This window comes from Tessaracoccus sp. O5.2 (assembly GCF_964266725.1).
Classification (GTDB): Bacteria; Actinomycetota; Actinomycetes; order Propionibacteriales; family Propionibacteriaceae; genus Arachnia; species Arachnia lapidicapta.
Genome location: NZ_CAXWGV010000052.1, coordinates 1 through 56,348, shown reverse-complemented (window position 1 = coordinate 56,348; position 56,348 = coordinate 1). Strand labels below are relative to the sequence as shown.

At 71.3% G+C, this 56,348-nt stretch carries 52 protein-coding genes and 3 pseudogenes (1 of these 55 running past the window's edge); 41 read left to right on the top strand and 14 right to left on the bottom strand.

All coding sequences use genetic code 11. The annotated features are described in order from the left end of the window. From ACFQPD_RS12105 to ACFQPD_RS12085, 5 genes and pseudogenes are all read left to right on the top strand, one after another. On the top strand, positions 1-180 hold the 3' end of the coding sequence (locus ACFQPD_RS12105) for a carbohydrate ABC transporter permease (protein ID WP_068750666.1). 783 nt of this gene lie to the left of the window's left edge; 180 of the gene's 963 nt are visible here — the last part of the coding sequence; the start codon falls outside the window, past its left edge; the stop codon is at positions 178-180. Then, complete coding sequence (locus ACFQPD_RS12100; protein WP_068750668.1) at positions 177-1,010, top strand: carbohydrate ABC transporter permease; 834 nt, start codon at positions 177-179, stop codon at positions 1,008-1,010. The genes ACFQPD_RS12105 and ACFQPD_RS12100 overlap by 4 nt, the downstream gene beginning before the upstream one ends. Then, complete coding sequence (locus tag ACFQPD_RS12095) at positions 1,010-2,008, top strand: glycoside hydrolase family 43 protein (RefSeq protein ID WP_385900942.1); 999 nt, start codon at positions 1,010-1,012, stop codon at positions 2,006-2,008. Before ACFQPD_RS12100 ends, ACFQPD_RS12095 begins: the two co-directional genes overlap by 1 nt. A gap of 233 nt (positions 2,009-2,241) precedes the next feature. After that, on the top strand, positions 2,242-4,089 hold the full coding sequence (locus ACFQPD_RS12090; protein WP_385900940.1) for an ABC transporter transmembrane domain-containing protein: 1,848 nt from the start codon (positions 2,242-2,244) through the stop codon (positions 4,087-4,089). A gap of 1 nt (position 4,090) precedes the next feature. Then, a pseudogene (locus ACFQPD_RS12085) lies at positions 4,091-6,018 on the top strand (ABC transporter ATP-binding protein). Between the two features lie 6 nt (positions 6,019-6,024). On the opposite strand, the gene ACFQPD_RS12080 reads toward ACFQPD_RS12085, so the two are convergent. Both ACFQPD_RS12080 and dapD read right to left on the bottom strand, forming a co-directional pair. Then, positions 6,025-6,843, bottom strand: coding sequence for a hypothetical protein (locus tag ACFQPD_RS12080; RefSeq protein WP_385900938.1), 819 nt, complete (start codon positions 6,841-6,843; stop codon positions 6,025-6,027). Next, positions 6,843-7,775 carry a 2,3,4,5-tetrahydropyridine-2,6-dicarboxylate N-succinyltransferase gene (gene dapD, locus ACFQPD_RS12075; protein ID WP_385900937.1) on the bottom strand — a complete coding sequence of 311 codons (933 nt, stop codon included), beginning with the start codon at positions 7,773-7,775 and terminating at the stop codon, positions 6,843-6,845. The genes ACFQPD_RS12080 and dapD overlap by 1 nt, the downstream gene beginning before the upstream one ends. A 175-nt stretch (positions 7,776-7,950) precedes the next feature. On the opposite strand from dapD, the gene ACFQPD_RS12070 reads away from it, so the two are divergent. The 7 genes from ACFQPD_RS12070 to ACFQPD_RS12040 all read left to right on the top strand — a co-directional run bounded on the left by ACFQPD_RS12070 (position 7,951) and on the right by ACFQPD_RS12040 (position 13,761). Next, positions 7,951-9,528 (top strand): circularly permuted type 2 ATP-grasp protein, encoded by a 1,578-nt coding sequence (locus ACFQPD_RS12070; protein WP_385900936.1) that lies wholly within the window; start codon positions 7,951-7,953, stop codon positions 9,526-9,528. Beyond that, positions 9,522-10,442 (top strand): alpha-E domain-containing protein, encoded by a 921-nt coding sequence (locus tag ACFQPD_RS12065; RefSeq protein ID WP_068750676.1) that lies wholly within the window; start codon positions 9,522-9,524, stop codon positions 10,440-10,442. Before ACFQPD_RS12070 ends, ACFQPD_RS12065 begins: the two co-directional genes overlap by 7 nt. 22 nt (positions 10,443-10,464) lie before the next feature. Continuing rightward, entirely contained in the window at positions 10,465-11,307 is an 843-nt protein-coding gene (locus ACFQPD_RS12060; protein WP_068750678.1) for a transglutaminase family protein, read from the top strand. Between the two features lie 13 nt (positions 11,308-11,320). Then, on the top strand, positions 11,321-12,391 hold the full coding sequence (gene dapE, locus ACFQPD_RS12055) for a succinyl-diaminopimelate desuccinylase (protein WP_385900935.1): 1,071 nt from the start codon (positions 11,321-11,323) through the stop codon (positions 12,389-12,391). Continuing rightward, on the top strand, positions 12,388-13,122 hold the full coding sequence (locus tag ACFQPD_RS12050) for a TIGR00730 family Rossman fold protein (RefSeq protein ID WP_068750682.1): 735 nt from the start codon (positions 12,388-12,390) through the stop codon (positions 13,120-13,122). Before dapE ends, ACFQPD_RS12050 begins: the two co-directional genes overlap by 4 nt. Positions 13,123-13,127: 5 nt before the next feature. Continuing rightward, positions 13,128-13,520: a hypothetical protein gene (locus tag ACFQPD_RS12045; RefSeq protein ID WP_385900934.1), complete on the top strand. Its 393-nt coding sequence runs from the start codon at positions 13,128-13,130 to the stop codon at positions 13,518-13,520. Between the two features lie 73 nt (positions 13,521-13,593). Further along, positions 13,594-13,761, top strand: a complete 168-nt coding sequence (locus tag ACFQPD_RS12040) for a DUF3117 domain-containing protein (RefSeq protein WP_068750687.1) — start codon at positions 13,594-13,596, stop codon at positions 13,759-13,761. A gap of 56 nt (positions 13,762-13,817) precedes the next feature. Here ACFQPD_RS12040 and glgA read toward each other — a convergent pair whose 3' ends face one another. Beyond that, on the bottom strand, positions 13,818-15,002 hold the full coding sequence (gene glgA, locus ACFQPD_RS12035) for a glycogen synthase (protein WP_385901080.1): 1,185 nt from the start codon (positions 15,000-15,002) through the stop codon (positions 13,818-13,820). A gap of 97 nt (positions 15,003-15,099) precedes the next feature. Between glgA and glgC the strand changes: the two genes are divergently transcribed. Further along, a complete protein-coding gene (gene glgC, locus ACFQPD_RS12030) occupies positions 15,100-16,326 on the top strand; it encodes a glucose-1-phosphate adenylyltransferase (RefSeq protein ID WP_385900932.1) in 1,227 nt (408 codons plus the stop codon). A 67-nt stretch (positions 16,327-16,393) separates the two neighbouring features. Here glgC and ACFQPD_RS12025 read toward each other — a convergent pair whose 3' ends face one another. Then, complete coding sequence (locus ACFQPD_RS12025; protein WP_385900931.1) at positions 16,394-17,047, bottom strand: O-methyltransferase; 654 nt, start codon at positions 17,045-17,047, stop codon at positions 16,394-16,396. Between the two features lie 94 nt (positions 17,048-17,141). Between ACFQPD_RS12025 and dapA the strand changes: the two genes are divergently transcribed. The 4 genes from dapA to ACFQPD_RS12005 all read left to right on the top strand — a co-directional run bounded on the left by dapA (position 17,142) and on the right by ACFQPD_RS12005 (position 20,588). After that, positions 17,142-18,044: a 4-hydroxy-tetrahydrodipicolinate synthase gene (gene dapA / locus ACFQPD_RS12020; protein ID WP_385900930.1), complete on the top strand. Its 903-nt coding sequence runs from the start codon at positions 17,142-17,144 to the stop codon at positions 18,042-18,044. A 106-nt stretch (positions 18,045-18,150) separates the two neighbouring features. Next, a complete protein-coding gene (gene sigE / locus ACFQPD_RS12015; protein ID WP_385900929.1) occupies positions 18,151-18,732 on the top strand; it encodes an RNA polymerase sigma factor SigE in 582 nt (193 codons plus the stop codon). Positions 18,733-18,738: 6 nt separating this feature from the next. Then, positions 18,739-20,157 carry an anti-sigma factor family protein gene (locus ACFQPD_RS12010; RefSeq protein WP_385900928.1) on the top strand — a complete coding sequence of 473 codons (1,419 nt, stop codon included), beginning with the start codon at positions 18,739-18,741 and terminating at the stop codon, positions 20,155-20,157. A 29-nt stretch (positions 20,158-20,186) separates the two neighbouring features. Then, positions 20,187-20,588 carry a sec-independent translocase gene (locus tag ACFQPD_RS12005; protein ID WP_385900927.1) on the top strand — a complete coding sequence of 134 codons (402 nt, stop codon included), beginning with the start codon at positions 20,187-20,189 and terminating at the stop codon, positions 20,586-20,588. An 11-nt stretch (positions 20,589-20,599) separates the two neighbouring features. Here ACFQPD_RS12005 and ACFQPD_RS12000 read toward each other — a convergent pair whose 3' ends face one another. The 4 genes from ACFQPD_RS12000 to ACFQPD_RS11985 form a co-directional block, all read right to left on the bottom strand. Then, positions 20,600-21,754, bottom strand: a complete 1,155-nt coding sequence (locus ACFQPD_RS12000) for an Mrp/NBP35 family ATP-binding protein (RefSeq protein ID WP_385901079.1) — start codon at positions 21,752-21,754, stop codon at positions 20,600-20,602. A 68-nt stretch (positions 21,755-21,822) separates the two neighbouring features. Beyond that, positions 21,823-22,161 carry a hypothetical protein gene (locus tag ACFQPD_RS11995; protein ID WP_385900925.1) on the bottom strand — a complete coding sequence of 113 codons (339 nt, stop codon included), beginning with the start codon at positions 22,159-22,161 and terminating at the stop codon, positions 21,823-21,825. 3 nt (positions 22,162-22,164) lie between these two features. Beyond that, entirely contained in the window at positions 22,165-22,665 is a 501-nt protein-coding gene (locus ACFQPD_RS11990) for a DUF1003 domain-containing protein (RefSeq protein WP_385900923.1), read from the bottom strand. Beyond that, positions 22,658-23,944, bottom strand: coding sequence for a magnesium transporter MgtE N-terminal domain-containing protein (locus ACFQPD_RS11985; protein WP_385900922.1), 1,287 nt, complete (start codon positions 23,942-23,944; stop codon positions 22,658-22,660). Before ACFQPD_RS11985 ends, ACFQPD_RS11990 begins: the two co-directional genes overlap by 8 nt. A 31-nt stretch (positions 23,945-23,975) precedes the next feature. On the opposite strand from ACFQPD_RS11985, the gene ACFQPD_RS11980 reads away from it, so the two are divergent. The 3 genes from ACFQPD_RS11980 (at position 23,976) to ACFQPD_RS11970 (ending at position 26,401) form a co-directional block, all read left to right on the top strand. Continuing rightward, the gene (locus ACFQPD_RS11980; protein ID WP_385900921.1) at positions 23,976-24,887 is read left to right on the top strand and encodes an HpcH/HpaI aldolase/citrate lyase family protein; all 912 of its coding nucleotides are present in this window, start codon (positions 23,976-23,978) and stop codon (positions 24,885-24,887) included. Continuing rightward, on the top strand, positions 24,887-25,381 hold the full coding sequence (locus ACFQPD_RS11975; protein ID WP_385900920.1) for a general stress protein: 495 nt from the start codon (positions 24,887-24,889) through the stop codon (positions 25,379-25,381). Before ACFQPD_RS11980 ends, ACFQPD_RS11975 begins: the two co-directional genes overlap by 1 nt. Positions 25,382-25,576: 195 nt before the next feature. Next, on the top strand, positions 25,577-26,401 hold the full coding sequence (locus ACFQPD_RS11970; protein WP_385900918.1) for an alpha/beta fold hydrolase: 825 nt from the start codon (positions 25,577-25,579) through the stop codon (positions 26,399-26,401). Positions 26,402-26,422: 21 nt separating this feature from the next. On the opposite strand, the gene ACFQPD_RS11965 is transcribed toward ACFQPD_RS11970, so the two are convergent. Continuing rightward, positions 26,423-27,880 carry an aminopeptidase P family protein gene (locus ACFQPD_RS11965; RefSeq protein WP_385900916.1) on the bottom strand — a complete coding sequence of 486 codons (1,458 nt, stop codon included), beginning with the start codon at positions 27,878-27,880 and terminating at the stop codon, positions 26,423-26,425. Between the two features lie 39 nt (positions 27,881-27,919). Here ACFQPD_RS11965 and coaA point away from each other — a divergent pair, with 39 nt between their 5' ends. The 4 genes from coaA to ACFQPD_RS11945 all read left to right on the top strand — a co-directional run bounded on the left by coaA (position 27,920) and on the right by ACFQPD_RS11945 (position 32,568). After that, complete coding sequence (gene coaA / locus ACFQPD_RS11960) at positions 27,920-28,903, top strand: type I pantothenate kinase (RefSeq protein WP_385900915.1); 984 nt, start codon at positions 27,920-27,922, stop codon at positions 28,901-28,903. A gap of 67 nt (positions 28,904-28,970) precedes the next feature. Then, complete coding sequence (gene glmS, locus ACFQPD_RS11955) at positions 28,971-30,803, top strand: glutamine--fructose-6-phosphate transaminase (isomerizing) (protein ID WP_353081386.1); 1,833 nt, start codon at positions 28,971-28,973, stop codon at positions 30,801-30,803. 23 nt (positions 30,804-30,826) lie between these two features. Then, positions 30,827-31,177 (top strand): holo-ACP synthase, encoded by a 351-nt coding sequence (locus ACFQPD_RS11950; RefSeq protein WP_068750715.1) that lies wholly within the window; start codon positions 30,827-30,829, stop codon positions 31,175-31,177. Beyond that, positions 31,174-32,568 carry an NAD(P)H-hydrate epimerase gene (locus tag ACFQPD_RS11945; protein ID WP_385900913.1) on the top strand — a complete coding sequence of 465 codons (1,395 nt, stop codon included), beginning with the start codon at positions 31,174-31,176 and terminating at the stop codon, positions 32,566-32,568. The genes ACFQPD_RS11950 and ACFQPD_RS11945 overlap by 4 nt, the downstream gene beginning before the upstream one ends. Here ACFQPD_RS11945 and ACFQPD_RS11940 read toward each other — a convergent pair. Then, entirely contained in the window at positions 32,554-33,756 is a 1,203-nt protein-coding gene (locus ACFQPD_RS11940) for a Dyp-type peroxidase (protein WP_385900912.1), read from the bottom strand. The genes ACFQPD_RS11945 and ACFQPD_RS11940 overlap by 15 nt on opposite strands. 94 nt (positions 33,757-33,850) lie before the next feature. On the opposite strand from ACFQPD_RS11940, the gene ACFQPD_RS11935 reads away from it, so the two are divergent. Together ACFQPD_RS11935 and ACFQPD_RS11930 are read left to right on the top strand one after the other, a co-directional pair. Further along, positions 33,851-34,354, top strand: coding sequence for a copper chaperone PCu(A)C (locus ACFQPD_RS11935; protein ID WP_385900910.1), 504 nt, complete (start codon positions 33,851-33,853; stop codon positions 34,352-34,354). Positions 34,355-34,391: 37 nt separating this feature from the next. Beyond that, positions 34,392-36,806: a TIM-barrel domain-containing protein gene (locus tag ACFQPD_RS11930; protein ID WP_385900909.1), complete on the top strand. Its 2,415-nt coding sequence runs from the start codon at positions 34,392-34,394 to the stop codon at positions 36,804-36,806. 3 nt (positions 36,807-36,809) lie between these two features. Here the strand turns inward: ACFQPD_RS11930 and ACFQPD_RS11925 are convergent, their stop codons facing one another. Then, entirely contained in the window at positions 36,810-37,946 is a 1,137-nt protein-coding gene (locus ACFQPD_RS11925) for a glycosyltransferase family 4 protein (protein ID WP_385900907.1), read from the bottom strand. Positions 37,947-38,200: 254 nt separating this feature from the next. Between ACFQPD_RS11925 and ACFQPD_RS11920 the strand changes: the two genes are divergently transcribed. From ACFQPD_RS11920 to ACFQPD_RS11865, 12 genes are all read left to right on the top strand, one after another. Then, entirely contained in the window at positions 38,201-40,243 is a 2,043-nt protein-coding gene (locus tag ACFQPD_RS11920) for a DEAD/DEAH box helicase (RefSeq protein WP_385900905.1), read from the top strand. Between the two features lie 20 nt (positions 40,244-40,263). Beyond that, positions 40,264-41,184, top strand: coding sequence for a tRNA (adenosine(37)-N6)-threonylcarbamoyltransferase complex ATPase subunit type 1 TsaE (gene tsaE / locus ACFQPD_RS11915; protein WP_068750728.1), 921 nt, complete (start codon positions 40,264-40,266; stop codon positions 41,182-41,184). Further along, positions 41,181-41,828: a tRNA (adenosine(37)-N6)-threonylcarbamoyltransferase complex dimerization subunit type 1 TsaB gene (tsaB, locus tag ACFQPD_RS11910; protein ID WP_385900903.1), complete on the top strand. Its 648-nt coding sequence runs from the start codon at positions 41,181-41,183 to the stop codon at positions 41,826-41,828. Before tsaE ends, tsaB begins: the two co-directional genes overlap by 4 nt. Then, positions 41,825-42,313 (top strand): GNAT family N-acetyltransferase, encoded by a 489-nt coding sequence (locus tag ACFQPD_RS11905; RefSeq protein ID WP_353081395.1) that lies wholly within the window; start codon positions 41,825-41,827, stop codon positions 42,311-42,313. Before tsaB ends, ACFQPD_RS11905 begins: the two co-directional genes overlap by 4 nt. After that, positions 42,306-43,349 carry a tRNA (adenosine(37)-N6)-threonylcarbamoyltransferase complex transferase subunit TsaD gene (tsaD, locus tag ACFQPD_RS11900; protein ID WP_385900901.1) on the top strand — a complete coding sequence of 348 codons (1,044 nt, stop codon included), beginning with the start codon at positions 42,306-42,308 and terminating at the stop codon, positions 43,347-43,349. The genes ACFQPD_RS11905 and tsaD overlap by 8 nt, the downstream gene beginning before the upstream one ends. A 145-nt stretch (positions 43,350-43,494) precedes the next feature. Continuing rightward, the gene (locus ACFQPD_RS11895; RefSeq protein WP_385900900.1) at positions 43,495-45,351 is read left to right on the top strand and encodes an ABC transporter substrate-binding protein; all 1,857 of its coding nucleotides are present in this window, start codon (positions 43,495-43,497) and stop codon (positions 45,349-45,351) included. Positions 45,352-45,519: 168 nt separating this feature from the next. Continuing rightward, complete coding sequence (locus ACFQPD_RS11890) at positions 45,520-47,040, top strand: ABC transporter permease (RefSeq protein ID WP_385900898.1); 1,521 nt, start codon at positions 45,520-45,522, stop codon at positions 47,038-47,040. Positions 47,041-47,056: 16 nt separating this feature from the next. Continuing rightward, the gene (locus tag ACFQPD_RS11885) at positions 47,057-48,049 is read left to right on the top strand and encodes an ABC transporter permease (RefSeq protein WP_385900897.1); all 993 of its coding nucleotides are present in this window, start codon (positions 47,057-47,059) and stop codon (positions 48,047-48,049) included. A gap of 11 nt (positions 48,050-48,060) precedes the next feature. Further along, positions 48,061-49,812: an ABC transporter ATP-binding protein gene (locus ACFQPD_RS11880; RefSeq protein WP_385900896.1), complete on the top strand. Its 1,752-nt coding sequence runs from the start codon at positions 48,061-48,063 to the stop codon at positions 49,810-49,812. A 1-nt stretch (position 49,813) separates the two neighbouring features. Next, complete coding sequence (locus ACFQPD_RS11875) at positions 49,814-50,302, top strand: NUDIX domain-containing protein (protein ID WP_385900894.1); 489 nt, start codon at positions 49,814-49,816, stop codon at positions 50,300-50,302. Positions 50,303-50,690: 388 nt separating this feature from the next. Continuing rightward, on the top strand, positions 50,691-51,287 hold the full coding sequence (locus tag ACFQPD_RS11870) for an endonuclease/exonuclease/phosphatase family protein (protein ID WP_385901077.1): 597 nt from the start codon (positions 50,691-50,693) through the stop codon (positions 51,285-51,287). Further along, positions 51,284-52,417, top strand: coding sequence for an SAM-dependent methyltransferase (locus tag ACFQPD_RS11865; RefSeq protein WP_385900893.1), 1,134 nt, complete (start codon positions 51,284-51,286; stop codon positions 52,415-52,417). The genes ACFQPD_RS11870 and ACFQPD_RS11865 overlap by 4 nt, the downstream gene beginning before the upstream one ends. A gap of 28 nt (positions 52,418-52,445) precedes the next feature. Here ACFQPD_RS11865 and ACFQPD_RS11860 read toward each other — a convergent pair whose 3' ends face one another. Next, positions 52,446-52,778 (bottom strand): hypothetical protein, encoded by a 333-nt coding sequence (locus tag ACFQPD_RS11860; protein ID WP_385900891.1) that lies wholly within the window; start codon positions 52,776-52,778, stop codon positions 52,446-52,448. A gap of 83 nt (positions 52,779-52,861) precedes the next feature. Between ACFQPD_RS11860 and ACFQPD_RS11855 the strand changes: the two genes are divergently transcribed. Both ACFQPD_RS11855 and ACFQPD_RS11850 read left to right on the top strand, forming a co-directional pair. Then, positions 52,862-53,620: an IS630 family transposase gene (locus ACFQPD_RS11855; RefSeq protein WP_385900890.1), complete on the top strand. Its 759-nt coding sequence runs from the start codon at positions 52,862-52,864 to the stop codon at positions 53,618-53,620. 365 nt (positions 53,621-53,985) lie between these two features. After that, a complete protein-coding gene (locus ACFQPD_RS11850) occupies positions 53,986-54,297 on the top strand; it encodes a hypothetical protein (RefSeq protein WP_385901075.1) in 312 nt (103 codons plus the stop codon). Positions 54,298-54,316: 19 nt separating this feature from the next. On the opposite strand, the pseudogene ACFQPD_RS11845 reads toward ACFQPD_RS11850, so the two are convergent. Continuing rightward, positions 54,317-54,526 (bottom strand): annotated as a pseudogene (locus tag ACFQPD_RS11845) (integrase core domain-containing protein); the annotation flags it as partial. A 108-nt stretch (positions 54,527-54,634) separates the two neighbouring features. Here ACFQPD_RS11845 and ACFQPD_RS11840 point away from each other — a divergent pair. Continuing rightward, positions 54,635-55,033, top strand: a pseudogene (locus ACFQPD_RS11840) (transposase); the annotation flags it as partial. 23 nt (positions 55,034-55,056) lie between these two features. Here the strand turns inward: ACFQPD_RS11840 and ACFQPD_RS11835 are convergent. After that, positions 55,057-56,300, bottom strand: a protein-coding gene (locus ACFQPD_RS11835) for an IS3 family transposase (RefSeq protein WP_385900889.1) whose coding sequence is annotated in 2 segments (ribosomal slippage) — positions 55,057-56,015 and positions 56,015-56,300 — 1,245 coding nt in all. Because the reading frame shifts where the segments join, the coding sequence is not laid out codon by codon here. Positions 56,301-56,348: the final 48 nt, after the last annotated feature.

Here is a 56,348-nt window from a genome sequence, read left to right as displayed (position 1 = left end):
GGCGTCGGCTTCGGCCAGAACCGCGCCGGGCAGGCCGCCGCGATGAGCTACATGCTCGCGCTCGCCCTGGCCATGGTGTCGGTGCTCAACTTCTGGCTGATGCGGGATCGGGATGCGGCCCGCGAGGCGCGGGCACTGAAGCGCCAGAGGCGCCTGGCCGCGAAGGAGAACGCGCGATGACATCCTCCCGACGCAACCGCAACCCGCTGTTCTGGCTGGCGCTGGTCCTCCTCTCCCTCGTGTTCGTCGGGCCCGTGGCGATGATGATCCTCACGTCGTTCAAGACCCGGGTGGAGTCGCAGACGGTGCCCCCGACGTTCCTGCCCCAGGAATGGACGACGCGCGCCTACGAGGTGCTCTTCGCCGCGGACTCCACCACCCCCGTGCTGCGGTGGTTCCTCAACTCGATGCTCGCCGCAGCCGGCCACGCCGTGCTGGTGGCCATCGTCTGCTCCATGGCCGGTTATGCCCTGGCCCGTCTGACGTTCCCGGGCCGTGGCGTCATCTTCGGCGTCATCATCTCGACGCTCTTCGTGCCGGGCTTCATCTTCCTGATGCCCAACTTCGAGATGATGTCGAGGCTGGCCTGGCTCGACTCCTACCTCGCGCTCATCGTGCCCGGCGCCGCCGGCGCCTTCGGCGTCTTCTTCATGCGCCAGTTCTTCCTCGGCCTGCCCGTGGAGCTGGAGGAGTCGGCCCGGATCGACGGCGCGGGACCGTGGCGGATCTTCGTCAGCATCGTCCTGCCCAACGCGAGGGCGGCCGTGGTGACGTTGCTGGTCATCTCGTTCCTCGCCAACTGGAACGACTTCGTGTGGCCGCTGTACGTCATGTTCTCCACCGAGATGCTGACCATCCCCATCGGGCTGTCCCGGCTCCAGGGCGCCTACACGATCGACTACCCGGTCATCATGGCCGGTGCCACGGTCGCGGCCGTGCCCGTCCTGCTCCTCTACGTCTTCGTCCAGCGCTACATCATCGAAGGCGTCGCGTCCTCGGGGATCAAGTGATGTGGCGCCCGTTCCTCATCGCCCTCGGGGCGGTCGCGCTCGCCGCGTGCGGCGCGCCCGCCCCGTCGGCCCCGCCCAGCCAAGGAGAGACCGCCGTGCCTGAGCCCACCAACCCCGTCTACCCGCTCGACTTCCCCGACCCGCAGGTCCTGCCCGACGGCGACGGCTACCTCGCCATCGCCACCAACGGCAACGGCATGAACGTCCAGACCATCCACAGCGACAACCTCATCGAGTGGAGACAGGGTGTCGACGCGCTGCCGAGCGTGGCGCCGTGGTCGTCCTCGGGCAAGGTGTGGGCACCGGAGATCATCGAATGGCCAGACGGCGGATACCGGCTCTACTACACGACGAAGGCGCCGGACCCCGCGTGGCAGTGCGTCAGCGTCGCCACGTCCGACACCCTGGCCGGGCCCTACGTGGACGACTCCGGTGAGCCGCTGATCTGCGAGATCGAGGAGGGCGGGTCCATCGACGCCTCGCCGTTCATCGACGACGACGGCACCGCCTACCTCTACTGGAAGAACGACGGCAACGCGATCGGCGTCGACACGCACCTCAAGGTGGCCCGGCTCAGCCCTGACGGCATGGCCGTGGAGGGTGAGGTCACCCAGCTGTTCAAGCAGGACCTGCACTGGGAGGGGCACCTCGTCGAAGGCCCGGCCGTGGTCAAGGTCGACGGCGTCTACCACATGTTCTATTCCGCCAACGACTATGGATCCGACCGCTACGCCGTCGGGCATGCGGTCGCCGACTCGGCCCTCGGGCCCTTCGTCAAGGACCCGGAGCCGGTGCTGTCCACCAACGAGGTCGCGGCCGGGCCGGGGCACTGCCAGCTGTTCCTCAAGGGCGGGCAGTGGTGGATGGTGTATCACGCCTGGAAGCCCGGGTACGTGGGCGATTCGCTCGAGGGGCGCAAGATGTGGCTGTCGCGGGTGGCGTTCGACGGCGCCACAGTGACGGTTGACCCACCGGCCACCGAACTCGAGGCGCCCTGACGACCATCCGGTGTTGACAGGGCCCGGGAGAGGTCCTTAGTGTTGCCGTGTCGTCGACACGGAGGAGGTGCACGCAGATGTTGAGCAACACTGCCGTCCTCGGTCGTCCGCGCGCGTTCGTCGCCCGCTGACCTGAGCCGCGCCGGGGCTTCCACGCCCCACCCGTGACGCCCCGCGTCCCACACCTCACACCACCTCGCGTCGTCGCGACGCCGTCCGTCAGGACCTCTCCCATGCATGCAACGCCCCGCGGGCGATACGACTTCCCGCCCGCGATCCCGCTCGACGCGCGCCCCGACGTCCGCTCGCCCAGCCGATTCCTCTTCTGGCTCATCCGGTCCTACGGCTGGGTCGTGCCCGCCATGACGCTGGCCGCGTCGTCGTGGCTCATCCCCGCCGCGCTCACGCCCTGGCTGCTGGGACGCGCGATCGACGCCGGAGTCGCGCGCGGTGACGCCACCGCGACCCTCGGCTGGCTCGCGCTCCTGCTGGCCGTGATCGCCGTGGGCGTCACGGGAGGCATCCTCTTCCACACGTTCGCGGTGCGGATGTGGCTGCTCGGGATCTACGGCATCCAGCGGCGGGTCTCGCGGCACGCCGTGCACCTGGGCCACGTCCTGAACCGGCGGGTCCCCACCGGCGAGGTGCTGAGCGTCTCGTCGTCCGACAGCGACCAGTTCGGCGCCACCATCGAGTCCTTCGGCCACGTCATCGCCGCCGCGGTGAGCTTCGTGCTGGCGTCGGCGCTCATGCTCAGCACTTCGCCGTCGCTGGGCGCCCTGGTGCTCGTCGCCACCCCCGTGCTGCTGCTCGCCTCGACGCCGGTGCTGCGCCCGCTGACCCGGGCGCAGTCGGCGGAACGGACCGAGAGTTCGTCGCTGACCTCGTTGGCGAGCGACATCGCGACGGGGCTGCGCATCCTGCGCGGCATCGGAGGGGAGCGCACGTTCGCGCGCAACTACGAGCGCCAGTCCCAGAAGGTCCGCGCGCTGGGCGTGCGGCTCGGGACCTGGCAGGCCGTCGTCGAGGCCACGAGCATCCTGCTGTCCGGCCTGCTGCTCGTGGCGCTGGTCCACCTCGGATCCCTCAGCCTGCTCGACGGCGACCTCAGCGTCGGGGAGTTGATCAGCTTCTTCGGCTACGCCGTGTTCCTGACCTCACCCATGCAGACGTTCTTCGACTTCGCGCAGAAGTGGGTCCAAGGCCTCGTGGCCGCGCAGAAGACGCTGGCCTTCCTGGGCTCCGAGGTGCCGTGGGCGCCGTCGGGTGCACCGCTCGGTCCGGACCCGGTGCTGCATGACGAGGTCTCCGGCGTCACCGTCCAGCCCGGACGGATGCTGGGCGTGGTGTCCGCTGACCCCGACGCCACCGCGGCGCTCGCCGACCGGCTCGGCCGCTACCTGCCCGATGGCGCGCCGGAAGCGCCCGATGAGGAGGAGTTGACCGGGCGTGCGCGCCGGCTCGCCCGGCGGGAGCGGATCGCCGCCCGCGCCCGTCGCGCGGCGGAGGACGCCGAACTGGCGGCCAGACCATGGGGCGTCACGGCCGACGGCGTCGACTACGCGAGCCTCGACGTGGCCGATCTCAGGCGGCGTGTCGTGGTGTCCCACACCGGGGCGTCGCTGTTCTCGGGAACCCTGCAGACGGCCGTCGATCCGTGGGGGACCCACAGCCGCGAGCAGGCGGAACGTGCCCTCCTGGCGGCCGCCGCGGAGGACATCTACGAGTCTCTCCCCGGCGGGTGGCAGGGGCGCATCGACGAGAAGGGCCGAGGGCTCTCCGGCGGCCAGCGTCAACGGCTGGTGCTGGCGCGCGCCCTGGTACTGGACCCCGACGTCCTCGTGCTCGTCGAGCCCACCTCCGCGGTCGACGCCCACACCGAGGCCAGGATCGCCGTCCGGCTCGCGGGGCACCGCCGCGGCCGCACCACGGTCGTCGTGACCGCATCCCCACTGCTGCTGCGCCACTGCGACGACATCTCGCTCCTGGTGGACGGCCGCGAGGTGGCCCGCGGCACCCACGACGAGCTGCACGACCATCCCGACTACCGCCGCGTCATCACCCGCGGCATGGAGCACTGACATGAGCGACTCACTGCTGGGGACGACGTCCCCCGCCACGTGGCGCGACGGGCCCGCGACCCCGCGGCTCCCCGACGGGCTGGAGGTCCCGCGGGGCGTGGGGCTGCGGGATCGACTGGCCGCCCTCGTCCGGCGGCACCACATCCGCACGGCCACGGCGCTGGCCGTCTACGACGACGCCCGCGCGCCGCGGACCGGGTTCCCCGTGGCGTCGTCGACGCAGGCGCTGGGTTTCCTGCGCCGCCTGCTCGGCGGGCGGCGCCGCGCGCTGGCTTTGGCCGTGCTGCTCAACGTGGCGGCGGCGGGGGCCGGCCTGGTGGCGCCGTTCCTGTTGGGGCGCCTCATCGACCGCGTCACTGCGGGGCTGGTTGGACCGTCCGGGGTCTCGACGCTCGTCGCGGTCATCGCCGGTGTGATCCTCGCGCAGGCGGTCCTGACATTCGCGGCGCGGCGCGCCTCCGCGGTCCTGGGCTACGACCTGCTGGCCGCTGCCCGGGAGGAAGTCGTCCGCATCGTGCTGCGGCTGCCGCTCGGTCACGTGGAATCGTCCGGGTCTGGGGATCTCTTGACGCGGATCACCTCCGACGTGGGCAAGATGGCCACCGCCGCGCGCTGGGCGTTCCCCAACCTCATCGTGTCCATCGTGCTGATCGGCGCGACGCTCATCGCCATGGCCGTCAACTCCTGGCTGCTGGTGCTGCCGATGATCGGGACGGGCCTCGTGATGTGGCTGGGCGGCCGCTACTACCTGTCGCGCGCCACGGCCGGCTACATCACCGAGTCGCGGTCCTACTCCGTCATCAACTCCACCACCACGGAGACGGTGGAGGGCGCGCGCACGATCGAGGCGCTGGGCCTGGGCGAGGGGAGGATCGCCCAGATCGACGAGGACACCGAGGTGTCCGGACAGGCGGAGCGCTACACCATGACGCTGCGCAACATGCTCTTCGCCATGGTCGACTCGTCGTTCCAGCTGCCGCTCGTGGGCGTCGTCCTGCTCGGCACGTGGGGCCACGCCCAGGGGTGGGTCACGATCGGACAGATCACGACGGCGGCGCTGTACGTCTCGCAGCTGCAGGGCCCGCTGGACCGCGTCATCGCGGTCCTGGACCACCTGCAGCTGGGCATCGTGTCCACGGCACGGCTCATCGGCGTCGCGCAGCTCGACGACGACCGGACGCCCGGAGAGGCGGAGCCCGACGGCGTCAAGCTGACCGGCAGCGACCTGCGCTTCGGCTACCGGGAGGGCGTCGACGTCCTCCACGGGGTCGACCTGGACCTGCGCCCGGGGGAGCGGCTCGCGATCGTGGGGCCCTCGGGGTCCGGTAAGTCGACGCTCGGGCGGCTCGTGGCCGGGATCAACCGGCCCCGGATCGGGAGGTGACCGTGGGTGGCGTCGACGTCATGGACCTGCCGCTGGACCGGCTGCGCACCGAGGTGGCGCTCGTCACCCAGGAGCACCACGTGTTCGTCGGCACGGTCCGCGACAACGTGGTGCTGGCGCGGGAGACCACCGCGTCCGACGACGAGGTGGTGCAGGCGCTGCGCGCGGTCGACGCGTGGGGCTGGGTGTCGCGGCTGCCCGGAGGCTTGGACGCCGAGCTCGGCCACGGGAAGGCGACCCTGACGCCGGCACAGGCGCAGCAGGTGGCGCTGGCCCGGCTCATCATCGCCGACCCCCACACGCTGGTGCTCGACGAGGCCACGTCGCTCATCGACCCCTCGTCGGCCCGGCACCTCGAGGGGTCGATGGCGGCACTCCTGGACGGCCGTGCCGTGGTGGCCATCGCCCACCGGCTGCACACGGCGCACGACGCTGACCGGATCGCGGTGGTCGAGGGCGGACGCATCGTGGAGCTGGGCTCGCACCACGAACTGCTGGAGCGCAACGGCCAGTACGCCGACCTGTGGCGGACCTGGCGCGACTGACGCGGGTCAGCCGAGGGTGAACTCGGCCGTGCCGGGCGCGGCGGCCCGCTCGGCCGGGCCCCACGCCGCGTCGTCGGCCGACCACTCCCGGTCGCCGACGACGGCCGACGTGACGCCGCCGGCGTAGCTGTTGGCGATCACCATGTGCGTGGCCGCCCACAGCGCCGCCGGATCCGACGCGGTGACGGTGGCGACGCCGTCGCCGAGGGAGAACTCGACGCCCTCCAGCGCGGCGAGCTGCCGCTCGAACTGGCCGGGGTCCGCGGCCGCGGCCTCGAAGCCGAGGCAGCCCAGGGCCTCCTTGCGGGCGCCGCTCAGCGCGGCCGCCACGGCGAGCGCCTTCTCCTCGTGCTGCCGGTAGGCCTCGGGGTGCCCGCTGCGCTGCACCTGCTGCGCCACATCGTTGACGTCGCCGGTCTCCCAGCCGTCGAACTTCACGAGCTCCTCGTAGAACCGGGCCGACGCGTACCAGGGGTCGAGGATCTGCTCCTCGGTGCCCCACCCGTAGGAGGGGCGCTGCTGGAACAGCCCCAGCGAGTCCCGGTCGCCGTAGTCAAGGTTGCGCAGGTCCGACTCCTGATAGGCCGTCGCCAGCGCGATCACCGCCGCCTGCCCGGGGAGCCCCGCCTCGACGGAGGCCGCGACGATGATCGACGCGTTGCGCGCCTGCTCCGGGGAGAGGGTGGTCACGCCGTCGTCCATCAGCACGGTGCAGCGCTCGGGCGTGACGCGCTCGTAGACGTAGCGGTAGACCCGGACCCCCACGACCGCCAGAGCGGCGATGACCGCGACCGCGACCAGCGCCGCGATCACAGACCGGCGCATCAGTTGGCGTGGAGCTCGGAGTTGAGCGACACCTTCGACCCGCGCCGGTTGCGAGCCATGACCGCGCCGGTGACGGAGTCGCGCAAGAACAGCAGGTCGTCCTGACCCGACAGCTCGCGGGCTTTGACGACGTTGCCATCGGGCAGCGTGACCTTGGTGCCGGCGGTGACGTACAGGCCCGCCTCCACGACGCAGTCGTGCCCGAGCGAGATGCCGACGCCGGAGTTTGCGCCCAGCAGGCAGCGTTCGCCCAGACGGATGATCTCCTGGCCGCCGCCCGAGAGGGTGCCCATGATGGACGCGCCGCCGCCCACGTCGGTGCCGTCGGCCACCACGACCCCGGCGGAGATGCGGCCCTCGACCATGGACGTGCCGAGCGTGCCGGCGTTGAAGTTCACGAAGCCCTCATGCATGACGGTGGTGCCGTCCGCGAGGTGCGCGCCGAGCCGCACGCGGTCCGCGTCCGCGATCCGCACGCCGGCCGGGGTGACGTAGTCCACCATGCGCGGGAACTTGTCGATGCCGTAGACGGTCAACTGCTCGCCGCGGGCGCGCAGCAGCATGCGGACCCGGTTGACGTCACCGATCCGGACGGGTCCGCGCGTCGTCCACGCGTTGTTCGGCAGCACGCCGAAGATGCCCGTGAGGTTCAGCCCGTGCGGCGCGACCAGCCGCGCGCTCAGCAGGTGCAGCCGCAGGTAGGCGTCCTCCACGGTGGCCGGCGGCTCGTCGAGCGCGATCTCCACCCGCACGGCCTTCGTCTCGACCTGCCGGATCTCGTCCACGTGCTGCGCCTCGGCCAGCAACGACGGCGGGTCGTCGGTCACCCCCGAGCCCAGCCGCGGCTCCGGGTACCACGCGTCGAGGACGGCGCCGGTGGTGTGGACGGTGGCCAGGCCCCAGGCCCAGGCGGTGCGGGTCTCGTTGGTCATGGCGTCAGTCTAGTGGCGCACCCCGAGCTCCTCCCCGAGGTCTGCCCGGCGGAGCGCCCTGACCAGATCGCCGTAGGCCGCCGCCTGGCCCTCGTGGTACTTCACGACCCCAGCCTACGGGCGGATCCACGGTCGCGGATGTAGACGATCGGCCCGACCGCATACCCTGTGACGCATGAGCGCACTGTTCGACCACTACCCGCCGGGGGAGGCCTTCGACGAGATGGTCGGGCCGGAGGGCGTGCGGGCGTCCGCGACGTCAGTGGTCCAGGGGCTCGAACGGTTGGGGCTCGACGAGCTGCGCTCCCGGGCCGACTACCTGCGCACCACCTACATCGACCAGGGCGTCACGTTCGACATCGGCGGCGAGGAACGGCCGTTCCCCCTCGACATCGTGCCCCGCATCCTGCCCGCCGACGAGTTCGCGCACGTCGAGGCAGGCAGCAAGCAGCGGGTCCGCGCCATGGATGCCTTCCTCGACGACGTCTACACCGAGGGGCGCTGCTTCACCGAGGGCGTCATCCCCCGGCACGTGGTCGCGTCGTCGCCGCACTTCCACCGGGCCATGTGGGGCGTGACAACCCCCAACGGCGTCCGGGTGCACATCGCGGGGATCGACCTGGTGCGCGGCCACGACGGCGTCTTCCGGGTCCTCGAGGACAACGTCCGCAGCCCGTCCGGGGTGTCCTACGTCATGACGAACCGCCGCGCGGTCAACGCCGCGCTGCCGGAGATCGCGGCCCAGCACCGCATCCGCCCGGTGGAGGACTACCCGTCGGAACTGCTCAAGGCGCTGCGCGCCGCCGCGCCGTCCGGCGTGGCGGACCCGACGGTGGTCGTGCTGACCCCGGGCGTGTACAACTCGGCGTACTTCGAACACGCGATGCTCGCCCGCATGATGGGCGTCGAACTGGTCGAGGGCCGCGACCTGGTCGCGCACGCCGGCCACGTGTCGCTGCGCACGACGCGCGGGCTCCGGCCGGTCCACGTCATCTACCGCCGCATCGACGACGAGTTCCTGGACCCGGCCGTGTTCCGCGCCGACTCGCTCATCGGCTGCGCCGGCCTGCTCAACGCGGCCCGCGCCGGCACCGTCACCATCGCCAACGCCGTCGGCAACGGGGTCGCCGACGACAAGCTCGTCTACACCTACCTGCCGGACCTCATCCGGTTCTACCTGGGCGAGGAGCCGATCCTCGCCAGCGTCGACACGTGGCGGCTCGAGGAACCCGAGGCACGCGAGGAGGTCCTGGACCGCCTGGACGAGCTCGTCGTCAAACCCGTCGACGGGTCGGGCGGCAAGGGCATCGTCATCGGCCCGCGCGCCACCCCGGAGGAGCTGGAGCGCCTCAAGCGCCAGATCCTGCGCGACGCCCGCGGCTGGATCGCGCAGCCCGTCGTCCAGCTCTCCACCGTGCCGACCATGATCGACGGCGAACTGAGGCCCCGGCACGTGGACCTCAGGCCCTTCATCGTCAACTCCGGCAACGACAACATCTTCGTCCTCCCCGGCGGGCTCACCCGGGTGGCCCTGCCCGAGGGTGAGCTCATCGTCAACTCATCGCAGGGCGGCGGCTCGAAGGACACATGGGTGCCGGCCGGTCGCCCTCCGGTGATCGCACCCGTCGCCGCCGCCCCGCCGCCGCGACCCTCGTCGGTGCCGCTGTCGGAGCAGATGCTGAGCCGCGTCATCCGGCACCAGCACGAGCAGCAGCAACAACAGGAGCCGGCAGGGGAGGAGGCGCCGTGCTGAGCCGCATCGCCGACTCCCTGTTCTGGATCGGCCGCTACCTGGAGCGCGCCGAGGACACCTGCCGCATCGTCGAGGTCCACCTGCACCAGCGGCTCGACGACCCCGGCGCCTACCCCGCCCAGGCCGCCCGGGACCTGCTGCTGCTCATGGGGCGCGAGCCCGACAGCGACGAGCCGGACGTGCTGCAGGAGCTGTGCTACGACGAGAAGTCGCCGGTCAGCTTCCTGGCAGCCCTCGGCAGCGCCCGCGAGTCCGCCCGCCGGGCCCGCGAGACGGTGTCGACGGAGGTGTGGGAGTCGATCAACACCACGTGGCTCGCGATGCGCGGCGGCCGGCTGCAGCGCATGCGCCCGGCGTCGATGTTCAAGCTGGTCCGGGAGCGCTGCGCCGTCATCGCGGGCCTCGCCGATTCCACGATGAGCCACGACGAGGGCTGGCTGTTCCTCACGCTGGGGCGCAGCATCGAACGCATCGACATGACCTCCCGCCTCCTGGCCACCGCCTCGCTGGCCGGCAACTCGCCGCGCGCCTGGGACCACGTGCTCAGCGGCTGCGGCGCGCACCACGCGTTCGTCCAGCGCTACGGCGCGATCGCGTCGGATCGGGACGCCGCCGAATTCCTCATCCTCGACCGGCTGTTCCCCCGGTCGCTGATCTACACGCTGAACACCGCGGTGGACGCGCTGTCGCAGCTGGGACCGGTGAACCAGCGGATCCGCCCCGACGACCCCGCCACCCGGCTCCTCGGCGCGGCCCGCGCCACGCTCGAGTTCCTGCCGGCCGAGGAGATCCTCCTGGATCTGCCGGAGCAGATGGCGCGGCTGCAGGTGGTCTGCTCCGAGACGACGCAGGCCGTCTCCGCGCGCTACTTCGAGGGCTCGGCGGCCGCCGCCTGGGTGGGCGGTGCCTGGTGACCAGCAGCGGAAGGACCCGGCCGTGAGCCAGTACCGCATCGTGCACACCACCGGCTACCGGTACGAGGGTGGGGCGACCGACTCGTTCAACGAGGCGCGCATGACGCCGCTGACCAGCAGGCGGCAGCTCGTCCTGTCCTCGAAGCTGGACATCACCCCGGTGGCGTGGACGCACGCCTACCGCGACTACTGGGGGACCTCGGTGGTGGCCTTCGAGATCCACGAGGCGCACGCCGACCTCAACGTGGTGGCCACCTCCACCGTCGACATCCACGACGTGTCGCGGGCGGCCGAGCCGCTGGGCTGGGACGGGCTCGCCGACGCGGCCCTGCGCGACCGCTACGTCGAACTCCTCACGCTCACGGGCTACGTGCGGCCGCACCGCGACGTCGCCCGCCTCGCCGAGCAGGTCCGCCGGGCCGCAGACACGCCGGCGGACGCCGTCGGCGAGCTCACGCGACGCCTCCGCGAGCGCGTGGGCTACCTGCCGGGCGTCACCCAGGTGCACACCACGGCCGCCGAGGTGTGGGAGCACGGGGCCGGCGTCTGCCAGGATCTGGCCCACCTGACCCTGGGCGGCCTGCGCGCCATCGGCATCCCCGCCCGCTACGTGTCCGGATACGTCGTGCAGCGCGCCGAGCCGGAGATCGGCGAGGCCATGGTGGGGGAGTCGCACGCCTGGATCCAGTTCTACGACGGCGAGTGGCTCGGGTTCGACCCCACGAGCCAGGCGGAGCCCCGCGGATCGCACGTCGAGGTCGGCTTCGGGCGCGACTACGCGGACGTCGCCCCGCTCAAGGGCATCTACACCGGCTCCGGAGGCTCCGAGATGTACGTGTCCGTGGAGATGACCCGGCTGACCTGACTAGGCTCGCACCATGAATCAGCTGGTTGCGGTGCTGCAGGAGATCATGGATGTCGAGTCCGTCTCGGGTGCCGAGCGCGAGCTGGCCGATCTCGTCGAGGGGTGGCTGGCCTCGTCGCCCCACCTTCGGCTCCACCGCGACGGCGACTGTGTCGTCGCCCGGACTGAGCTTGGCCGGCCCGAGCGGGTCGTCATCGCCGGCCACCTGGACACGGTGCCCGTCGCCGGCAACCTGCCGTCGCGGCTCATCGAGCACCCCGAGGGGCAGCGGGTCTGGGGCCGCGGCGCCTGCGACATGAAGGGCGGCGTCGCAGTCATGCTCACCCTGGCGCGGGAACTCACCGCGCCCAGCCGGGACATCACCTGGATCTTCTACGACCAGGAGGAGGTCGAGGCCACCCGCAACGGCCTCGGCCGGCTCGCCCGCAACCGTCCGGACCTGGTCGCCGCGGACTTCGCCGTGCTCATGGAGCCCACCGGGGCGCGCATCGAGGGCGGCTGCCAGGGGACCATCCGCATCGACGTGACCACCCGCGGCGTCGCGGCCCACAGCGCCCGAGCCTGGATGGGCCACAACGCCATCCACGACCTGGCACCGGTGCTCGCGCGCCTTGCCGCCTACGAGCCCGAGGAGATCGAGGTCGAGGGGCTCACCTACCGCGAGGGCCTCAACGCCGTCGCCATCACCGGCGGCATGGCGGGCAACGTCATCCCGCCCTCGGCGACCGTGCAGATCAACTACCGCTTCGCGCCGGACAAGAGCGTCGACGAGGCCCTCAGCCGGCTGCGCGGCTGGTTCGCGGGAGTCGAGTTCACCGTCGCGGACGCGTCGCCCGCAGCACGCCCGGGCCTCGACCGGCCGGCCGCGCGGGAGTTCGTCGCAGCCATCGGCGAGCCCGCCTCCCCCAAGTACGGCTGGACCGACGTCGCGCGGTTCAGCGAGCTCGGCATCCCGGCCGTCAACTACGGCCCGGCCGACCCGTCCATGGCCCACCGCGACGACGAGTTCTGCCCCGTCGCGGACCTCGACGCCTGTGCCGCCGGGCTCAGGCGATGGCTCAGCACCGAAGGAGATCCCCGATGAGCGACCAGTTGCGCCGCGCCGGCGCCGTCGTCCTGGGCGGCGGTGAGCGCACCCGCCAACCCATGGCTGACGAGGCGCTCCTCCAGCACACCGGGCAGCCGTGGAGCCACCTCGACCCGTGGCGGGTCCTGCGGATCCAGTCGGAGTTCGTCGAGGGCTTCGACGCGCTCAAGGAGCTGCCGCCCGCGGTCAGCGTCTTCGGATCTGCGCGGACCTCGACCGATCACCCGATGTACCAGGCGGCCGTGGAGCTCGGCCGCGGCCTGGTGCACCGTGGTTTCGCGGTGATCACCGGCGGGGGGCCGGGCATCATGGAGGCCGCCAACCGCGGCGCCTTCGAGGCCGAGGGCACCTCGGTCGGGCTGGGCATCGAGCTGCCCAACGAGCAGGGGATGAACGAGTTCATCTCGCTGGGGGTCAACTTCCGGTACTTCTTCGCCCGCAAGACCATGTTCCTCAAGTACAGCCAGGGCTTCATCACCATGCCCGGCGGCTTCGGCACCCTGGATGAGCTTTTCGAGGCGCTGACCCTCATCCAGACGGGGAAGGTCAAGAACTTCCCCATGGTCCTGTTCGGGCGCGCGCACTGGGCGCCGCTCATGGAGTGGGTCCGCGACACCATGGCCGAGCACGGCTTCATCGCCCGCTCCGACCTCAGCCTCGTCACCGTCACCGACGACGTCGAGGAGGCCCTCGACGCCATGGGCCGGCCCGGCGAGATCCCGGGCTGACCGCCGTGTGGATCCTCGCCGTCGTCGTCGCGATCGTGGTGCTGGGGCTGGCGGCCTTCGCGGGACTGGGTCGCCTCGGCCAGATGCCCCCCGACGCCGTGACGGATCGCCCCAAGGGGCGGATCCCCGCCGGCCCGGTGACCGCGCAGTTCCTCGCGGAGGCCCGACTCCCCACGGCCGGCACCGGATACGACCGCGCCCAGGTGGACCACTACCTGGCGCGTGTCGTCGACGGGACCGCGCCCCCGGCGGCCGAGACTGTTTTCGACGTGGTGCGGGGCGGCTACGACATGCAGGTCGTCGACGAGGTGCTGCTGCGCGTCGACTACGAGCGCCCCACGGCGGCGCCGCCCCCCGCGGACACGCCGCCCCCCGACGACACAAAGTTTCCTGGGTGAACGAACCTTGCTTGGTGCGATGCGGAATAATAGACCTCGTCCACAGTTCGACGAGCGAGAATGAGAGTGGCAGATGGCAGCGATGAAGCCCCGCACGGGTGACGGTCCGATGGAGGTCACGAAGGAGGGTCGCGGCATCGTCATGCGCGTCCCCGTCGACGGAGGCGGCCGCCTCGTCGTCGAGATGAACGCCACCGAGGCCACCGATCTGCTCAACGCGCTCAAGGACGTCGTCGGCTGACACACCCCCCACTCCGTGCGCACAGGGCCGCCCCGCTGGGGCGGCCCTGTCGCGTCTCAGCCCCGGGCGCCGATGGCGGCCTCGTAGACGGCCACCGTCTCGCGCGCGATCTTCTCCCAGGAGAACTCGTCGATGCAGCGCTGCCGCCCCGCCCGGCCGAAGCGCTCCGCCAGGTCCCGGTCGCGCGTGACGCGGTTCACCTTCGCGGCGAAGTCCGACTCGAACCCCGCGACGAACTCGCGGTCCCCGGCGCGCGCGGGGTCGTACGCAACCAGCAGGCCCGTCTCGCCGTCGACCACGACCTCGGGGATGCCTCCGACGGCGCTGGCGACCACGGGCGTCTCGCACGCCATGGCCTCCAGGTTGACGATCCCCAGCGGCTCGTAGATGGACGGGCAGGCGAACACCGTGGCGTGCGTGAGGACCTGGCGCACCGAGGCGCGCGGGAGCATCTCCGCGACCCAGACCACGGGGGCGGAGCGCTGAGCCTGCAGCGCGGAGAAGGCGGCGTCGAACTCCGCGGCGATCTCCGGCGTGTCCGGGGCCCCCGCGAGGAGGACGACCTGCGTGTCCGGATCGAACTCGGCGGCCGCGCGGACCAGGTGCACGAGCCCCTTCTGGCGCGTGATGCGTCCGACGAACACCACCGAGGGCTGCTCGGGGTCCACCCCGAGCCCAGTGAGGACGTCGGTGCCGTGATCGGGCCGGAACTCGTCGGTATCGATGCCGTTGCGCACCACGTGCACCTTGTCGGGGTCCAGGGCGGGATAGCTGTCGAGCACGTCGCGGCGCATGCCGGCGCTGACGGAGATGACGGCGTCGGCGGCCTCGTAGGCCGTCTTCTCGGCCCAGGAGGAGACCCGGTAGCCGCCGGCGAGCTGTTCGGCCTTCCAGGGGCGGTGCGGCTCCAGAGAGTGCGCCGTCACGACGTGCGGGATGTCCCGCATGAGGCCGGCCAGGTGCCCGCCCATGTTGGCGTACCAGGTGTGCGAGTGCAGGATGTCGGCGTCGTCGGCCACGGCTGCCGCCATGGAGAGGTCCGCGCCCAGGACCCGCAGGGCGGCGTTGGCGCCCGGGGGGAAGTCCTCGGCATGCGCGGTGGCGCCGTCGCGCGGCTCGCCCATGCAGTGGACCTCGACATCGATGAGCTTGCGCAGCTGGGGCACCAGCTGGGCCACGTGGACACCGGCGCCGCCGTAGATCGTCGGGGGATATTCACGGGTCAACAGCGACAGCTTCATGGTCATGCCCGCATCGTTCCACACCATGGCTGCCCACGGGCCGGTCATTTGCGGGAATTCCTTGTGGGGGTGGTCCGTTTGGCAATAGGTTCGGGCCATGGCTGCACGTCCCAAGATCTTGTCCATCGTCCTGGCCGGGGGTGAGGGAAAGCGGCTGATGCCGCTGACGGCGGACCGGGCTAAGCCGGCTGTCCCCTTCGGCGGAACCTATCGCCTCATCGACTTCGTCCTGTCGAACCTCGCGAACTCCAACCTGCGGCAGATCGCCGTCCTGACCCAGTACAAGTCGCACTCGCTCGACCGGCACATCTCCAAGACGTGGCGCTTCTCCACCATGCTGGGCAACTACGTCGCCCCCGTGCCGGCCCAGCAGCGCCTCGGGCCGCGCTGGTACCAGGGCAGCGCCGACGCGATCTACCAGTCGCTCAACCTCATCCGCGACGCCGACCCCGACTACATCGTCGTCTTCGGGGCCGACAACATCTACCGGATGGACATCGAGCACATGATCGACGCCCACATCGACTCCGGGCTGGGCGCCACCGTCGCCGGGATCCGCGTGCCGCGCAGCGAGGCGTCGGCCTTCGGCATCATCGACGCCGCGGCCGACAAGAAGATCAAGAGCTTCCTGGAGAAGCCCGCCGATCCGCCGGGCCTGCCGGACTCGCCCGACGAGTCGTTCGCCTCCATGGGCAACTACGTGTTCTCGAGCAAGGCTCTCGTCGAGGCGCTGCGCGCCGACGCCGAGGACCCGACGGCGCGCCACGACATGGGCGGCGACATCATCCCGTGGTTCACCGAGCAGGGGCAGTCGCAGGTCTACGACTTCAAGGACAACGTCGTGCCGGGCGCGACCGAGAAGGACGTCAACTACTGGCGGGACGTGGGGACCATCGACGCGTTCCACGAGGCCCACATGGACCTCGTCAACGTGGAGCCGGAGTTCAACCTGTACAACGACGAGTGGCCCATCTGGACCGACCAGGTCCAGGCGCCGGGCGCGAAGTTCGTCATCCGGGGCCGGGCCGAGGACTCGATCGTCACGGCCGGCTGCATCATCTCCGGCGGCGAGGTCGACCGCACCGTGCTGAGCCCCAACGTACACGTGGACAAGTGGGCGCAGGTTTCCGACTCGGTCCTGATGGACTCGGTGAAGATCGGCAAGAACGCCGTCGTGCGCCGGGCGATCCTCGACAAGTACGTCGTCGTGCCCGACGGAGTGCAGATCGGCGTGGACCACGAGCATGACCGGGCCCGCGGGTTCGTCGTGTCCGAGGGCGGCATCACGGTCGTGGGCAAGAACGTGGAGGTGGTCCGGGACTGACAGCGGACCCCTACGACATCGGCCCCCTCACCCGTCGCGGGGGAGGGGGCCGATTCGCGTCGGTGAGTCAGTTCTTGACAGCCAGGAGCAGCCCGTTGCCCACCGGCAGCAGCGCGCGCGTGTAGGCCTCCGTCGTGGCGACGGCGTCGAGCGCCTCGCGGATGATGATCGCCTCGTCGGACTCGTCCGCCTCGTCGGCGACCCGGTTGTACCAGAGGACGTCGTGGACCAGGAGCAGCCCGCCGGGACGCAGCAGGCGCAGGGCGCCCGCGACGTACTCGACGTACTCGAGCTTGTCGCCGTTGATGAACACGATGTCGTAGGCGGCATCGCGCAGCTTGGGCATGATCTCGATCGGGGACCCGGCGATGAGGCGGAACCGCGACGACGGGATGCCGGCCGCGACGAAGTACCGCCGGGCGGGGAGCTGGTTATCGGCCTCGACGTCGATCGACGTCAGCACGCCGTCGTGCCCCATGCCCTCCAGGAAGGCGAGGCCGGAGGCGCCCATGAGCGTGCCCACCTCGACGACGGCGCGCGCCCCGACGGCACGCGTGAGCGCGGTCAGGGTGGCGGCGACCCCGGGCGTGATGGTGCTGAGGCCGGCGAGCGTGGCTTCGTCGCGCGCGGCGGCGACGTGCTCGCTCGTCGGCGCGTGGTCCTCGGCGAAGGCCCAGCTGTCGGCGGTGGGGGGCTCGAGGTGATTTCCAGGCGTGTTCACGCCGCCAGCCTAGCGAGTGGTCAGGCGCGTGTGGCGCGTGGCCGCGAGACCCGACCCCGGACCCGCCCGCCGGTTCGCGGTTAAGATGACGCGCATGACAGACGACGACATGCAGCCGGTCTTCGGGCGCGTCCTGACGGCGATGGTCACCCCGTTCACGGCGGACGGCTCGGAGGTGGACTACGCGCAGGTCGCGCGCCTCGCGGCGCATCTGGTCGACGACCTCGGCAACGACGGTCTCGTCGTCAACGGCACCACCGGTGAGTCGCCCACCACCACGGACCTCGAGAAGCAGCGGGTGCTCGACGCCGTCGTCACCGCGGTGGGGGACCGGGCCAGCGTCGTGGCCGGTGTCGGTACCTTCTCCACGCGGCACTCGATCGAGCTGGCGCGCCAGGCGGCGGACGTCGGCGTCGACGGGCTGCTCGTCGTCACCCCGTACTACTCGCGCCCGCCGGCCGACGCCCTGGAGGACCACTTCGTCGCGGTCGCGGACGCCACTGACCTCCCGGTGATGCTCTACGACATCCCGCACCGCGCGGGCATCGCCATCCCCGAGGACATGCTCATCCGGCTCGACGCGCATCCCCGCATCCGGGCCGTCAAGGACGCCAAGGGCAGCATCGTGTCGAGCGCGGTCGTGTTGGCGCGCACCAACCTGGCCTACTACGCGGGGGACGACGCCTTCCTGCTCCCGCTGCTGAGCGTGGGCGGGGTGGGCGTCGTCGGGACCTCGTCGCACTTCACCGCGGCCGCCGCGCGCCGGATCATCGACCTCTACCTGGCGGGCCGGGTGGAGGAGGCGGTCGAGGCGAACCGGGAGGCGCTGCCGGCCTTCCAGGGCATCTTCGCCACCCAGGGTTGCATGATGGTCAAGGCGGTCCTGGCCGAGCGCGGTTTCGACGCCGGCCCGTGCCGGGCGCCCATGGGGGTCCCGGACCCGGAGGTCGTGACGCGCTACGCCACCCTGCTGGAGAACCTCGGCTTCCACGCCTGACGGGAACAAACCCGGCCCTCCGGGCGTTTAACTCTAGAGGCCGCGGGTACCTTCACAGGTGCGGCACAGGTTCGGCTGTCAGGCTGGGTTCATGGAGAGGCGAGGCATGTTCGGAGGCACTCGATCGGCGAAGGCCGTTCAGGAGCCCGGCTGGACCGCGCCCACCTGGCAGGAGCTGGTGCGCGACCACTCGGCGCAGGTGTACCGCCTCGCCTACCGCCTGACGGGCAATCAGCACGACGCGGAGGACCTCACACAGGACGTCTTCGTGCGAGTGTTCCGCTCCATCCACACGTTCCAGCCCGGCACGCTCGAGGGCTGGCTGCACCGCATCACGACCAACCTCTTCCTCGACCAGGCCCGCCGCCGGCAGCGCATCCGCATGGACGCGCTCAGCGCCGCCCCGGACCATGTGTGGGGTTCCGCCAGCGGCCCGGACGAGCTCCACGACGACGCTGAACTCGACGCGGATGTCGCCGCCGCCCTCCGCTCCCTGAACCCGGAACAGCGCGTCGCGGTGGTCCTGTGCGACATCGAGGGCATGAGCTACGAGGAGATCGCGAAGGTCCTCGACGTCAAGCTGGGCACTGTCCGCAGCCGGATCGCGCGCGGCCGCGCGGCCCTCCGCGACGCCCTCGCCCACCGCGCACCGACCGACGGCCGCACCAGGTACCTCGGAGTGTCCTGATCCGCCGTGAGCCGCTGCGACCGCATCCGACCAGACCTCTCGGCGTTCGCCGACGGGACCCTGCCGCCCCGGCGCTGGGAACAGGTCAGCTACCACCTGGCCGGATGCCGTAGCTGCCGCGATGAGGTCGCCGAGATCAGCCGCGTCTGCAGCACGCTCAGCCTCTGCAGCCGCTCGGTCGCGCCGGAGACGCTGACGGCCCGCCTCGAATCCATCGCCGGGGAACACTCCGCCGCCCCCCTCTACATGGCCTCCGGCCCCGGAGACCTGCCCTCGACCCGGCGGCGCCGGGTGCGGCTCGCGGCCCAGTCCGGAGCCGCGCTCCTCGCCGTGATGCTGTCGGCCGTCATGCTCGCCGTCCTCGTCGCACCGGATCCCGTCCGCCTGGCGGATCCCGTCAAGGCCGCCCGCGAGCAGTACTCGATGTCCACCGCCGCCATCAGTAGCACGGAGGCGGTCGGGGCCGTCCTCCTCGCGCACGAGCGCGGCGCCGATCTGGGCGAACCCACCTCCTACGCGCGCCGGGCCGCGCCCGGCGCGGGGACGCGGCTGACGCCCGAGGAAGCCGCAGCACTGCTGCGGACCGCCACCGCCGCCGACCTCACCCTGAGCGGCGTCCAGCGCGTGTGGATCTCCGACGGGGAGGGCCGCTACCGGACCGCCGACGTCCGCACCACCAAGGTGCGGGGGGAGGGTGCCCAGCTGGAGGTCATGGACGCGCGCGGTGACCGCTTCAGTTCCAGCTTCCTGCCCCAGTTCGGCGCAACCCCCGTGGACGCGCCCGACGGGTGGCGGTTCTCGCTCGGCACCCTGCCCGAGCAGGTGGCGGGCCGCGCCGCCGTGCGACTCGTCGCCACCGACGACGGCCGCGCCGTCGCCAGCTGGTGGATCGACGCCGTCGCGCACCTCGTGCTGTGGGCCGAGCGCTACGACAGCGGCGGCGCCGTGAGCCTCGCGGCCGGCTACACGCAGCTGACCCTCGGCAGCGCGGAGTTCCACGACGACGGCCTCACGCAGCTCATCTCGGTCCAGCCCGCCAGCGCGAGCCAGACCGAGGGGTGGTGCGTCGGACCCGCCAGCTGCCCCCTGACCCTGGCCGGTCTGCCGATGGTCGCCTACTCGTCCACCGAGCGCCGTGGGGCCACCTCCATGAACCTCGTCTACTCCGACGGCTTCCAGACGGCCGTCGTCGGGTGGACCGACGGCGTGCTCGGCGACGACGTCACGTCGCAGGCTGACCAGTCCGCCGGCCTACCGGCCGTCAACGTCTGGCAGTCGGGTCCCGCCGTGATCTCGGTGACGACCAACGGATCCCCGGAGCTGATGGCGGCGATCCGGGAGGAACTGCCGGGCGAGGAGCCGTGCGTCCTCACGCTCCGCGACCGCGTCGCCGCCGGCCTGGTCCGCCTCCTCGGCGGGGAGTGAGCCGCGGCCGACGCGCTACCCTAGGCCCTGTGTTCGGCATCGACGCGGTAGACCTGGTCATCATCCTCGTGCTGGGCGTCGTCATGTTCGGACCTGAGCGGCTGCCCGAGTACTCGCGCAAGGCGGCGCGCGTGTTCGTGTATCTCCGGGACGTGGCGAACAACGCCAAGACCACCCTGCGGGGCGAGCTGGGCCCCGAGTACGCGGACCTGGAGCTGCGCGACCTGCATCCCAAGACGTTCATCGCCAAGCACATGCGCGAGGAGGTCGCCGCGATCGACGAGGCCCGCCGCGAACTCGACGAGGCGCGCCGCACCGTCACCGACACCGTGCACGACGCGGGCGCCCAGGCAGACACGGTCATCGCGGCCGCACACCTGGAGCTGCCCGCGCCGGTGGCCGCCTCCCCGTTCGACCCGGAGGCGACCTGACGCCGAACCGCTCAGGTGTTGAGCGGGAGCCTGGTCCCGACGAGCCCCCGCCGCCGCGCCGCGACCTCGCCCGCGAGCGCGACCATCGCCTGGGCCGCCGGATGCTCCGGATGCGTCTGGACGATGGGCCGGCCGGTGTCTCCGCCCGCGAGCAGCGTCTCGTCGAAGGGGATCTGGGCCAGTAGCGGCACCTCGTAGACGAGGCGGTCGGTCAGTGCCTCCGCGACGACCGTGCCGCCGCCCGACCCGAACAGCTCCAGGCGGTGCGTCTCGCTGCAGTGCGGGCAGGTGGTCTCCAGCCAGCTCATGTTCTCCACCACACCGAGGACGCGCTGCTCCATGATGTGCGCCATGGTGCCGGCGCGCTCCGCCACCTCGGACGCCGCCGTCTGGGGGGTCGTCACGACGATGACCTCGGAGGTCGGGATCTTCTGTCCCAGCGACATCGCGACGTCACCCGTGCCCGGGGGGAGGTCGAGCAGCAGGTAGTCGAGGTCGCCCCAGTACACGTCTGCGAGCAGCTGGGTGAGGGCGCGGTCCAGGATGGGGCCGCGCCAGGCGACGACCTGGTCCCGCGAGGGCTTGAGCATACCGATCGAGATGACGCGAAGGCCCCCGACGGCGGGCACCGGCATGATCATGTCGTCGACGACGGTGGGGCGGGCGTCGCCCAGGCCCAGCAGATCCGGGATGGAGTGGCCGTAGATGTCGGCGTCGAGGATGCCGACGGAGCGCCCCTGTGCCGCCAGGGCCAGCGCGAGGTTGACGGTCACGGACGACTTCCCGACGCCGCCCTTGCCGGACGCGATGGCCAGTACGCGGGTGAGGTTACCCGGCTGCGCGAACGGGATGACCCGCTGCGCCTGTCCGCCGCGCAGCATCGTGCGCATCGCCTCGCGCTGCTCGTCGTCCATCACCCCGAGGTCGACGGCGACGGAGCTGACGCCCTCGACCGCGGACACGGCCGTGGTGACGCGGGTGGTGATCTCGGAGCGCATGGGGCAGCCGGCGACGGTGAGCAGCACGCGCACCCGCACCGCCCCGTCGTCGGTCACCGCGAGGTCGTCGACCATGCCGAGGTCGGTGATGGGGCGGCGGATCTCTGGGTCCTCCACCTGGTGGAGGGCGGCACGGATGTGGGGCAGGAGCGGATGTTCGGTCACGATGTCCTTACTACGCGGCGACGGGCGTCGAGGCAAGTCTACGGATACCCACCCAGGGGTATAGACGGGGGTCAGCGCGAGCGCTCGTCGAGTGCGTCGCCCAGCAGGGCCACGCTGGTCGCCACGATCGACGGCAGCCAGAGGCCGGCGAGGCTGCCCAGGATGACGACGGCGGTGCCCAGCACCAGGGACAGCGCCAGCCGCTCGCGGTAGCGCAGCCGGGCGGGGGATCCTGGGGCCAGCAGCCGGAACCACAGGGCCGCGACCACGGCCACCAGGAGGGCCGCGCTGGCCGCGCCCACCCACCATCCGCCCGCGATGCGCCACAGCGACACGGCTCCGAGCGCGGCGATCGCCAGCTGGCCCACCAGTCGCACGATCCCGAACCAGCGGATCCGATCAGTTGTCATCGGTCAGGACTCGTCCCTCTGCTCGGCGGTGCGCTCCAGCCGTTCGGCCAGCTCCCGCAGCTCGGTGCGCAGCTCGCCGCGGACGAAGTCGCGGGTCGCGAGCTCGCCGAGGTTCATGCGGATCGACGCGATCTCGCGGGCCAGGAAGTCCATGTCCGCCCGGGACTGCGCCGCGATGCGACGGTCCTCGTCCAGGCTCAGCTTGTCGCGCACCTCCTGGCGGTTCTGCGCCAGCAGGATGAGGGGCGCCGAGTAGGACGCCTGCGTGGAGAAGAACAGGTTGAGCAGGATGAACGGGTAGGGGTCCCACCGCAGCCCGAACAGCCCGATGAGGTTGATCGTCACCCACACGATGACGAAGACCGTCATGTAGACGAGGAACTTCGCGGTGCCCATGAACCGGGCGAAGCTCTCGGCGAACACGCCGAAGGTCTCGGAGTCCACCGACACGCGCGGCAGCCAGCCGCGCGTCCCCGGCTGCGACAGCGGGTTGCGCTCAGCCATGGCTCACCTCGGCGTTGCCGAGGTCGGTGGCCTCCACCTCGTCCATCTGCTCGCCGCGCCAGTCGTCGGGCAGCATGTGGTCGAGCACGTCGTCGACGGTCACCGCGCCCAGCAGGTGCCCGTCCTCGTTGACGACGGGCGCCACGACCAGGTTGTAGGTGGCGAAGAACCGGCTCACCTGCGTCAGCGGGTCGGCGGGCGACATGGGTTCGAGGTCGCGGTCGAGAAGCGTGGCCACCAGCGTCGTCGGCGGCTCGCGTAGCAGGCGTTGCAGGTGGGCGGCGCCCACATAGCGGCCCGTGGGGGTCTCCAACGGCGGGCGCGTCACGAACACCATGGAGGCGAGCGCCGGGGTCAGGGACTCCTCCCGCGCCAGCGCGAGGGCCTGCGCGACCGTGGCGTCGGTGTCGACGACGATCGGTTCGGGGGTCATCATGCCGCCCGCGGTGTACTCCTCGTAGACCAGCAGGCGCCGCACGTCGGCGGACTCCTCGGGCTCCATGCGCTGCAGGAGTTCCTCGGCCACGTCGGAGGGCAGGTCCCGGATGAGGTCGGCGGCGTCGTCGGGGTCCATCTCGGCGAGCACGTCGGCCGCGCGCTCGGTGTCCAGCGCGGAGATGATGTCGATCTGCTCGTCCTCGGGCAGCTCCTCGATCGCCTCGGCCAGCGTCTCGTCGTCGAGGGCCTCGACGACGGCCGCCAGCGACTCGGGCTCCAGGTCGTGCAGCTCCTTGGCGACGTCGGCGGGCTTCATCTCCGAGAACTCGGCGATGAGGTTAGCGGCGGTCCGGCCGGTGGACAGGATGAGCCCCGGGATCTCGCGCCAGGACACGATCTGCGGCGCACTGCGGCTGCCGAACCCGAAGCGCCCGGCGCCCCCAGACGAGCGCAGCGCCACGGAGTCCAGCTCCCACTCCCGGTTGCGGACCATGTGCATGGACACGTCGAGGATGCGGGTGGGCCGCGCGCGCTCCAACGGCCGGTCGAACAGGTCGGCGGCGACCAGCATCTCGGCCTCGCGCCGCTGGAACCGCCGGGCGTCGACCTGGCCCGTGATCGCGACCTGGTTCGGCGTGATGTCGTGGACCCGGATCATGGGCACGAAGATGCGCGCCCGCGCGAACAACTCGGCCACGAGGCCCTTGACGCGCGGGGCGCGGCCGTCGCTGCGCAGGTAGCACACGACGTCCTTGACGCGGCCGACCTGGTCGCCGGCGGCGTCGACGATGGGAAGGCCGATGACCCGCGAGACGAAAACCTGCGTATCTTTGGCGACCATAGGGCAAATCTAACCGCAAGGACCCGCCGCCATGACCCACCGACCCGCCCGCGGCCGTCGCACCGTGCTGTCGGTGCCGGCGTCCAGCGACCGGTTCATCGACAAGTCGCGTCGCCTGGCCGTCGACCAGGTGTTCCTCGACCTTGAGGACGGTGTCGCGGCGGCGGCCAAGGACGACGCCCGCGCCCGCGCCGTCGCGGCGCTCCGCGCCGGGGGCTGGACGGCGCCGACGGTGTCGGTGCGCGTCAACGGCTGGGCCACCGTGTGGACGCACCGGGACGTGATCGACCTGGTGACCGGGGCCGGGGAGCTTCTGGACACCGTGCTGCTGCCCAAGGTCGAGGGACCGGGCCATGTGGAGGCGCTCGACCTGCTCCTCACGCAGCTCGAGCGGGCCGCCGGGCTCGAGGTCGGCCGCATCGGCATCGAGGCCCTCATCGAGGACGCCGGCGCACTGGTCCGCGCCGACGCCATCGCGGCGTCGAGCCCGCGGCTGGAGGCGCTGCACCTTGGCCCGGGGGACATGATGGCGGCCCTGGGCATGCCCTCCCTGCAGGTCGGCGGCCTCGTCGACGGCTATCCCGGGGACGCGCTGCACCACGTGTACGGCCGCATCCTCGTGGCGGCGCGCGCCCGCGGGCTGCAGGCGGTCGACGGGCCGTACGTCGCCGTCCGCGACGAGGAGGGGTTCCGCGCCGCTGCCAAGCGCGCGGCGGCGCTCGGCTATGACGGCAAGTGGGTGCTGCACCCGGCCCAGGTGGCGGCGGGGACCGAGATCTTCACGCCCGACGACGAGACCGTCGCGCGGGCCGAGGCGATGGTGGCCGTGGCCGCCAGGGCCGCCGACGAGCGCGTCGGGGCGGTCATGCTCAACGACGAAATGGTCGACGAGGCGGGCGTAAGCTTGGCGAAAGCCACCCTGGCACGCATACGGAGGACCTGATGACCGAGCCAATGAGCAGCCGACTCATGCAGTTGAACTACCCGCAGCACGTCGCCGAGTTCGTCACCTACGAGGAGGCGCAGTCGGCGGTGGACTACCTGGCGGACCAGAAGTTCCCCGTGGAGAACCTGCTCATCGTCGGGACCAACCTCAAGCTCCTGGAACGCGTCACCGGCCGGCGCACGTGGGCCACCGTGCTGGCGGAAGGCGCGCTGTCCGGCCTCACCACCGGCCTGTTCGTCGGCGTCATGCTCATGCTGTTCAGCGGCAACGGCACCTTCGCGATGCTGTACGTCGGCCTGGCCATGGGCGTGGCGTTCGGCATCCTGGCCCGCATGTTGGCGCACGCGCTCACCGGCGGAAAGCGGGACTTCAATTCGGCGCGGGTCACGGTCGCGACTCGCTACGAGGTGCTGGCCGAGCACAAGGTCGCCCAGCAGGCCCGCGACATGCTCGCCGAGCGCCCCGGCGCGCGCGCCGCGATGTTCGAGTGAGCGACGCCGCCACCGCCACGTACTGGGACGTGCGCTACGCGCACCCCAACCACGTCTTCGGGTACCGCCCCAACGACTTCCTCCGCCAGGAGGCCCGGTAGGGCCTGGCCTCCGTTGTCCAGGCCTTGGGGCTCAAGGCCTGAGGCCCTCCGGTAGGTTCTTCCTCAACACCCGTGTCGCCCTGAGGAGTTCACGATGGATCTGAACTGGACGTACTACAACCCGGACACCCCCGCCGAGCGGGTGCTGCTCGTCGGCCCCAGCCTGGGCGGGAACGCGGCCCACCAGTGGACGCGGGTGGCAGCCGAGCTCATCGACGACGCGCGGGTGGTGTTCGTCGACCTGCCCGGCACCGGCCTGGGGGCCGTCTGGGACGATGCCGACGAGCCGACGCTGGACGCCGTCGCGGCCGGGATCGCCCGCGTGGCAGCCGAGGTCCGCGCGGATCTCGGCGCCGACCTGCCCGTCTACTTCGCGGGGCTGTCCATCTCCGGCGCCACCGCGCTGCACCTGGCCCGCGACCACGCCGACGAGTTCTCCGGCGTCGTGGTCGTGGCGTCCGCCGCGACGGTCGGCGAGCCCGCCCGCTGGCTCGAGCGCGCCGACCAGGTCGAGGCCACCGGCACGCAGCAGCTGGTCGAGGAGACCACCAAGCGCTGGTTCACGCCGATGTTCCGGGCGCAGCAGCCGGCCGTCGTCGACGTCATCATGGAGGGCCTGTCGGTGGCCGACGACCACTCCTACGCACAGCTGTGTCGGGCGCTCGCCGCGCACGACGTGCGCGACGACCTGCCCTACATCACCCTGCCCGTCGTCATGGTGGCCGGCGAGCGCGACACCTCGACGCCCATCGCGAACGTCGAGCTGGTGGCCGAGACCGTGCAGCGCGGCGAGCTGCACGTCGTGCCCGAGGCGGCCCACCAGGTGACGGTCTGCCGGCCGGCGGACGTGGCGCGGATCATCCGCGGCCTGTTCACGCGCGGGCAGACCTCGAAGGTCGTCTCTGAGTCCGCGGACTGACCCGGCGCGGGCCGCGGGGCCTCAGCCCCGCAGCCCGGCCATCCACCTCTCGACGTCGTCCGCGTCCCGCGGGAGCGCGGCCGAGAGGTTGACGGGGTCGCCGTCGGTGATGAGGATGTCGTCCTCGATGCGCACCCCGATGCCGCGGTACTCCTCGGGGACCAGCAGGTCGGTCGACTTGAAGTAGATGCCCGGCTCCACCGTGATGACCATGCCCGCGCGCAGCGTCCCGAGCCGGTAGTTCTCCGCCCGGGCCTGCGCGCAGTCGTGCACGTCGAGGCCGAGGTGATGGCTGGTGCCGTGCACCATCCAGCGGCGGTGCTGCCCGCCGTCGACCGACAGTGACACCTCCGGCGTCACCGGCAGGATCCCCAGCTCGGCGAAGAACTCGGCCAGCACCGTCACGGCGGCCTTGTGCACGTCGGCGAACAGGGCTCCGTCGCGGCACGCGGCGATGCCGGCGGTCTGCGCGGCGAGCACGGCGTCGTAGACGCGGCGCTGCGCGGTGCTGAACCGGCCGCCGACCGGCAGCGTGCGCGTCACGTCGGCGGTGTAGAGCGAGTCGACCTCCACGCCGGCGTCCAGCAGCAGCAGGTCTCCGTCGCTGAGGGCGCCGTCGTTGCGGATCCAGTGCAGCGTGTTGGCGTGGTCGCCGCCCGCCGCGATGGTGTCGTAGCCCACCGCGTTGCCCAGGTGCCGGGCGTGCAGGCCGAAGACGCCCTCGACCCAGCGTTCGCCGCGACCCAGTTCGACCGCACGGGGCAGCTCGCGCGCCACCGCCTCGAAGCCGACGGCCGTGGCCGCACAGGCCCGCTCGAGCTCCGCGATCTCGAACTCGTCCTTCACGAACCGCGCCTCGGAGGCCGCGCGCTCCAGTTCGGCGTCGACGTCGGTGTGCGGGTCCCCGTCGACCCCGGCCGGGTGCGCCACCCGCGCCGCGTCGACCTGGGCCGTGACGGCGGGATCGGCCCCGCGGATCACCCCGAAGGGGCCGCCGGACTCGCGGAGGGCCGCGTCGAGTTCGCGGATGTCTCGGCAGGTCAGGCCTGTGGCGGCCGACATCTCCTCGAGGGAGTCGCGCTGACCGACCCACATCTCCCCGTAGCGCGCGTCGGCGTAGAACTCGCGGTCGGTGCGGGGGGCGCGCGGGCGGAAGAACAGCGTGGCGTCGTCGTCCCGGACGACCAGCACGGCGTCAGGCTCGCGGTCCTCGCCGAGGCCGGTGTAGTACGCGAAGGCGCTGTGCGGCCGGAAGCGGTAGTCGGTGTCGTTGGAGCGGGTCTTCAGCGGGCCCGCCGGCAGGACGAGCGTCGCCGCGGGGAACTCGGCCACGAGCCGGCGCCGGCGCTCGGCGGCGTACTGGGCGGCCGGCAGGCGCTCGGGCAGCCGGTCCGGGTACGGCGCCCAGTCGCTGACGATGAAGGCCTTGAACTCCTCGGAGTACGGGTCGCGGCGGTTCTCGGAACGGTCGTCGGTCATGTCGCCACTGTACTTCGCGGCGTCGGGCGCCCCGCGGCGGTGACGCCGTCGCCTGTACGATGGCCGATCGACGCCGACGAAGGAGTGCAGGTGACCGGACCGTACGTGACGCTCGACCGACCCGCCTGGGCGGCGCTGGCCGACGCCACGCAGATCGACCTCGACGAGGCCACGCTGGACCGGCTGCGCGGCATCGGCGACCCCACCTCGAGTCGCGACATCGAGGAGGTCTACCGGCCGCTGACGCAGCTGCTGCACCTCTACATGGTCAACACCGGGCGGCTGTACTCCCAGAGCAACGACTTCCTGGGCCTCGACGTGGCGCGCACGCCGTTCGTCATCGCCGTGGCGGGGTCGGTGGCGGTCGGGAAGTCGACGGTGTCGCGGCTCCTGCAGGAGCTCCTGCGCCGCGCCCCCGGCCATCCGAAGGTCGACCTCATCACCACGGACGGCTTCCTGTACCCCAACGCCGAGCTGGAGCGTCGCGGGATCCTGCACCGCAAGGGGTTCCCGGAGTCCTATAACCGGCGGGCGCTGCTCGACTTCGTCGTGGACGTGAAGTCGGGCACCCCGCGCGTGCTGGCGCCCGTCTACAGCCACATGGTGTACGACATCGTCGAGGGCGAGCACATCGCTGTGGAGAGCCCCGACATCCTCATCATGGAGGGCCTCAACGTCCTCCAGCCGGCGCGTGTGGAGGCGGACGGCCGGCCGGGGCTCGCGGTCAGCGACTTCTTCGACTTCTCGGTCTTCGTCGACGCCGACGAGGCGCACATCCGCCAGTGGTTCCTCGAGCGCTTCCTGACGCTGCGCCGCACGGCGTTCACCGACGAGCGCAGCTACTTCCGGCGCTACGCCGAGCTGTCGGAGGCCGACGCCGTGGCCTTCGGCAGGCGGGTCTGGGAGGAGATCAACGGGCCCAACCTCCGGCACAACATCGCCCCCACCCGGGACCGCGCCACGGCCATCCTCGTCAAGGACGAGACGCACGCCGTCGACTCCATCCTCATCCGCAAGGTCTGAGCCCTCCGCCGGAGCCCGCCGCGCGGGGATGTCAAGAAACGCGCAATCATCATGTACGGTTTTCCGCGTGTGTGGAATCGTGGGATATGTCGGACAACGTGACGGACTCGATGTCGTACTGAGCGGCCTGCGTCGCTTGGAGTACCGCGGCTACGACTCGGCGGGCGTCGCCCTGCCCAGTGCGGGCCGCATCGAATGGCGCAAGAAGGCGGGCAAGATCGCCAACCTGGAGGCGGCCATCGAGGCGAACCCGCTCCCGTCGGGGCAGGTCGCCATCGGCCACACCCGGTGGGCCACCCACGGGGCGCCGACGGATCAGAACTCGCACCCGCACGTCGCCGACCGGGTGGCGATCGTCCACAACGGCATCATCGAGAACCACGACCAGCTGCGCGAGGAACTGCCCGGCGTCGAGTTCTCCTCCGAAACCGACTCCGAGGTGGCGGCCCACCTGCTGCGCCGCGAACTCGACGGCGGCGCGGACCTGCTCGCGGCCATGCGGACCGTGGTGGGCCGCCTGGAGGGCGCCTTCACGCTCGTCGCCGTCGACGCCCAGGACCCCGAGCGCATCGTGGCGGCCCGCCGCAACTCGCCGCTGGTGGTCGGGGTGGGCGAGGGGGAGTACTTCCTCGCCTCGGACGTCGCGGCGTTCATCGCCTACACCCGCGACGCGGTCGAGCTGGGCCAGGACCAGATCGTCGAGCTGACGCGCGACGGCGTCTCGGTCACCACCTTCGACGGCGCCCCCGCGGAGACCAAGGAGTTCCACGTCGACTGGGACCTCGAAGCCGCCCAGAAGCAGGGCTACGACTGGTACATGCGCAAGGAGATCTTCGAGCAGCCGCGCGCGGTGGCCGACACCCTGCTGGGCCGCCTCAACGAGCGCGGCGAGCTCATCCTCGACGAGATCCGGATCAGCCCCGAGACGCTGCGCCGGATCGACAAGATCGTCATCGTCGCCTGCGGCACCGCCTTCTACGCCGGCCTCGTGGCGAAGTACGCCATCGAACACTGGACCCGCATCCCCTGCGAGGTCGAGGTGGCCTCCGAGTTCCGCTACCGGGACCCGATCATCGACCCGATGACGCTGGTGGTCACCATCTCCCAGTCCGGTGAGACGGCGGACACGCTCATGGCGATCCGCCACGCCCGCGAACAAGGGGCCAAGGTCATCGCCATCTGCAACACCAACGGGGCCACGATCCCGCGCGAGTCCGACGCCGTCATCTACACCCACGCCGGCCCCGAGATCGGCGTCGCGTCGACCAAGGGCTTCACGACGCAGCTGGTGGCCTGCTACCTGCTGGGCCTCTACCTGGCCCAGGTGCGCGGCATGAAGTACGGCGACGAGATCGCGGCGCTGCTGCGTGAACTGGAGCGGATGCCCGAGGCCATCCAGGGCATGCTCGACAACCAGCAGCAGGTCCTCGATCTGGCGCGCGAGTTCGTCAACGAGCCGTCGGTGCTGTTCCTCGGCCGGCACGTGGGTTACCCCGTCGCGCTCGAGGGCGCCCTCAAGCTCAAGGAACTGGCCTACATCCACGCCGAGGGCTTCGCCGCCGGCGAGCTCAAGCACGGCCCGATCGCGCTCATCCGCGAGGACCTTCCCGTGTTCGTGGTCGTGCCGCCGCGGGGCCGCGACCAGCTGCGCGACAAGGTGGTGTCCAACATCGCCGAGGTGCGGGCCCGCGGCGCGAAGACGATCGTGCTGGCGGAGGCCGACGACGAGGAGGCGCGGGCCGCGGCGGCCGTGTTCATCGAGCTGCCCAAGCTCTCGACGCTCCTGCAGCCCGTGGCGGCGATCATCCCGCTGCAGCTGTTCGCGTGCGAACTGGCCACGGTGCAGGGCCACGACGTGGACCAGCCGCGCAACCTGGCCAAGTCGGTCACCGTCGAATAGCCCCGCCGCCTAGAGTGGCGCCCATGATCGTGGGCATCGGTACCGACCTCTGCGTCATCGAGCGCTTCCGCGAGATGCTCGCGCGCCGTCCGGGCCTCGCGGAGCGGCTGTTGACACCCGCGGAGCTGGAGCTCTCCATCGAGTCCCAGGCCGCGCGGTTCGCGGCCAAGGAGGCCCTCGCCAAGGCCCTCGGCTCGCCGGGCGGCATGCGCTGGCTCGACTGCGAGGTCACCAAGAACGCCGACGGCGACCCGGGGTTCGTCAACACGGGCTCGGTCGCCGCCCGGGTCGCGGCGATGGGCATCGAGAGCATCCACCTGTCGATCAGCCACGACGGGGGCTTCGCGACCGCCATGGTGGTGTGCGAACGATGAGGGCGGTCATCAGCGCGGCCGAGATGCGTGCCGCCGAGGAGGCCGTCTTCGCGGCCGAACCCGGAGTCGACCTCATGGGCCGCGCCGCGGCCGAGGTGGCCCGGATCGCGCGGGTCACGTCGCCCCCGGGACCCGTGCTGGTCGTGGCCGGGCCGGGCAACAACGGCGGCGACGGCCTGTTCGCGGCGGCGGATCTGGCGGCCGACCGGCCGGTGGTCGTGTGGCTCGCGATGGAACGGGGGCACGAGGACGGGCTGGCGGCGGCACGCGCCGCCGGCTGCGCCGAGGTCGATGCGCTGGGAGCGCTCGACGCGCTCGCCGACGCCACGCTCGTCATCGACGCCGTGACCGGGCTGGGTTCCCGGCCGGGCCTGCCCGACGAGGTCGCGACCTTCGCCGCGGCGTGCGAGGCGGCCGCGGTGCCGGTCCTCGCCGTCGACCTGCCCAGCGGACTGGACGCGGACAGCGGACGGGCGCACCCGAGCTTCCACGCCCACGACACCGTGACCTTCGCCACCGTCAAGCCGTGCCACGTCCAGGCACCCGCGGCGGACCGTTGCGGCCGCGTCCACGTCGTCGACATCGGGGTGGACGTGCCCGCGACGTCGCTGCGCCAAGCGGAGGAGTCCGACGTCGCGGCCTGGTGGCCCGCGCCGCACTCCGCCTCCGACAAGTACTCCCGCGGCGTGGTCATGGTCGACACCGGGTCGGCGCAGTACCAGGGCGCCGCGCTGCTCAGCGTCTCCGGCGCACTGCACGCGGGGGCCGGCATGGTTCGCTACACGGGGCGCGTGCCGTCCGGGCTGGTGCTGAGCCGGTTCCCCAGCGTCGTGATGGGGGAGGGGCGCGCCCAGGCGATGGTGTTGGGTTCCGGCTGGGGCGACGGCGAGGGCAGCGAGGGCCGCGTGTCCGCCGCGCGGCTCCATGGCGTGCCCGCGGTCGTCGACGCCGACGCCCTGCACGCTCTGCCCGCCGGTCGGCTCGACGGCTGGCTGCTCACCCCGCACGCCGGCGAGCTCGCCCGCATGCTGGGGTGCACCCGGGCGCATGTGGAGGCCGAGCCGCTCGTGTGCGTCCGCGAGGTGGCGCGTCACACCGGCGCGGCGGTGCTGCTCAAGGGGGCGACGCAGTACGTGGCCGAACCGTCGGGGCGCGTGACCGTCGCGGTGGCGGGGCCGGGCTGGACCGCGCAGGCCGGATCCGGAGACGTGTTGGCCGGCATCTGCGGCTCGCTCCTGGCCGCGGGGCTCCCCGCGTGGCGCGCGGGCGTCGTGGGGGCGAGCGTCCAGGCCATCACCGCGGCCCGCAACCCCGGTCCTCATCCGCCGGACGAACTGGCCCGGCGGGTGCCGGCCACCGTCGCGGAGTTGCTCGCCTCAGTCCCCCAGTAGGCCCTGGGCCAGCCAGGCGCCCTCGGCGAACCCGGGCGGGATGACGAAGACGGCCGAACCGATGGCCGTGGTCCACTCGTTGAGGGCGTCGCCCTGGTCGAGCATGCGCTGCACCGGGATGAACTGGTCCGCGATGCTGGCCTGGAACGCCGTGAAGATGAGCCCGGCGCTGCTGGTCCAGGAGCCGTCGATCCACTCCTCGTGGGTGTAGTTGAGTCCGCGGCGGAGCATCCGGCGCCCGGAATTGTGCGAGGGGTGCGCGACGCGGGCGTGGGCGTCAGCCGCGATGACGGGTACGCCGTCGACGGCTGCGGTGAGGTCGACGTCGTCGTGCTCCGCGGTCCCCGTGAGCGGCGCCCCCGTGTCCAGGGCCCGGCCGATGACCCGCTCCTGGCGGTCCCGCGTCAGCTCATCCCACGTGGCCAGGTTCATCTCGATGCGGCGCACGACGAGCTGGGTGCCGCCGGCGAGCCAGCCGTCGGTGGAGAACACGGTGGCGGTGAGCGTCTCGCCGCTGGGATTGGCGCTGCCGTCGAGCTGCCCGAACAGGTTGCGGCCGGTGACGGGATTGCCGTCGGCGTCCACCGGACGCCAGGACCCGCGCTGGGTCCACCGCGGCCGGGCGAAGGGCGCCGCGTCGGTCGTCAGCCGCCGGACGGCGTGGGCCACCGAGGTGGCGTCGTCGGCCGACACCCAGGCCAGCAGGTCGCCGCCGCTCCACCGGTCCTCGAGCCGGTCGTGGGCCATCGGGGGGATCTCCTGGAACCCCGTCGGGCGGGCCGCGGCGAGACCGGGAAGGTCGAACACGCGGGGCCCCAGCCCGATGAGGATCGACAGGGACACGCCGGCCTGGGCGAGGTCCGGGGCCGCGTCGCCTGGGACCGGGCGGCCGGCGGCGAGGGCCGCGACGTCACCGCTCCACACGCGCATGAGGCGACCGAGCGCGGTGCGGTCGACCGAGGGGAGCAGGTCGAACGCGACGAGTTCGCCGACGGCCGGGGTGGGGGTGAGGATGCCCGACTGATGGTCCCCGTGGGCGGGGTACGTGCGCCCGCCGACGCGCTGGGCGGCGGCGTCGTCGTCGGACCCCGCGGTGGCCCGGCCGGCGACCACCCCGGCGGCGCCGCCCAGCCCCGCCGCGCCGGCGTAGCCGAAGACGTGACGTCGACTGAGGCGAGGATCGGGCATGGTGCCGAGTCTACGAGAGTCTGTCCGGGTGCCAAGGATCCCCCACCGGGTATGGGTACCCCCTGGGGTATGCGATGTCGGTTACGCTGGCCGCGTGAAGTGGACCAGCATCCCCGTCGCCGCCGCCGTCGTCGCTCTCGCCGCCTGTTCCGGCCCGGCCGACTCCGCGACCCCGGGCATCCTCGCCGCCGACCCGTGGGTCCGCGCCACCGTCGGCACCGAACGGCCGGACATGACCGCCCTGTTCGTCAACCTCACCAACCCGACGCAGGAGGACCGCACCCTGGTCGCGGCCGACTGCGGCGACGTGGCTGGGAAGGTCGAGCTGCACGAGATGGTGATGGTGGACGGCGAGATGCTCATGCAGGAAGTCGACGGCGGCCTCCCCGTCCCCGCGGGGGAACACGCGCACCTCGCGCCCGGCGGTCCGCACGTGATGCTCATGGACCTGGCGCGCGAGCTGCCGGCGGGCGGCGAGGAGATCGACTGCACGCTATCGTTCGACGACGGTCAGGTCATCGAGCTGACCGCCCCGGTGAAGGAGTTCACCGAGGAGCAGGACACCTACCACACGCACGCGCCGTCCGACGACAGCTGAGGCCCGGCGCGGGAGAGGACACGCCTCGATGTTCGCCATGTCTGACGGAGTCCCCGCGCCAGCCCATCCCGACGCCGTGGTCGCCGGTCCCACGTACCGCTTCACCGTCCTCAGTGAGCGGCTCATCCGCATGGAATGGGACGAGGCCGGCCGCTTCGTCGACGAGCGCACCCAGGTCGTCGTCGAGCGCGACTTCGGCCTGCCGGACTTCTCCGTCGAGCGCATCGGCGACGGGCTGGAGATCCGCACCTCGCACCTGCGGCTGCGCTACGACGGCGGCCCCTTCACCGCGTCCGGCCTGAGCGTCACGCTGACCAGGGGAGCCGCGGACCCCCACTACGCCACCTGGCGCTACGGAGAGAGCTACCCGCAGGACCTGCCCGGCCGCGGCAACCTGCTCGGCACCGCGCGGACGCTCGACGAGGCCGACGGGGCCTGCGAGCTGGAGCCCGGAATCCTCGCCACCTACGGGTTCGCCGTGCTCGACGACTCGACGTCGGTGCTCTTGGGCGCCGACGGCTGGATCCAGGCCCGCCCGGGACGCGGCCAGGACCTCTACCTCTTCGGCCACGGCCGCGACTATCGCGCCGCCCTGGCGGACTTCCACCGCCTCACCGGCCCCGTCCCCCTCGTCCCGCGCCACGTGCTGGGCAACTGGTGGAGCCGCTACTGGCCGTACCGGGCCGACGAGTACGTGGGGGTCATGGACCGCTTCCGAGCCGAGCGGATCCCGCTGTCGGTGGCGGTCATCGACATGGACTGGCACGTCGTGGACGTGGACCCGGCGATCGGGACGGGGTGGACCGGGTACACGTGGAACCGCGACCTCTTCCCCGACCCGCCCGCGTTCCTCGCGGCCCTGCACGACCGCGGTCTCGCCGTGACGCTCAACGTCCACCCGGCCGACGGCATCCGCCGCCACGAGGAGGCCTATCCGGAGGTGGCGCGCGCCGTCGGCATCGACCCGGAGTCCGGAACCGCCGTCGAGTTCGACGTGACGTCGCGAGAGTTCGTCGACGCCTACCTGCGGCTGGTCCACCACCCGCTGGAGGAGCAGGGGGTCGACTTCTGGTGGATCGACTGGCAGTCCGGCGGCGCCACCGCCGTGCCAGGCCTGGACCCGCTGTGGATGCTCAACCACATCCACTACGTTGACTCGGGGCGTGAGGGCCGGCGCCCGCTCACGTTCTCCCGCTACGCCGGGCCGGGCAGCCACCGCTACCCGGTGGGTTTCTCAGGCGACACCATCACCACGTGGGCGTCGCTGGACTTCCAGCCGTACTTCACCGCGACGGCGGCCAACATCGGCTACCCGTGGTGGAGCCACGACATCGGCGGCCACATGTTCGGGTCGCGGGACGTCGAGATGGCGGTGCGCTGGTTCCAGCTGGGGGTGTTCTCCCCGATCAACCGCCTGCACTCGTCGTCGAGTCCCTTCGCCTCGAAGGAGCCCTGGGGCTACGGCCCCGCGGCCGAGCGGGTGATGGCCGCCTTCCTGCGGCTCCGGCACCGGCTCGTGCCCTACCTGTACACCGGGGCCTGGGCCGCACACCTGGAGCAGGTCGCGCTGGTGCGCCCCATGTACCACGACCACCCAGACAAGGGTGACGCCTATCAGGTCCCGGGCCAGAGTATGGTGGGCGACCACCTCCTGCTGGCGCCGATCACCAGCCCGGCGGAGCCGAGGACGCACATCGCCGCCGTGCGGGCGTGGCTCCCGGAGGGGGCCTGGTTCGACCTGTTCACCGGGCGCCGCTACGACGGCGGGCGCCGCGTCCAGCTCCACCGCGACCTCGGCCGCTACCCGGTCCTCGCCCGGGCGGGCGCCGTCGTGGCGCTGCAGGCGGACCCGATGGCGGACGTGACCACGGCGCCGCGGGCCCTCGAGCTGCGCGTGTTCCCGGGCGCCGGGGAATCGAGGCTGGTCGAGGACGACGGGTCGGCCGAGCCGGGTCCCGAGGAGCGGCGGCAGACGCGGATGCGGCAGACGCTGCACGTCCTGGCCGACGGCACGGCGGACCTGGAGCTCCACGTCACGCAGGACCGTCCGGGACCGGACGTGCGCGCCGTGGCGGTCGACGTCGTCGGCGTGGCACGCGTGGCGGCCGTCGAGGTGGTCGTGGGGGAGCGGCGGCTGGACGTCGCTGAGCCGCGCGAGGTGGTCGACGAGCTGCTCGCCCCTGCCTTGCGCGTCGACCTCGGCGACGTCGACCTCGCCGCCGGTGTGTCGGTGCGCCTCGTGGGGGCAGTGCCGCGGCCGCTGGACGTCGCGGGCGAGGCCTTCCGGGTCCTCGATGCCGCGGAGATCGAGTTCGCGGTGAAGGAGGCCGCGTGGCGCGCGGTCACCAGTCTGGAGGGCCTGGCGCTGGTGCAGGAGTTGGCGACGGTCGACGTGGAGCCGCGGCTCCGCGACGCCCTGATCGAGGTCGCGGCCGCCCGCCGGGCCTGGTAAACCTCAGGCGATCAGCTGACCGCCACGCACCGACTTGGCGATCGCCTTGCGGTAGTGGCCGACCAGTTCGGAGCACACGCGCTCCCACGTCCGGTCCAGCGTGGAGGCGCGCGCGGCGCGCCCGAAGGCGGCGCGCTTGGCGTCGTCGCCGATGAGGTCGACCACGTGGGCCCGCATCGCTGCGAGGTCCCCCGGGCGGTAGAGCCAGCCCGTGCGCGAGTGGTCGACGAGGTCGATCGGCCCGCCGCGCCTCGGCGCGATGACCGGCAGACCCGAGGCCTTCGCCTCCTGGATCGACTGGCCGAAGGTCTCCAGTTCCCCGGGGTGCACGAACAGGTCGAGGCTGGCCAGCGCGTCGGCGAGCTCGTCGCCGCCCAGCTCGCCGAGGAAGCGGGCGCGGGGGAGCGTGGCCTCGAGCTGCCCGCGCAGCGGCCCGTCGCCGATGACCACCAGGCGGGTCCCGGGGAGGTCCGCGATCGTGGCGAGATCCTCGACCCGCTTCTCGACGGCGAGCCTGCCCATGTAGCCGATGAGCCGCTCCCCGCCCGGCGCGTGGCGGCGGCGGAACGCGGAGCTGCGGCGCGCCGGGTCGAAGCGGGCCGAGTCCACGCCCCGTCCCCAGACCCCCACCCGCGGCACGCCCTGGGCGAGCAGCTGGTCCCGGGCGAAGGTCGAGGGCGCGAAGTTCAGGGACGCCAGCGAGTGCACCTGGCGAACGTGGTGCCACAGGAGCGGCTCGGCCTGCGGGAAGCCGTAGCGGGCCGCGTACGTCGGCACCTCGGTCTGGTAGATGCCCACCATCGGGATCCCCAGCCGGGCCGCCACCGAGGCCGCCTTGAAGCCCACGACGACCGGCGAGGCCAGGTGGATCACGTCGGGGGCGAAGCCCGTGATGATGCGGGCGATGGTCTGCGACGGTGTGGTCACGACCCGGACGACGTCGTAGCCCGGCAGCCCGACGCTGGCGACGGTCTCGACGGGGAACCCGCAGTACTCGCGCGGCGTCCGGTCGCCGACGGCCGGGGCGATGACCATCGCCTCGTGCCCGGCGGCACGCAGGTGCTCGAGGACACGCAGCACCGAGTTCGTGACCCCGTTGACGCTGGGGAGGAACGACTCCGCGACGATGGCAACCCGCACACCTCGATCCTATGCAGCGAGATGACCACCGCCCCCGGCTGCGGCGAACGTCCCATGAACAGCCGGTGACGGTTCTGCCCGCCCGTCACGGGCGTCGATTCGGAGAATCTCGCGGCATCCCGTAGACTCGACGGGCCCGGTAAGGCGATCAACGCCAGCGTGTGACAGATGAGCGGGCATGTTTCAGTGGCCCCGCATGTGGGCCCGTGGCCCGGTTCCTGGGCCCCCATCACCCGCAGAGGATCTCTTACATCATGAATGCACCACGCCGAAAGCAGCGCTGGTCCGCCGAGCAGCGCGCCGCCAAGGGCCACTCCCCGCAGCGTCGGGCCAACCGCCGGGACTCGAACGAGTCGGGCGAGCCGTTGAACCGCAAGCAGCGCCGCGCGCTGCAGTTCGGTCCCCCCGCCTCCGCCGCACCGGGAGAGGACCGCGCTCCGCGGCAGGACCGCGACGACCGCCCGCGCTACCGCGACCGCGACCGCGACGACCGCCCGCAGCGCGAGGACCGCAACCGCGACGATCGGCCTCGCTACCGCGACGCCGACGACCGCCAGCCGTCGCGCGACGATCGTCCGCGTCGCGATGACCGGTTCCAGTCGCGTGATGACCGTCCGCGTCGTGATGACCGGTTCCAGTCGCGTGATGACCGTCCCCGTCGTAACGACCGGTTCCAGTCGCGTGATGACCGTCCGCGTCGTGATGACCGGTTCCAGTCGCGTGATGACCGTCCCCGTCGTAACGACCGGTTCCAGTCGCGTGATGACCGTCCCCGTCGTGACGACCGGTTCCAGGACCGCGACGACCGGCCGCGCCGCGACGACCGCGGGCACCACCGCCCCGCGTCGCGCCCGCCGCACCTCGACATCCGCCGCCCGCACGAGCCCCGTGGCCACGACGACCGCCGCGGCCGCCACCACGACACGCGCCCGGACTCCCACGACGTCGAGACCGACCAGATGAGCTGGACCGCGGGCGTGGCCGAGGAGGTCCAGGGCGACGTCACGTCGGGATTCTTCGAGCTCGGCGTCGCCGAGTCGCTCGTGCGCCAGCTCTCCGCGCAGGGCATCACGGAGCCCTTCCCCATCCAGGCCGCCACCATCGGTGACGCCATCGCCGGCCGGGACGTGCTCGGCCGCGGCCGCACGGGCTCCGGTAAGACGCTGGCGTTCGGCCTGCCGATGCTCACGCGCCTCGCCGAGGGCAGCCCGGTCGGTTCGCCCCGCGCTGTCATCCTCACGCCGACCCGCGAGCTGGCGCTGCAGATCGCCGACGTCCTGTCTCCGCTCGCGGCCGCCGTCGGGCTGGACCTGACGCTGGTGGCGGGCGGCATGTCGTACGGGCCGCAGCTGCGCGCCTTCGAGCGCGGCGTCGACGTCGTCGTGGCCACCCCCGGCCGCCTCATCGACCTCCTGGAGCAGGGGGCCGCCGACCTCAGCCAGGTCGAGGTCACCGTCCTCGACGAGGCCGACCACATGGCCGACATGGGCTTCCTCACCGAGGTCCGCTCGCTGCTGGACGCCACGCCCGAGCACGGGCAGCGGCTGCTGTTCTCCGCGACGCTGGACAACGCCGTCGGGGCCCTCGTCAAGGCCTACCTGCACGACCCGGTCACCCACGAGGTCGACTCGGGCAAGAACTCGGTGGCCACCATGGTGCACCGGCCGCTGCTGGTGAAGCCGCACCACAAGAACCAGGTCACCGCCGAGATCGCCAACCGCGACGGCCGGACCGTGCTGTTCGCCCGCACCCAGCTGGGCACCGACCGCATCGCGGGCCAGCTCCGCGACGCCGGCGTGATGGCGGGGGCGCTGCACGGCGGCCTCACCCAGGGAGCCCGCGCCCGGATCCTGGCGGCGTTCCGCGAGGGCACCGTTCCGGTGCTGGTCGCCACCGACGTGGCGGCGCGCGGCATCCACGTCGACGACGTGACCCTGGTCCTCCAGGTAGACCCGCCCCGCGACTCCAAGGACTACCTCCACCGCTCCGGGCGCACCGCCCGCGCTGGCCAGGAGGGCGTCGTCGCGACCATCGTCCTGCCGCACCAGCGCAAGACGGGCCGCCGACTCCTCGACCAGGCCGGGGTGGGGGCCGCCTTCATCGAGGCCGAGCCCGGCTCGCCCGAACTCCGCGACGCCACCGGCGCCCGGCCCACCTCCGGCGTGGCGATCGCCGAGGAGGACTACCTGAGGCTCATCGCGCCCAAGCCGCAGCAGCGCAAGCGCCCCGAGGGTCAGCGACGCGGCCGCGACCAGGGGCGGGGCCGCCGTGGCGGCTACCGCAACGACCGGTGGTGAGAGCGTAGGATTCTGCGCCGATGGACACTTCCGACGTGAGGGTGCGGGTCGCCGATCCCGCCGACGCCCCTGAGCTGCTGCGAGTCATCCACGCCGCGTTCTCGGCCCGCCCGGCGGTCGACCCGCCGGCGGAGGCGCTGGCCGACGAGGTCGCCGACATCGAGCGCGCGCTGACCGACGGCTACGGCATCGTCGTCGAGCGGGACGGGGCGATCATCGCCGGCCTGCTCGTCGACATCGCCGACGACACCGCCACCCTGCGCCGCGTCTCGGTCCTCCCCGAGGCCAGCGGGCAGGGCGTCGCCAGGGCGCTGGTCGAGAGCGCGCTGACCGTGGCCGCGGACCTCGGTGCCCGGCGAGCGGCCCTGTTCGCGCGCGAGGAGTTCCCGCAGTTGGTCGCGTGGTGGAAGGACCACGGGTTCGACGTGGTGGCGCCCGCTCCCTACGGCTTCCACATGGGCCGCGACCTCCCCGTCGTGGTCGACGTCCCCACCGCCGACGACATGCAGCGGCTGGGCCGGCGGCTCGCACGCCTGCTCCGGAAGGGCGACGTCATCGTCGCGTCCGGGGACCTCGGGGCGGGCAAGACGACGCTCACCCAGGGCATCGGCGCCGGGCTCGACGTCGAGGGACCGGTCATCTCCCCGACTTTCGTCCTGTCGCGGGTGCACCCCGCCCGCGGCGACGGCCCAGCCCTCGTGCACGTCGACGCCTACCGCCTGGGCGGCTCCCTCGAACTCGCCGACATCGACCTCGACGCCTCGCTGGCGGACTCCGTCACGCTCATCGAGTGGGGCCACGGCCTGGCCGAGTGGCTGGCCGACGACCGGCTGGAGATCGACATCGTCCGCGGCGTCGACTCGGACCAGCGCACCGTCTACCTCACCGGCTTCGGCCCCCGCTGGGCCGGGGCCCTCGACGCACTCAGGGAGACCCGATGACCTGGACGCTCGGCATCGACACCAGCCACGCCGTCGCCGTCGGCCTGGCCCGCGACGGCCGGCCCGTCGCGCGCGTGGTCGTCGACGACACCCGCGCGCACGCCGAAGAACTCATGCCGTCGATCCTGCGGGCGTGCGCCGACGCGGGCATCGCGCTGACGGACATCGACGAGTTCGCCGTCGGCATGGGCCCCGGCCCGTTCACGGGGCTGCGGGTCGGCGTCGCGACGGCCTGGACCCTCGCGCACACCGCGGGGCGCCCCGTCCACGGCGTCTGCTCCCTCGACGTGGTGGCCCGCCAGTGGGCGGACCTCGGGGCGCCCGACGACTTCCTCGTCGCCGCCGACGCGCGCCGCAAGGAGCTGTACTGGGCGCGCTACGGCGCCGACGGCGTCCGCGTCGACGGACCTCGCGTGACCGCCCCCGATGAGCTGCCCGCGCTCCCCGTCGCGGGCGCCGTGCCGGAGGCCTACCGCGCCGGGCTCGACGTCCAGGGGCCCGACGCGCTGGACCCCGCCGTGCTGGCGGCCCGCTGGGCCGACCTCGCGCCCGCGGGGGACGAGCCGTTCTACCTCCGCCCGGCGGATGCGACGGTGCCCGGCAGGCCGAAGTCCGCGCTCCCGCGGCTGCGGGTCCGACGATGATCGTCGAGACCGCGGCGCCGTCGGACCTGTCCGACATCCTGGCGCTCGAGGCCCACTTCGGCACGCCCTGGTCCGCGGAGTCATGGCTCCAGGAGCTGTCCGGCCCCGGACGCCTCATCCTCGTTGCGCGGGGGAGGGAGGGCGACACGATCGGGGTGGCCGCCTTCCAGCTCGTCGACGACGTGGCGGACCTGCACCGCATCGTCGTGGCCCCGCACCAGCGGCGCCTGGGGTTCGCCCGCGTGATGCTCGTGGCCGGCCTGCAGTGGGCGATCGGCGAGGGGGCGCACCGCATGCTGCTCGAAGTCGAGGACTCCAACGATGCGGCCATCCAGCTGTACCGCGGGTTCGGCTTCGCCCCGGTTGCCACCCGCCCGGACTATTACGGCCCCGGCGCCGACGCGCTCATCCTGGAGCGACGGCTCGAGGGCGTCGACGCCGACTCGGTCGGCATGTGGGAGATGGAGGAGAGCGGCGATGAGTGAACCCCTGGTGCTCGGACTGGAGTCGTCCTGCGACGAGACCGGCGTCGGCATCGTGCGGGGACGCACGCTGCTGGCCAACGAGGTGGCCAGCTCGGTCGACCTGCACGTCCGCTTCGGTGGCGTCGTGCCCGAGGTCGCCAGTCGGGCACACCTGTCGGCCCTCATTCCGACGCTGGAGCGCGCGGCCGCCAAGGCCGACGTCGATCTGGCCGACCTCGACGCCATCGCCGTGACGGCGGGACCCGGCCTGATGGGCTCCCTGGTCGTGGGTCTGGCGTCGGCCAAGGCGCTCGCCGCCTACCTGGGCAAGCCCCTCTACGGCGTCAACCACCTCGTCGGGCACGTCGCGGTCGACCTGCTCGACCACGGCGAGTTGCCCATGCCGTCGCTGGCGCTGCTCGTCTCCGGCGGCCACACGCAGCTGCTGCACGTCGAGGACATCGCCACCCGCATCACGGAGGTCGGCTCCACCATCGACGACGCGGCCGGCGAGGCGTACGACAAGGTGGCTCGCCTCCTAGGACTCCCGTACCCCGGCGGGCCCGTCATCGACAAGGCGGCGCAGGAGGGTGACCCGACGTTCATCCGGTTCCCGCGCGGCCTCACGGCCCGGCACGACCTCGACCGGCACCGCTTCGACTTCTCCTTCTCGGGGCTCAAGACGTCCGTGGCCCGCTGGGTCGAGCAGCGCCGCCTCGACGGCGAGCCCGTCCCGGTGGCCGACGTCGCGGCCAGCTTCCAGGAGGCCGTCTGCGACGTCCTCACCGCCAAGACGGTCGACGCGGCGCAGCACCTGGGCGTCAGCTCCATCCTCATCGGGGGCGGGGTGGCGGCCAACTCCCGGCTGCGGACCCTGCTCGAGGAGCGGGCCGCGGCAGCCGGCATCGAGCTGCGTCGACCCAGGCCCGCGCTCTGCACCGACAACGGCGCCATGATCGCCGCCGTCGGCAGCGAGGCCATCCGGGCCGGCCTTCCGCCCTCCGGGCTGGGCATCTCGGCCGACTCCGGCCTGCCCGTCGGCACCGTCGTCGTCTGATTTTGGTGCGCTAGGCCACAGATTGGTAACGATCTGGTGTCAAACACCGCGTGGCCCTAGCCGATTTGAACGTGCCTTGGCTATGTTCCTGGAACACATGGCCCGTCGGGCCGCTTTTCCGTCGGTCTACGACTTAGGAGAAAGAATGAAGTTCCAGGGAACCAAGGCGTCCCTTGGTCTGGTGCTCGGCAGCGCACTGCTGCTCGGCGCCTGCACCAGCCCCGACGCCACCGATCCCGACGCCACCGCCACCGGCTCGGCGTCGGCATCCGCGTCCGCCAGCGGCGGCACCGACGGCGACTCGGCAGCCGCGGGCTGCCTGCAGGACGTCGGCATCACCGAGACGAAGGACGGTGAGGTCCGCTACACCGCCGGCCCCGGCGACTGGAGTGGCTACAACTCGATCACCAACGCTACGTACTCGACCTACAACTCGGTCATCGCGGCCCACATGTTCTCCAGCTTCGTGTACTTCGGTACCGACGGCACGATCTGCGACAACACGGACTTCGGCACCTACGAGGTGACCTCCGAGGACCCGCTGACGATCAAGTACACGATCAACGAGGACGCCGTCTGGTCCGACGGCACCCCGGTGACCATCAACGACTACCTCATGGACTGGGCGGCCCAGAACCCCGAGTTCATCGCCCCCGGCTTCGCCAGCGGCGAGGATCCCGAGGCCTCGGCGGTCTTCGACCACGTGTCGACGTCGTTCGCGCAGTACGTCCCCGAAGGCCCCGAGGGTGAGGTCGGCTCCAAGGAGTTCACCGTCACCTACTCGGCGCCGAACCCGGACTACCGGATCATCGTCACCTCGGCGCTCCCCGAGCACGTCATCGCCCGTGAGGCCGGCCTCGAGCCCGGCGCGCTGGCGCAGGCCGTGATCGACCGCGACGCCGAGACCGTGAAGTCCGCCGCCACGTTCTGGAACGAGGGCTGGATCTTCAACCCCGGCGAGCTCCCCGACGCGGCTCTCACCCCGTCCTCCGGCCCGTACGTCCTCAAGGAGGGCAGCTGGCAGGCCGGTAACTCCCTGACCCTGACCGCCAACGAGCAGTACTGGGGCACCCCGGCCGCCACCCGCGACCTGGTCTTCCGGTTCATCGACGACGCGCAGCAGGTCCAGGCCCTGGGCAACAAGGACGTCCAGGTCATCCAGCCGCAGGCCACCGTCGACACCGTCGGCCAGCTCGAGGCCCTCGGCTCGGCCGTCACCATCGAGTCCGGATCGTCCCTGACGTGGGAGCACCTGGACTTCAACTTCCGCGAGAACAACGTGTTCGGCAACCCGGACACCGGCCTGCAGCTGCGCGAGGCGTTCGCCTACTGCGTGCCGCGTCAGCAGATCGTCGACACGCTCATCAAGCCGATCTCCCCGGAGACCGAGCTGATGAACGCGCGCGAGGTGTTCCCGTTCCAGGACAACTACGACGAGGTCATCGGCGAGTCCTACGACGGCCGCTACGACACCGTCGACATCGAGAAGTCGAAGGAACTCATCGCCGCCGCCGGTGTGGCGACCCCGATCGATGTCCGCATCGGCTACCGCTCCGGTAACCAGCGCCGCACCGAGACCGTCGCCGCGATCCAGTCGTCCTGCAAGGACGCCGGCTTCAACGTGATCGACGCCAGCGCCGAGGACTTCTTCTCCAACGCGCTCGTCAACGGCGACTACGAGGTGGCCCTGTTCGCCTGGGCCGGCTCCGGCCAGATCACCTCGGGTGAGAACATCTACGCCACCAACAAGGGACAGAACTACGGCAAGTACTCGAACGAGACCGTCGACGCGGCCTGGGCCGAGCTCGTCGCCACCCTCGACGAGAGCGTCCACCTCGAGCAGACCAAGATCATCGAGAAGGAGCTGTGGGACTCGCTGTTCGGTATCCCGCTGTACGCCCACCCGCTGGTCGTCGCCTACGACTCCACCCTGCAGAACGTGCGCGCCACCGCCACGCAGGACCAGGTGTCGTGGAACGCCCCACAGTGGGTCGCCCAGTGACCCGGCTGACCACACCAGTCAGTAATCAGTAACGGATCGGGGCAGGTGGCCGCGCGTCACCTGCCCCGATTCCCGTGCATACACCATTTCATCCACTCTGCCCGCTGCCGTAGTATGCGGCGGATGGGGCGCCGCTGAAGGCGCCCGGACCATGTCGAAGGACCGATCTTGCTCAAGTTCATCGCGAAACGCCTGGGGATCTCGCTGGCGATCCTCGTGCTCGGGTCACTGTTGCTGTACGTGCTCGTCATCAACTCGGGCGACCCACTGCAGGACCTCCGGGAGTCGAACGACCCCAACCGGGAGAACCGCATCCGGCAGCGGATCGAGAACATGGGCCTCGACATGCCGTGGTACGAGCGGTACTGGGACTGGCTGACCGGCGCGTCGAAGTGTCTCGTCGGGCAGTGCGACCTCGGCACCGCGATCAACGGCCAGTCAGTCAACGCGCTGGTCGCCACCGCGGCGGCGTCCACGCTGCGCCTCGTGGTGCTCGCCTCGCTCCTGGCCATCGTCATCGGCGTCATCCTCGGCATCATCACCGCCATTCGGCAGTATTCCGGCTTCGACTACGGCGTCACGCTCTTCGCGTTCGTCGCCTTCTCGCTGCCCGTCTTCTGGCTCGGCGTGCTGCTCAAGCACTACGCGGCCATCGAGTTCAACAACTGGATCGTCGACGCCGACCTCAGTTGGCCGGTCATCCTCGCGGTCGCGGCCGTGCTGGCCTTCATCCTGCAGGCCGCCCTCGGCGGCGACCTCAAGCGTCGCCTCATCACGTTCGGCGCCGTCGCCGCCGGCATCGCCGCCATCCTCACCTACTTCGACCTGGTCACCTGGTTCCGCCGCCCGGCCATCGGCATCCCCGTCTACGTGCTGGGCGTCGTCGGCGCCGCCGTGCTGGTCATCGTCTTGACGTCGGGCTTCCACAACCAGCGGGTACGCAACGCCGTCGCCGCGACGGCCGGCGTCGCGCTCGTCGGCTACATCGCCGTGCGCGGGTTCCTCATGACCAGCGCAACCATCCCGATCCTGCTGGTGTGCTTCGTCGCCGCCATCGCGGTCGCCGTCGCGGCGGGCCAGCTGTTGGGCGGATTCTCCCGTCGCCAGGCCACCCTCGCCTCCGTCGTGACAGCGCTGCTGGCGTCGCTGCTGGCGATCGCCGATCTGCTGCTGTCCAACTGGTCGGGGTACCTCAGGGAGCAGCCGCGGCCCATCCCGACCATCGGCTCGGCCACGCCGAACTACGAGTCGACGTTCTGGATGCACTCGCTCGACGCGCTGACGCACCTGGTCCTGCCGACGGTGACGCTCATGCTCATCTCCATCGCCTCCTACACGCGCTACACGCGCGCCTCGATGCTGGACGTGCTCAACCAGGACTACATCCGCACCGCGCGCAGCAAGGGCATCTCCGAGCGCAAGGTCATCACGCGGCACGCGCTGCGCAACTCGCTCATCCCGCTGGCCACCATCGTGGCGTTCGACTTCGCCGGCCTCATCGGCGGCGCGGTCATCACCGAGACGGTCTTCGGCTGGCAGGGGATGGGCAACCTCTTCCGCACGGGCCTCGCGGCCGTCGACCCGGCGCCCGTCATGGCCTTCTACCTGGTCACCGGGACGGCCGCCGTCACCATGAACATGCTGGCGGACATCGCCTACGCCATCCTCGACCCGCGGATCGCCCGCTAGGAAGTGAGGGTCAACCATGACTGAACCGAACAACCCCGCCCAGCTCGACCAGGTCCACGAGGCCGACTACGAGCTCGAGAGCATGCCCGACGAGGTCACGACGACCGACAAGTCGTACTCGCAGGGGCGCCTCGTCCTGCGCCGCTTCCTGCGGCACCGCGGCGCGATGATCTCGCTGACCTTCCTGATCCTCATCGCGCTCCTGGCCATCACGTCGATCGGGTTCGGCCCGATCCCCGGCTGGTGGAGCAAGAACCACGTCGACCTCTACCCGATCCAGGAGGTGGGCGGCGCCCCGACCCTCACCCTGTGGCCGTTCTCGATCGGCGAGCACCCCTTCGGCCAGAGCACCATCGGCAAGGACTACTTCGCGCTGGTGATGCTGGGCACGCAGAACTCCCTGGCGATCGCCTTCACCGTCGGTATCGCCGCCACGATCATCGGCACCCTGGTGGGCGCCGCGGCCGGCTACTTCCGCGGCCTCGCCGAGTCGTTCCTCATGCGCGTCACCGACCTGTTCATCATCATCCCGACGCTGGTGCTGGCCGCCGTCCTCGGCCGCATGGCCGGCAACGTCGGCGGCATCTTCGCGCTGGCCGGCATGCTCGCGCTCGTGTCGTGGACCGGTCTGGCCCGGCTCGTCCGCGGCGAGGTCCTCTCCCTGCGCGAACGGGAGTTCGTCGCCGCCGCGCGCGCCGTCGGCACCTCCCCGTGGCGCATCATCGTCCGGCACATCCTGCCCAACGCTCTCGGCACGATCATCGTCAACGCGACGCTGCTCATCTCGGCCGCGATCCTCGTGGAGACCGCGCTGTCCTACCTGGGCTTCGGGGTCAGGCCGCCGAACACGTCGCTGGGCCTGCTCATCTCCGAGAACCAGAACGCGCTGAGCACCCGCCCCTGGCTGTTCTGGTGGCCGGGCGTGTTCATCGTCGCCGTGGCCCTGTGCGTCAACTTCATCGGCGACGGCCTGCGCGACGCGTTCGATCCCCGCCAGCAGATGGACTGAGGAGCCCGACCATGACCACCACCCCCCGCTTCACCGGCGAGAACCCGGTCCTCAAGTTCGACAAGCTCGACGTCCAGTTCCGCACCGAGTTCGGCACCGTGCACGCCGTCAAGGGCATCACGCTCAGCGTGGAGCCCGGCGAAGTGATGGCGCTCGTGGGCGAGTCGGGCTCGGGCAAGTCCGTCACCGCGACCACGGCGCTCGGACTGCTGCCCAAGACCGCCCGCATCCAGGGCGACACCCTGGTCACGGACAAGTCCATCGGCCAGCTCTCGGGCCGCCAGCTCCGCTCCCTGCGCGGCAACCGCGTCGCCATGGTCTTCCAGGAGCCGATGACAGCGCTCAACCCCGTCATCACCGTCGGCGAGCAGCTCACGGAGGCCATGGAGGTGCACGGCGTCGCGTTCGGCCGTGACGCGTGGAGCCGCGCCGTCGACCTGCTCAACGCCGTCGGCATCCCCAACGCCGAGCGCCGCGCCAAGCAGTTCCCGCACGAGCTGTCGGGCGGCATGCGGCAGCGCGTCGTCATCGCGATGGCGCTGGCCTGCGACCCGGACGTCATCATCGCCGACGAGCCCACCACCGCCCTCGACGTCACCGTCCAGGCCGAGATCCTCGACCTCCTGCGGTCGCTGAAGGACAAGCTCAACACCGGCATCCTGCTGATCACGCACAACATGGGCGTCGTGGCCGACATGGCCGACAACGTCGCCGTAATGTTCAAGGGCACCATCGTCGAGCGCGGGCCCGTCGAGCAGGTCCTGCTGCAGCCGCAGCACCCCTACACGAAGCGGCTTCTGGCGGCCGTGCCGCGCCTGGGGGAGGGCCACGGCCAGTTCGGCGTGGCGCCCAACCCGGTGGAGCCGACCGCCGAGGCCGCCCTCGACGTGCGCGACCTCGTCGTCGAGTACCACCGCGCCGGCAAGAAGCCGTTCCGCGCCGTCGACGGCGTGAGCTTCGACGTGCGTCGCGGCGAGATCGTCGGCCTCGTCGGCGAATCCGGATCGGGCAAGTCGACCATCGGGCGTGCCCTGCTCGGCCTCATCCCGTCGAAGTCCGGCGAGGTGCGGGTCCTCGACCAGAACCTGCTCGGCCTGCGCGGCCACGAGCTGAAGTCGCTGCGCAAGCGCATCGGCGTGATCTTCCAGGATCCCGCCGCGTCGCTGAACCCGCGGTTCCCGATCGGCGACGTCATCGCCGAACCGATGAGCGTGCACAAGGTGGGCAACGCCAAGGAACGCGAGGCGCGTGTCCACGAGCTCCTCGACGCGGTCCAGCTGCCGCGCAGCGTCTACAACCGGTACCCGCACGAGCTGTCCGGCGGACAGCGCCAGCGCGTGTCCATCGCCCGCGCGCTGTCGCTCAGCCCCGACCTGCTGGTCGCCGACGAGCCCACCTCGGCACTCGACGTGTCCGTCCAGGCGTCCGTGCTCGCCATGTTCACCGAACTGCAGCGCGAGTTCGGCTTCGCCTGCCTGTTCATCTCCCACGACCTCGCCGTCATCGACTCGCTCGCGCACCGCGTCGTCGTGATGCAGTACGGCAAGATCGTCGAGAAGGGTACGCGCGAGGACGTCCTGCTCCACCCGCAGGAGGAGTACACGCGGCGTCTCCTGGCCGCGGCGCCCGTCCCGGACCCGATCGAGCAGCGGGAGCGCCGCGAGGCGCGCTACGAGCTGCTCAAGGAGCTGGGCGACGAGGTCGTGGAGCTCGACACCCGCGAGCTCGACTACGACGCCCGGGGCCCGCGCACCGAGTCCTGACATGCCGTATGCGCCGGAACTGACGACGCTGGGCTACATCCTCAGCCCGGACCGCCGTCGGGTGCTGCTCGTCCACCGGATCTCCCGGTCCGACGACGAGCAGCTCGGCAAGTACAACGGGCTCGGCGGCAAGGTCGAGCCGGGCGAGGACATCGCCGAGGCGATGCGGCGCGAGATCCGCGAGGAGGCCGGCATCAAGGTCACAGACATGGAGCTCCGCGGGACCGTGTCCTGGCCCGGGTTCAACGGGCGCGACGTGTTCGGGTTCGTCTTCCTCGTCACCGCGTTCGACGGGGAGCCGTCCGAGGCCTCAGAGGAAGGACCCCTCGGCTGGCACGATGTGTCCATGGTCATGGACTTGCCGATGTGGGATGGGGACCGGCACTTCGTCCCCCTGGTGTTCGACGAGACGGTGCGCCAGTTCCACGGCGTCATCCCCTACGACGGCGGCACGAGCGTCGACGATGCATGGCGGATGAGCCTGCTGTGACCGCCACCCCGTCCCGCTGGCTCCGCGGGCTGGGGTGGGTGGTGGCGGTCGGCTTCGGGCTGGTCGCCGTCGCGCTGCTCCTTCTCAGTGTCGTCACCGTCGTCCATACGTGGCACCCCTGGCTCATCGCGGCCGCCACGTTCATCCCGTTCCTGTGGGTCCCGACGCTGCTCTGCCTGCTCGGGCTCGTGCTCGCGCTGACGCACTGGCGCCGCTGGGTGGCGCTGGGGCTGCTCGTGGCCCTGGGCGCGTACTGGAGCTTCCCGCTCTGGCCGCTGCCCCGGCCGCAGATCGACGCCACCCCCGCCGAGCGCGGCATCGGCGTGCTGGCCGTCAACATGCAGTACGGCAACGGCGACCTCGCCGCCGTCGCCACGCGCGTCAATGACTGGGTCGACGTCATCGTGTTCATCGAGCACACCCCGGAACTGGAGGCGGAGTTCCTCGCCTCCGCCCTCGCCGCCGAGTTCCCGCACGCCCAGGGCACCATCCGCACCGACGCCGGTGGCACCCGATTCTTCAGCCGGACGCCGCTGGAGGTGGTCGAGGCGCTCGACACCCGTTCGACAACATCGTCGTGCGCACGACGGTGGCCGAGACCGAGTGGCTCGTCGCCGGCATCCATGCGGCCCCGCCGCAGCTCGGCGCCGACGCCTGGGCGCGCGACGGCGAACTGGTCGCCGACCTCGTCGAGCGCCACCTCGACGAGCGGATGCTGCTCGTCGGCGACTTCAACGCCATCGACCAGCACCACACCATGCGGGGCGTCGTCGACGCGGGCGCCGTCAACACGGCCTCGACCCGCTTATGGGGCGAGACGTGGGACCCGACGTGGCCCGTCGGGCACCCGTGGATCCCGGCGTTCGCGCGGATCGACCACTACCTCATGACGCCATCGGTGAATGGGTGGGCGCCGACGTACTTCGAGGTCGACGGCACCGACCACATGGGGATCCTCGCGACGGCGCCGAAGCCGCTCGCGTGAACCTCGAGGCGCTCGCGGCCGCGATGGCCGAGCCCGACCCGTCGTCGCTCGGCGCGGGCGAGCGGCTGCGGGCGCGGTTCGGTGCCGACGACGCCGCTTGGGCCCTCACCCAGGCGGCGTTGCGCCGTCGGGGACTGATGAAGTTCGGGCGGGCCAGCGAGATGCTGTTCACCTCCGACGGCGTGGAGCAGGCCACGCGCGACTCCGTGCGCCGCTGGCGGGCGGAGCGGTTCCGCGAGGCGGGGGTCGGCGAGGTGTGGGACCTCGGCTGCGGGATCGGCGCTGACGCGATGGCCTTCGCGGAGGCGGGGATCCGGGTGCACGCCGTCGACGCCGACGAGGCGACGGCGCGGGTCGCGGCGTTCAACCTCGCCCTCGTGGGCGGGGCAGCGGCGTCGGTGGGGCTGGCCGAGGACGTTGCCGTGCCATCGACGGGGGCGGTCTTCCTCGACCCGGCCCGCCGCGGCGCCCACGGCCGGACGTGGCGGGTGGCCGACTTCACGCCGCCGTGGTCGCTGGTGCTCGACCACCTGACCTCGGAGCGGTTCACGTGCGTCAAGCTCGGGCCGGGGCTGCCGAAGGAACTCATCCCCGACGGCGTTCGCGCCAGCTGGGTGAGCGACGGCGGCGACGTGGTGGAGGTATCGCTGTGGAACCGGCTCTCCCCTGGCGTCGGGGCCGTGCTGCTGGGCGTGGCCGAGGAACCGGTGACGGTGTGGCGCCCGGCGGGGGAGGCCGCCGTCGAGCTCCCGGTGGCCCCGCTCGGCCGGTTCGTCCACGAGCCCGACGGCGCCGTCATCAGGGCGGGCGTCATCGGCGAGGCGCTGGCCGGGGCCGACGCGTGGCTGCTCGACGGGCAGGTCGCCTACGTCTCCACCGACTCGCCGCTGGATTCGCCGTCGATGACGAGCTTCGAGGTCCTCGACGTGCTCGACTACGACGTGAGGGCGCTGCGGGCCTGGGTGCGCGCCAACCGCGTCGGCACGCTCGAGATCAAGAAGCGGGCCATCGACGTCGACCCCGCCGAGCTGCGACGGCGGCTAAAGCCCTCCGGGCGCGCGTCGGCGACCGTCATCCTCGCCAGGACCAACGACGGCACCCGCGCGATCGTGGCGCGTCGGCTCCGCTAGTGGTCATCTTCGTTAGTTCGTCGGGGGTTTAGGTCCAGGCGGTGGGGTCGCCGAGGTAGAGACCGCAGGCGGTGTCGAGGGCGTCTTCGGCGGGGCCGGCCATGGCGCCGGTGGGCAGGAATGATTCCTGGTAGTCGTCGTGGCTGGCGCGGTAGATCGCGAAACGCCACTGATTGGCGTAGCCGACGTAGTGCAGCCGGCACAGCTTGAGGATTTCCCCGTCAGGGAGCACTCCGTCGACGTAGGCGAACCCCGCCCGGAAACGGACTGTGACGCGGCCCAGGGCGGGCCAGCGTTCCCGGGCTCGGGCGGCCAGCCGGTACTCCAGCGAGTCCTTCGTCGATTCCGGGATCTTCACCATGTCCCCATCGTGGACCCACCGCAGGGTTCCTGCGGCGTGTCGCCACCGCCGAGGCGGCACGGAGGGGGACAAAGGAAGCCATGGTGACGTCTTCCCCGTTTGTCATCGTGCCCACCGCCGCCGACCTCACCGTCTTGACCCGTCGAGCCGCCTCCGCCCGTGGCGAGCACCGCCAGGTCATCCGCGCCCGTATCGTCCTGGCCGCTGCCCAGGGTCACCCGAACGCCACGATCGCCGCCGACCTCCGCGTGCATGTTGACACGGTCCGCAAGTGGCGCAAACGCTACGCCGAACACGGCCTGGCAGGGTTGAAGGATCTGCCCCGATCGGGGCGACCGCCACTCTTCACCCGGGTCCAGATCGCCCAGATCAAGGCGCTGGCCTGCACCCCACCGGCCCACAGCCAGGCGCCGTTGGCGCGCTGGTCCAGCGCCGAACTGGCCGCCGAAGCCGCGACCCAGGGCATGGTCGAGGCGATCAGCCCGAGCACGGTCCGACGCTGGCTGGACAAGGACGCGATCAAACCCTGGCAGCACCGGTCCTGGATCTTCCCCCGAGATCCCGACTTCGCCCCCAAAGCCGCCCGGGTCCTCGACCTCTACGACCGACACTGGGAAGGCGTCGCCCTCGGAGCCGACGAGTACGTGATCAGCGCCGACGAAAAGTCCCAACTCCAAGCCCTGCAACGCCGCCACCCAGGACTACCCACCGGCCCCGGCAGGACCCGCAGGGTCGAGTTCGAGTACCGCCGCGGCGGCACCCTGGCCTACTTCGCCGCGGCGCGGTCGAGGGTGGCTGTGGAGGCGTGGGTGAGGTTGAACAGGTGGGTGACGCGGGGGTAGTCGTCGTGGGGGTGGAGGATCCGCGCTCGACCGGCAACACCAACAACTCCGCCGGCAGCAGAGACTCCCACAACGACGGTTGATCACCTACAGTGCGTAACACGATGGTCTCGTTCCTCTCCCCAGAAGACGGGACCATCATCTCACCTAGTCAGACCTCAATTCAGGGCCGACACCCCTTGGACTTTTTCAGGTCGAAGTAGCTAGACGGTATGGGTGACCCCGATCGGGGGTGAGGCTCTGGCAGGCCGGGGCCTCGCCGCGCAACGATTCGTGGGTTGCCGGACAGGGGCGTCCTGTCTGGCCTTTCCGACATACGTGGGAGGCCCCGGTTGTTTACCGAGCGTACGAGTGTTGGCCTGGACGTGCATGCCCGCAGCGTCGTGGCGCATGCCATGGACGTCCAGACCGGCGAGATCTTCAAAGCAAGACTCTGCCCCGACCCCGCCGAAGTGACGGCATGGATCAAGGCCCTGCCCGGACCAGCGGCGGCGATCTATGAAGCCGGCCCAACCGGCTATGGCCTGGCCAGGACGTTGCTGGCCAGTGACATCAGGACGGTCGTTGCGGCCCCATCCAAACTGCAACGCCCCTCAGGCAGCCGCGTGAAGACCGATGCGATCGACGCCGAACACCTGTCAACGTTGTTGCGGCTGGATGCGTACTCGGCGGTCTGAATCGGCCTGGGTTTCGTTCCTATCGGTTTCCCTGTCCGGCGGTCGCCGGGAGGCCTGATTCGAGGTCAGCGTAGTACGCGTCCTCGATCTCGATCGGGGTGCGCATGCCGAGTTCGCCGTGCAGGCGTTGATGGTTCCACCACCACACCCATTCGAGCGTCGCGAGCTCGACCTGCTCGACGGTCCTCCAGGGGCCGCGCTGGCGGATCAGCTCGGTCTTGTAGAGGTTNATGAAGCCGGCCCAACCGGCTATGGCCTGGCCAGGACGTTGCTGGCCAGTGACATCAGGACGGTCGTTGCGGCCCCATCCAAACTGCAACGCCCCTCAGGCAGCCGCGTGAAGACCGATGCGATCGACGCCGAACACCTGTCAACATTGTTGCGGCTGGATGCGTACTCGGCGGTCACCGTCCCCGACGAGCTCAACGAAGCTGCCCGCGACCTCGTCCGCGCCCGCGAGGACTGCCGCAGTGATCTGATGCGAGCCCGACACCGGTTGTCGAAGCTCCTGCTGCGCCACGGGATCGTCTACTCGGGCGGGCAGGCCTGGGTCGGCGCCCACGACGCCTGGCTCAAGCGGCAGCGCTTCGACTCGCCCCTGGTTCAGGCCGCGTTCGACGAAGCCTACGACAGTGTGATCACGATCACGGCCCGCCGTGATCGTCTCGATGAACGCATCGCCGCGATGGCTGCCGACAGTCCGTGGAGCGACACCGTCCGTCGGCTCGGCTGTTTGNTGAATCGGCCTGGGTTTCGTTCCTATCGGTTTCCCTGTCCGGCGGTCGCCGGGAGGCCTGATTCGAGGTCAGCGTAGTACGCGTCCTCGATCTCGATCGGGGTGCGCATGCCGAGTTCGCCGTGCAGGCGTTGATGGTTCCACCACCACACCCATTCGAGCGTCGCGAGCTCGACCTGCTCGACGGTCCTCCAGGGGCCGCGCTGGCGGATCAGCTCGGTCTTGTAGAGGTTGTTGACCGCCTCGGCGAGGGCGTTGTCATACGAGTCCCCGACGGTTCCCGTCGAGGGTGTTGCGCCAAGCTCGACGACCCGGTCGGTGTAGACCATCGACATGTAGTTCGAGCCGTGATCGGCGTGATGGATCAGCCCGTCCAGCGGGCCGTCCGCGCCCCAGGCGGCCATGTCCAGCGCTTGCAGCGGCAGCACCTCCGCGCGCAGCGTCGCCGCGACGTTCCAGCCCACGATCCGACGTGAATAGACGTCGGTGACGAACGCGACGTATGCGAAGCCCGCCCAGGTGGCCACATACGTGATGTCTGCAACCCAGAGTCGGCGCGGCGCGTCCGCACGGAACCGCCGCTGGACGAGGTCCCGCGGTAGGGCCTGCGCCTTGTCCGGCCTGGTCGTGAACACCTTCTTCGACTTGCGAACCCCACGCACTCCCGCGAGGCGCATGAGGCGCTCGGTCTGGTCGCGGCCGATGTCCCACCCCTGCCGTTTCAGGAGAGCATGCATCTTCCGCCGCCCGTAGACGCCGTAGTTCTCCGCATGCAGCCTGGCGACCTCGGGCACCAGCAGCTCGTCGCGCAGCTGCCGGGCGGAGGCTACGCGGGTCTTCGCGGCGCGATACCCGCGGGACGTGATGAATCCCTGCACTGCCGGGCGCAGCGTCCGGCAGATGAGCTCGACCCCGAACCGCTCTCGATACTCGTCGATGAAGCGGATCATCTCGGTCAGGGCCGGTCGAGCTCCTTCGCGAAAAACACGCTCGCAGCCTTGAGGATCTCATTCGCCTTTCGCAGCTCGGCCACCTCGCGGCGCAGGCGCTTGTTCTCCTCAGCGACATCGCTCGGGACACCGGGCTTCGCGCCGGCGTCGACCTCGCGGCGGCGATGCCACACCCGCAGCGTCTCCGCGCTCATGCCGAGGAGCCCCGCAACATGCCGCACGGCGGACATCAGATTCGAGTGCTCACCGGAGGCCTTGGCCTCATCGAGCATCCGCAGCGCGCGCTCGCGCATCTCGGGAGAGTACTTCTGGTTCATCGTGTTCCATCCTTGCTTCAAGAACGGAACGAAACCCAGGCCGATTCA

What these genes read in the sequence shown, in the direction of transcription:
- tsaB (WP_385900903.1), top strand. Translation starts at nt 41,181, where the DNA reads ATGACCTGGACGCTCGGCATCGACACCAGCCACGCCGTCGCCGTCGGC.
- ACFQPD_RS11860 (WP_385900891.1), bottom strand. Translation starts at nt 52,778, where the DNA reads ATGGTGAAGATCCCGGAATCGACGAAGGACTCGCTGGAGTACCGGCTG.
- ACFQPD_RS12070 (WP_385900936.1), top strand. Translation starts at nt 7,951, where the DNA reads ATGAGCGCACTGTTCGACCACTACCCGCCGGGGGAGGCCTTCGACGAG.
- ACFQPD_RS11980 (WP_385900921.1), top strand. Translation starts at nt 23,976, where the DNA reads ATGACCCACCGACCCGCCCGCGGCCGTCGCACCGTGCTGTCGGTGCCG.
- ACFQPD_RS11930 (WP_385900909.1), top strand. Translation starts at nt 34,392, where the DNA reads ATGTCTGACGGAGTCCCCGCGCCAGCCCATCCCGACGCCGTGGTCGCC.
- ACFQPD_RS11875 (WP_385900894.1), top strand. Translation starts at nt 49,814, where the DNA reads ATGCCGTATGCGCCGGAACTGACGACGCTGGGCTACATCCTCAGCCCG.
- ACFQPD_RS11985 (WP_385900922.1), bottom strand. Translation starts at nt 23,944, where the DNA reads ATGGTCGCCAAAGATACGCAGGTTTTCGTCTCGCGGGTCATCGGCCTT.
- dapE (WP_385900935.1), top strand. Translation starts at nt 11,321, where the DNA reads ATGAATCAGCTGGTTGCGGTGCTGCAGGAGATCATGGATGTCGAGTCC.
- ACFQPD_RS11990 (WP_385900923.1), bottom strand. Translation starts at nt 22,665, where the DNA reads ATGGCTGAGCGCAACCCGCTGTCGCAGCCGGGGACGCGCGGCTGGCTG.
- dapA (WP_385900930.1), top strand. Translation starts at nt 17,142, where the DNA reads ATGACAGACGACGACATGCAGCCGGTCTTCGGGCGCGTCCTGACGGCG.
- ACFQPD_RS11995 (WP_385900925.1), bottom strand. Translation starts at nt 22,161, where the DNA reads ATGACAACTGATCGGATCCGCTGGTTCGGGATCGTGCGACTGGTGGGC.
- ACFQPD_RS11965 (WP_385900916.1), bottom strand. Translation starts at nt 27,880, where the DNA reads ATGACCGACGACCGTTCCGAGAACCGCCGCGACCCGTACTCCGAGGAG.
- ACFQPD_RS11880 (WP_385900896.1), top strand. Translation starts at nt 48,061, where the DNA reads ATGACCACCACCCCCCGCTTCACCGGCGAGAACCCGGTCCTCAAGTTC.
- tsaE (WP_068750728.1), top strand. Translation starts at nt 40,264, where the DNA reads ATGGACACTTCCGACGTGAGGGTGCGGGTCGCCGATCCCGCCGACGCC.
- ACFQPD_RS11920 (WP_385900905.1), top strand. Translation starts at nt 38,201, where the DNA reads ATGAATGCACCACGCCGAAAGCAGCGCTGGTCCGCCGAGCAGCGCGCC.
- ACFQPD_RS12095 (WP_385900942.1), top strand. Translation starts at nt 1,010, where the DNA reads ATGTGGCGCCCGTTCCTCATCGCCCTCGGGGCGGTCGCGCTCGCCGCG.
- ACFQPD_RS11940 (WP_385900912.1), bottom strand. Translation starts at nt 33,756, where the DNA reads ATGCCCGATCCTCGCCTCAGTCGACGTCACGTCTTCGGCTACGCCGGC.
- ACFQPD_RS11905 (WP_353081395.1), top strand. Translation starts at nt 41,825, where the DNA reads ATGATCGTCGAGACCGCGGCGCCGTCGGACCTGTCCGACATCCTGGCG.
- ACFQPD_RS12090 (WP_385900940.1), top strand. Translation starts at nt 2,242, where the DNA reads ATGCATGCAACGCCCCGCGGGCGATACGACTTCCCGCCCGCGATCCCG.
- ACFQPD_RS11945 (WP_385900913.1), top strand. Translation starts at nt 31,174, where the DNA reads ATGAGGGCGGTCATCAGCGCGGCCGAGATGCGTGCCGCCGAGGAGGCC.
- ACFQPD_RS12050 (WP_068750682.1), top strand. Translation starts at nt 12,388, where the DNA reads ATGAGCGACCAGTTGCGCCGCGCCGGCGCCGTCGTCCTGGGCGGCGGT.
- ACFQPD_RS11885 (WP_385900897.1), top strand. Translation starts at nt 47,057, where the DNA reads ATGACTGAACCGAACAACCCCGCCCAGCTCGACCAGGTCCACGAGGCC.
- ACFQPD_RS11895 (WP_385900900.1), top strand. Translation starts at nt 43,495, where the DNA reads ATGAAGTTCCAGGGAACCAAGGCGTCCCTTGGTCTGGTGCTCGGCAGC.
- dapD (WP_385900937.1), bottom strand. Translation starts at nt 7,775, where the DNA reads ATGACCAACGAGACCCGCACCGCCTGGGCCTGGGGCCTGGCCACCGTC.
- ACFQPD_RS11975 (WP_385900920.1), top strand. Translation starts at nt 24,887, where the DNA reads ATGACCGAGCCAATGAGCAGCCGACTCATGCAGTTGAACTACCCGCAG.
- glgA (WP_385901080.1), bottom strand. Translation starts at nt 15,002, where the DNA reads ATGAAGCTGTCGCTGTTGACCCGTGAATATCCCCCGACGATCTACGGC.
- tsaD (WP_385900901.1), top strand. Translation starts at nt 42,306, where the DNA reads ATGAGTGAACCCCTGGTGCTCGGACTGGAGTCGTCCTGCGACGAGACC.
- glgC (WP_385900932.1), top strand. Translation starts at nt 15,100, where the DNA reads ATGGCTGCACGTCCCAAGATCTTGTCCATCGTCCTGGCCGGGGGTGAG.
- ACFQPD_RS12100 (WP_068750668.1), top strand. Translation starts at nt 177, where the DNA reads ATGACATCCTCCCGACGCAACCGCAACCCGCTGTTCTGGCTGGCGCTG.
- ACFQPD_RS11970 (WP_385900918.1), top strand. Translation starts at nt 25,577, where the DNA reads ATGGATCTGAACTGGACGTACTACAACCCGGACACCCCCGCCGAGCGG.
- ACFQPD_RS11950 (WP_068750715.1), top strand. Translation starts at nt 30,827, where the DNA reads ATGATCGTGGGCATCGGTACCGACCTCTGCGTCATCGAGCGCTTCCGC.
- ACFQPD_RS12080 (WP_385900938.1), bottom strand. Translation starts at nt 6,843, where the DNA reads ATGCGCCGGTCTGTGATCGCGGCGCTGGTCGCGGTCGCGGTCATCGCC.
- sigE (WP_385900929.1), top strand. Translation starts at nt 18,151, where the DNA reads ATGTTCGGAGGCACTCGATCGGCGAAGGCCGTTCAGGAGCCCGGCTGG.
- ACFQPD_RS12040 (WP_068750687.1), top strand. Translation starts at nt 13,594, where the DNA reads ATGGCAGCGATGAAGCCCCGCACGGGTGACGGTCCGATGGAGGTCACG.